Source organism: Actinomadura sp. 9N407 (assembly GCF_044326315.1).
Taxonomy (GTDB): Bacteria; Actinomycetota; Actinomycetes; order Streptosporangiales; family Streptosporangiaceae; genus Spirillospora.
This window is the reverse complement of sequence record NZ_JBIRAW010000036.1, coordinates 56,834-100,857: the sequence shown is the minus strand read 5'-3', so window position 1 is coordinate 100,857 and position 44,024 is coordinate 56,834. Positions and strand designations below refer to the sequence as shown.

The window sequence follows — 44,024 nt, the reverse complement described above, 5'->3', positions numbered from 1 at the left end:
CCCCCCCCCCCCCCCCCGGGGGTGGGCACCCCGGAGCGAGGAACGAGCGCAGGGGTGACCTCCCCCGCCTCGGGGGGTGTGGGGGGTCGTCCCCCCACGATGACTCGTCCCCCCACAGCAACACTGACGCTCCTCGAGGGGCCTGAGCCTGGTCCGCTGCTGCGGATCTGCGCCGACCGGGAGCGGCTGCGCCGGACGCTGGTGGTGGTGACCGGCAACGACCAGGCCACCGACACGCTGCGGCGGATCTTCGTGCAGATGTTCCAGGATCTGGACCTGACCCCCGAGGAGATCGCGCGGCGGTTCGTGATCGTGACCGCGCCCGGCGGCGTGCCGGCCAAGAAGGCGGCCGATGCGGGGCATCCGCTGATCGAGGCGCCCGAGCCCACGGCGTTCGGCGCGCTGTCCCCGTACGCGCTGGTTCCGGCCGGGCTGGCGGGGGCGGATGTGGCGGGCCTGCTGGACGGCGCGGCGCGCGTGCTGCCCTCGCTGACCCGTCCGGAGAACAATCCGGGCCTGGTACTGGGGGCCATCCTGGGCGGCGCGGTGCGTTCCGGCCGGGAGACGATGGTGCTCGGCGGCTATCCCGCCACGGCGTCCGGCGGCGCCGATCCCGGCCTGGCCGACTGGATCGCGCCGCTGCTGGCGGACGCGACCGGCGGGCGGCTGCTGCCGGTGGTGCAGCACGGCGGCCTGCCGGTGGTCCCCGACGATGATCTGTTCCTGGTGACCCTGGAGGGTCGGCCCCGGCAGGACGACGCCACGGTGTCGGGGCCCTTGGCCGCGCAGCTGGTGCTGTGGGAGTACGCGGCGGCGGTGGCCGCGCACCTGCTGGACGCCGATCCGCTGCGGCCGCTGGAACGCGACCCGGCCGAGGCCGCGCCCGACCCGGTGATGTTCTTCGACGGCGACCCCGGGCAGGCCGTCGAGGTGCACACCTCCGACCCGGCGTTCGCCGCCGCGCCCGACCTCGCCGCGCTGCTGGAGGCGGTGGTCAGGAGGGCCGCCGCGGCGAGCCATCTGGCGATCGTCGCGCATCTGGATCCCGACCTGGCGCGCGGGCAGGGCGCGCAGGTCAGGCGGCTGGCGGCGCTGCTGGCCGCGCGCTGCGCCCGGCCCGTGACGATCAGCTGGGGCGCCCGTTACCCGGCGGTCGGGAATGATCACCGGGAGAAGGGCGTATATCTGATGATGACCGGGAACGTGGTCCACGACGTGCCGGTGCCGGGCCGGCACCAGCGGCTGGGCCCGCTGCAGGTCGCGCGGGCGCTCGGCGAGGCCCGGGCGGCCTCGCGGGGCGGGCGGCCGGTGGTCCGGCTGCATCTGCAGGACCGCTGGGCGGGTCTCGCCCGGCTGCTGGAGACCGCGCGGGGAGGGCCATGAGCCCGGCCACCGCGCGACGGCGCGCTCCGGCGGCACCTGCCCGGGCGACAGGGGCTCCGGCGGCGGGCGGCCCTGCCGATCGCAGAGTGGCCGACCGCGGAGTGAACGATCGCATACCGACGACTGGGATACGGGCGGCACCGTGGGCAGGAACGGTCCACGGCACCGTCCGAGAAGAGGGGACCATCACGTGACCAAGACACCCAACCCGCTCCGGGATCCCCGGGACAAGCGGCTGCCGAGGGTGGCGGGCCCGTGCGTGCTGGTGCTGTTCGGCGTCACCGGAGACCTGGCGCGCAAGAAGCTGCTGCCCGCGATCTACGACCTGGCGAACCGGGGGCTGCTGCCGCCGGGCTTCTCGCTGGTCGGCTTCGCCCGCCGCGACTGGGACCACCAGGACTTCCGGCAGATCGCCTACGAGTCGGTCAAGGAGCACGCGCGGACGCCGTTCCGCGAGGACGTCTGGGAGCACCTGTCGGAGGGCATGCACTTCGTGCCCGGCGAGTTCCACGACCCCGGGGCGTTCGACGCGCTGGCGATGGCGGTCAAGGAGCTGGACGAGAGCCGCGGTACGGGCGGCAACTACGCCTTCTACCTGTCGATCCCGCCCAAGTTCTTCCCGCGGGTGGTGGAGCAGCTGCAGCGCAGCGGGCTGGCCGAGCACGACGAGGGCTCCTGGCGCCGGGTGGTGGTGGAGAAGCCGTTCGGGCACGACCTGGCCAGCGCCCAGGAGCTGAACGCCACCGTGCACCGGGTCTTCCCCGAGGAGTCGATCTTCCGGATCGACCACTACCTCGGCAAGGAGACCGTGCAGAACATCCTGGCGCTGCGGTTCGCCAACACGATGTTCGAGCCGATCTGGAACCGCTCGTACGTCGACCACGTGCAGATCACCATGGCCGAGGACATCGGCATCGGCGGCCGGGCCGGCTACTACGACGGGATCGGCGCCGCCCGCGACGTCATCCAGAACCACCTGCTCCAGCTGCTGGCGCTGACCGCGATGGAGGAGCCGACCTCGTTCAGCGCCGAGGCGGTCCGCGCGGAGAAGGCCAAGATCCTGTCGTCGGTACGGGTCCCGGGCGAGCTGGACCGGGCCACCGCGCGCGGCCAGTACGCGGCGGGCTGGCAGGGTGGCGTGAAGGTCCAGGGCTACCTGGAGGAGGACGGCATCCCGCAGGAGTCCAGGACCGAGACCTACGCGGCGGTGAAGCTGGAGATCGACAACCGGCGCTGGGCCGGGGTGCCGTTCTACCTGCGCACCGGCAAGCGCCTCAGCCGCCGGGTGACCGAGGTGGCGCTGGTGTTCCAGCAGGCTCCGCACCTGCCGTTCTCGCAGACCGACACCGAGGAGCTGGGCGAGAACGCCCTGGTGATGCGGGTGCAGCCGGACGAGGGCATCACGGTGCGGTTCGGCTCCAAGGTGCCCGGCACCTCGATGGAGATCCGCGACGTCAACATGGACTTCGCCTACGGCGAGTCGTTCACCGAGGCCTCCCCCGAGGCCTACGAGCGGCTGCTGCTGGACGTGCTGATCGGCGACCCCCCGCTGTTCCCCCGGCAGGAGGAGGTCGAGCTGTCCTGGGAGATCCTCGACCCGATCGAGGAGTACTGGACCACGCAGGGCGCCCTCGACCAGTACAAGTCCGGCGGCTACGGCCCCGACAGCGCCGACGAGCTGATGGCGCGCGACGGCCGCGCATGGAGGCGACTCTGAGATGAACATCGACCTCACCAACACCAGCACCCGCCGCATACAGGACGCGCTGACCAAGGCCCGGCACCTGATGGGCGGCCCCGCCGTGGGCATGGTGCTGACCCTCATCATCGTGACCGACGAGTCGGCACAGTACGACGCCGTACGGGCGGCCACCGAGGCGGCCCGCGAGCACCCCTGCCGCGTGCTGACGGTCATCTCCCGCGACTCGCGCGGCAGTTCCTCGCGGCTGGACGCGGAGATCCGGATGGGCGAGACCGGGCCGGGCGAGACCGTGCTGCTGCGGATGTACGGCCCGCTGGCGATGCACGCCGACTCGGTGGTGGTCCCGCTGCTGATGCCCGACACGCCGGTGGTGACCTGGTGGCCGGGCGGCAAGGTGCCGGCGGCGCCGAGCGACGACCCGCTGGGCCGGCTGGCGCAGCGCCGGGTCACCGACGCCTACGCGGCCCGCGACCGGCTCGGCACGCTGGCCCGGCTGGCCAACTCGTACCGGCCGGGCGACACCGACTTCACCTGGACCCGGCTGACCTCGTGGCGGTCGCTGCTGGCGGCCGCGCTCGACCAGGACCACGACGAGGTCCTGTCCGGCGAGGTCGCGGCCGAGCCCGACAGCCCCAGCGCCGAGCTGCTGGCGGCCTGGCTGTCGGTACGGCTCGGCGTGCCGGTCTCGCGGGTGGTCTCCGACGGGCCCGGGATCACCGGCGTCCGGCTGGCCACGACGTCGGGCGACCTCGCGGTGTCGCGTCCCGACGGGCGGGTGGCCACGCTGTCGCGTCCCGACCAGCCCGACCGGCAGGTGTCGCTGATGCGGCGGCCGCTGCCCGAGCTGCTGGCCGAGGAGCTGCGCCGGCTCGACCCCGACGAGGTCTACCGGGACGCGGCGACGCGCTTCGCCAAGGACCTGGCGTCCGTGGTCGAGCGGCCGGACCATCCGACGGCGGTGTCGGCCCCCGAGGGCGCCGAGGCCCGGGAGGAGGAGTGACTCCCCCCTCCGTCCTGGTGCACCGTGACCAGGAACTGCTGGCCAAGGCCGCGGCGGCGCGGCTGGTGACCCGGATCGTGGACGTGCAGACCGCGCGCGGCGGCGCGTCGATCGTCCTGACCGGCGGCGGTGTGGGCACGGCGGTGCTCGCCGAACTGGCCGCGACCGGCGCGCGGGACGCGATCGACTGGTCGCGGCTGGACATCTGGTGGGGGGACGAGCGGTTCCTGCCGGCCGGTGACCCCGAGCGCAACGAGACCGGGGCGCGCGCCGCCCTGCTCGACCATGTGGACCTCGATCCGGCGCGGGTGCATCCGATGCCCGCGACCGACGGTCCCGACGGCGCCGACCCGGAGGCGGCGGCGGATCGCTACGCCACCGCTCTGCGCGCCGCGTCCCGTCCCGAGGACCATGGCCCGGTGCCCTCGTTCGACATCCTGATGCTCGGCGTCGGGCCGGACGCGCACGTGGCGTCGCTGTTCCCGGAGATGCCGGCGCTGTACGACGAGCGCCCGGTGGTGGCGGTACGCGGCGCGCCCAAGCCGCCGCCGACCCGGATCTCGCTGACGTTCCCGGCGATCCAGTCCGCGCAGGAGGTCTGGCTGCTGGCCGCGGGCGAGTCCAAGGCCACGGCCGTCCGGATGGGGCTGTCGGGGGGCGGCCCCGTACAGGTCCCGGTGGCCGGAGCGCGGGGCCGGCAGCGCACGCTGTTCCTGCTCGACCGGGCGGCGGCGGCCCAGCTGCCGCCGGGTATCCAGCGCATCGCCTCACCCTGACCGACCGCGCCTCTGCGGCCCGTCCTGACCGGCCCGTCCTTCGACGGCCCGTGTTTCCCTCGCCCGCCGGGCATAGTCTGGCGGGCGAGGGAACGCCCTTTTTAGGGCGAAAGGTCCGAGTGTTGAGGAGGTCCGACGTGCTGGAGGGCCGGGCGACCACGCCAGGCAGGGGCAGTGCCGGCCAGAGAGCAGCCGGCAGGAGAGCGGCCGGCAGTACAGCAGCCGGATTCAGGGCCGGTGTGGCGGCCGGTTGCGCGGTGCTGCTGCTGGCCGCCGGATGTTCTTCGGGCGGCGACGGCGGGCCGGGCGGGGGTGACGGCCCCGCCGGCAAGCTCGCCATCACACCGGCGAACGGCACCCGCGAGGTGGCGCCCGACCAGCCGGTGACGGTCAAGGCCGAGGACGGCAAGCTGGCCGGCGTCACCGTGGCCGATCCCAAGGGACGCAAGGCCGAGGGCAAGCTCGCCGCGGACGGCCTGTCCTGGCGTACGAGCTGGGGCCTGCGGCCGGCGACGACGTACACCGTCACCGCCACGGGCTCGGCGGACGGCGGCAAGGCGCTGACCTCGACGTCCACGTTCACCACCCTGACGCCGAAGCAGAAGCTGGAGAGCGGCATGTCGCCGCTGGAGGGCGAGAAGGTCGGCGTCGGGATGCCCGTCCAGCTGCTGCTCAGCAAGCCGGTCTCCACCAAGGAGGGCCGCGCGGCGGTCGAGCGGTCGCTGCAGGTGCGGATGTCCAAGCCGGTCGAGGGCGCCTGGTACTGGATCAGCGACAAGGAAGTGGACTTCCGGCCCCGCGACTACTGGCCCGTCGGCCAGAAGGTCCAGGTCATCGCGCACCTGGCCGGGGTAAAGGCGGGCGAGGGCCTGTGGGGCGTGAAGGACCGTACGCTCAACTTCACCGTCGGCCCGCGCCACATCACCCGGATCGACGCCAAGGACTACAAGGCCACGGTCACCGACGGCGGCCGGACCGTACGGACGATGAAGGTCAGCCTGGGCAAGCCCGGCGACGACAGCTACTCCGGCACCATGATCGCGCAGGAGAAGGTCGCCGCCATGGTGATGGACTCGGCCACCACCGGCAATCCGGGCGAGTACCGGACGCCGACCAAGTGGAACGTCCGGATGACCTACAGCGGCACGTTCATCCACTCGGCGCCCTGGTCCACCGGCTCGCAGGGCAGCGCCAACGTCAGCCACGGCTGCGTGAACGCCGCCCCGGGCGACGCCAAGTGGTTCTACGACTTCACCAACCGGGGCGATGTCATCGAGGTCGCCGGGACCACGCGCAAGCTCCGGTTCGGCAACGGGCCGACGCCGTGGGCCAAGTCGTGGCAGGACTGGGTCGAAGGCAGCGCGCTGGGCAAGCCCGTCCAGGGCCTGCCCCTTGCCTGAGCCTGTGCGACGAAAGTCGGTCCTGGTGGCGACCTACGGATACTGTCCCGGGCGCCGGAGCTGAGTACGGTTGGCACGGTGAGCCTCCGCAGGCTCCTCACCCAGGGGACGCGCGACGTGAGCGTCACGGCCGTCGCCGTGACGCTGGGCCTGCTCGTCCTGGAGGGCGCGCGGCAGACCTATCCCGAGCCCAAGACCGTGCAGCTCACCCAGGACCTGGCGATCGGAGCGGTCGCCTGCCTGACCCTGCTGGTGTTCCGCCGGCGCTGGCCGGTGAGGATCACGCTGGCCCTCACGGTCGGCGGCCTGTTCGCCTCCTCCGTCTGGGGCGCGACCGCGATGGCGGTGTTCACCGTCGCCGTGCACCGCTCGTGGCGGGCCACGGCCCTGGTGACCGGCCTCAACGTCTCACTCATCCTGATCACGTTCACGCTCGTGCCCGCGATAACCGAGCGGGAGCGGATCGAGTCGATGATCGTGTTCGTGCTCGGGTACGCGGTGCTGGTCAGCACCGGGCTGCTGATCCGGTCGCGGCGGCAGCTGATCTGGTCCCTGGAGCAGCGGGCCCTGCAGGCCGAGGAGGGGCAGCGGCTGCGGGTCGAGGAGGCCCGGCACCTGGAGCGCGAGCGCATCGCCCGGGAGATGCACGACGTGCTGGCGCACCGGATCTCGCTGCTGGCCGTGCACGCCGGGGCGCTGGAGTTCCACGCGGACGCGCCCGCCGACCAGCGCGAGGCCGCCGGGGTCATCCGGCAGAACGCCTACGAGGCGATGGAGGACCTGCGGGAGGTGATCGGCGTGCTGCGCGCCGTACCGAAGGGGGACACCACGTCCATGCCGGACGCGGGCGGCGACGAGAGCGCGCGCGAGGCCGAGCGGCCGCAGCCGACGCTGGCCGACCTCCCCGCGCTGGTCGAGGAGTCGCGGCGGGCCGGCGCGCACATCACGCTGGACGACCGGCTGCCCGGCCCCGACGCGGTGCCGCCCCGGATCGGGCGCCACGCGTACCGGATCGTCCAGGAGGGCCTGACGAACGCCCGCAGGCACGCGCCGGGCGCCCGGGTGCGCGTCACCATCGAGCCCTCCGGCTCGGGCGGGCTGGACATCGAGATCGCCAACCCGCTGCCGCCGGGCCCGGCCCGTACCCTGGAGCCGCCGGGCGCGGGCGCCGGGCTGCTCGGCCTGCGCGAGCGCGTCGACATCCTCGGCGGGACGCTCGAGCACGGCCGCACCGGCGACGGCCGCTTCCGCCTCCACGCCCGCCTTCCGTGGCCTGACTGAACCGCCCGGCCTCATAGGGTGAGCGAATGGACTCCTCCATCCGCGTTCTGATCGTGGACGACGACGCCCTGGTGCGGGCGGGCCTGACCATGATGCTGGCGGGCGCCGACGATCTGGCCGTCGTGGCGGACGTCGCCGACGGGACCGAGGTGGTGCCCGCGGTGAACCAGTACCGCCCCGACGTGGTGCTGATGGACATCCGGATGCCGCGGCTGGACGGGCTGGCCGCCACCGAGCGGCTGCGCGCCCGCCGCGAGCCGCCCGAGATCATCATCCTGACCACGTTCGACACCGACGACCACATCCTGCGCGCGATGCGCGCCGGGGCCAGCGGCTTCCTGCTCAAGCACACCCCGCCGCCGGAGATCATGCGGGCCATCCGGCAGGTCGCGGCGGGCGAGCCGATGATCTCGCCGGAGGTGCTGCGCCGGATGATGACGTACGTGGCGGGGACGGGCGTCGACCCGCGGCGGCAGCGGGCCCGCGACCTGCTGGCCCGGCTCAGCGAGGGCGAGCGGGCGGTGGCCATGCTGGTCGGGCAGGGCCGTACCAACAGCGAGATCGGCAGGGAGCTGTCGCTGAGCGTTGCGACGGTGAAGGCCTACGTGTCGCGGATGCTGACCAAGCTGGAGCTCAACAACCGGGTCCAGATCGCGCTGCTCGTGCACGACGCGAGCGTCGGCGACGGCAGCTCCTGACCGTGCCCGCCCGCGCCTGACCGGACGGGTGCCCCACCGAACGGCGCGGCGGGCATCGACTTCGGTCGCGCGGCCTTCAACCTTCGGCCGATGCACCGCGCCGCGGCCGGCGGGCAGCCTGGGGGCATGATCGATGTCGCACATCTGAGCAAGCGCTACCGGGAGGTCGCCGCGGTCGACGACGTGTCGTTCCGCTGCGCGCCCGGCACCGTCACCGGTTTCCTCGGCCCGAACGGGGCGGGCAAGTCCACCACGATGCGGATGGTCTGCGGGCTGACCCTGCCGAGCGCGGGCACCGCGACCGTCCTCGGCGTCCCGTACCGCCGGATCGCCAACCCCGGCCGGCATGTCGGGGTGCTGCTGGACGCCGCCGCCCAGCATCCGGGCCGTACCGGCCGGGAGACGCTCGGGCTGACCGCCCAGGTCCTCGGGGTCGACCAGAGCCGGGCCACCGAGATGCTCGACCGCGTCGGGCTCTCCGGCAAGGCGGCCCGGCGCCGGGTCGGCGGCTACTCGCTGGGTATGCGCCAGCGGCTGGGCATCGCGCAGGCACTGATCGGGGATCCGAGCGTGCTGATCCTGGACGAGCCCGCCAACGGCCTGGACCCCGAGGGCATCTTCTGGATGCGGTCCCTGCTGCGCGAGTTCGCCGACCGGGGCGGGGCGGTGCTGCTGTCGTCCCATCTGCTGCGCGAGGTGGAGGCGGTCGCCGACCGCTTCGTGGTGATCGCGGGCGGCCGGATCGTCGCCCAGGGCAGCAAGGCCGACCTGCTGACCGCGCCGGGCGGCGTCCTGGTGCGCGGCCTGGACGCCGCCGCGCTGCACGGCACCCTGGCGGCCGCGGGCCTGCCGGTACGTCCCGACGGCGCCGGCGCCTTCGTGGTGGACGCTCCGGCCGAGGCCGTGGGACGCGCCGCGGCCGCCGCCGGAGTCGTGCTCACCGAACTGCGCCAGGCCACCGGGGGCGGTCTGGAGGAGCTGTTCCTCACCCTCACCGCCGAGGCGCCCGGCGCCCCGGTCAACCCGGCCGCCATCCCGGCCACTCCGCCCTTCGCCCCGCCCGTACCGGCTCAGGAGACCCTCAAGTGACCGCCACCATGACCGCTCCCCCGCCGACCGTACTGAACGAGCCGCCCCGGCCTCCGCTGCCGCGGCTGACGGCCGTCGAGCTGCGCAAGATGACCGACACCCGCTCCGGACGCTGGCTGCTCATCGTCATCGCGCTGGCGGCCGTGGCCTTCATGCCCGTGATCGTCTTCACCGTGCCGAAGCAGGACCAGACGCTGCTGGAGATGATGGTCGCCTCGCAGGCCGGGGTGTCGCTGCTGCTGCCCGTCCTGGGCATCCTGTCGGTGACGAGCGAATGGTCGCAGCGGACGGCGCTGACCACGTTCGCCCTGGTACCGGACCGCTACCGGGTGCTGACCGCCAAGCTGGCCGCCTGCGCGGCGCTGGCCACGGCCTTCCTGGCGTTCGGCCTGGCCACCGCGGCCGCCACGCGCGGGCTGGGCGGCGCGTTCGGCCGCTCGGCCGGCAGCTGGTCGATGCCGCCCGCCCAGCTCGGCGGGATGCTGGTGTTCTCGCTGGCGCTGGTGTTCATGGGCGTGGCGTTCGGCCTGGTGCTGATGAGCCCGGCACTGGCGATCGTGCTGTACTTCCTGATCCCCACCATCTGGTCGGCGCTGGGCGAGATGATCAAGAAGCTGCACACGCCCGCCGAGTGGCTCGACTCCAACCGGACCCTCGCCGTTCTCGCGGATCCGGCCGCGGGTACCGCCACCGCGGGCGAATGGGCCCGGATCGGCGTCTCGCTTGCGGTCTGGCTGCTCATCCCGCTGGTCATCGGCCTGTACCGGCTTTCGCGCCGGGAGGTGAAGTGAGCGGGACGTTCTTCAGCAGGAGCGCGGCGGCGAGCCCGGCCAGCACCAGCGGCAGCGCCGTGAGGAAGAGCACCTGGAACGCCTCGGCGCACGCTTCGGCCACACCGTCCTGGACGGACTGCGGCAGGGTCCGCAGGAACTCGGGCCGTACCGCGTCATCGTAGGCAAGGTCGTTGGAGGCAAGGTCGTTGGGGGCGGGGCCGTCGTAGGCGGAGACCGCCCCGGCAGGCACGCGAGCGGCGATCTCCTCGGCGAACCGGGCGGCCAGCACTCCGCCGAAGACGGCCATCCCCGTGGCGGTCCCCACCATCCGGGTCGCGAACACTCCGGAACCGGCGGCGCCCAGGTCCTTCTTGGGCGCCGCCTGCTGCGCGACGAGCATGACGACCTGCTGTGAGAGGCCGGCACCGAAGCCCAGCACCGCCATGTAAAGGCCGGCGGTGAACAGGCCGGTGCCGGTCGTCATCGTCGCCAGCAGGCCGATCCCCACCGCGCTGATCGCCATGCCGGCCGCCGGCAGCCGGTGGTAGCGCCCGGTGGCGTGGATGTAGCGGCCGGCGCCCATCGACGCCACCAGCAGCCCGATCATCATCGGCAGCAGGAGCAGCCCCGAACCGGTCGCCCCCACTCCCCCGACGATCTGGAAGAACAGCGGCAGGTACATCGCGAGCCCGAAGCCGGTGGCCCCGCCGACGAGCGCCACGACGCAGGCCACGGCGTACGAGCGGCTCCGGAACAGGCTCAGCGGGATCACCGGCTCGGCCGCGCGCCGTTCGGCCAGGCCCCACAGCACCAGCAGGACGGCCGTGCCCGCCGCAAGCCCCAGGATCACCCGGTCGGTCCACCCGTACCGGGTGCCCGCCCAGCTGGTGAGCAGCGTGAAGCAGGTGACGGCGGCGCCCAGCAGGACGATGCCGGTGCAGTCGACGCGCGGCCGGCCTCCGGGCCTGGGCAGGCGCAGGAACAGCAGGACGGTGACCGCCGCCACGGTGCCGAGCGGCAGGTTGACGTAGAAGACCCAGCGCCAGGACACATGCTCGGTGAGGAACCCGCCGATCACCGGCCCCGCCAGGCTGGACACCGCGAAGTTGATCGCCGAGTAGCCCTGGTACCTGGCCCGTTCACGCGGCTCGAACAGATCGCCGGTGAGCGCGAACATCGAGGCCATCAGGCAGCCGGCACCCGCGCCCTGCACCCCCCGGAACGCGATCAGCCACTCCATCGAAGGCGCGGCCCCGCAAGCCGCCGACCCGGCCAGGAAGGCCGACAGTCCGGTCAGGAAGACGGCCCGCCGCCCGAACAGGTCTCCCAGCCGTCCCGACAGCGGGACGGTCACGCTCGTGGCCAGGACGTAGGCGGTCGACACCCAGGCGATCCGGTCGAGCCCGCCCAGCTCCCCGACGATCGTCGGCAGCGCCGTACCGAGGATGGTGGCGTCCAGCGAGGACATCAACCCGGCCAGCATCAGCCCGCTGAACACCCACAGCCGATCTCTCCGGCTCATCTCCTTCGCCGCTCCCAGGCCCGTCCCTCTACTCGTGGTCATGCGCGCCCCTCACTCCGTCGGCCCTCACTCATCGATCGAATCTAACTGCTTTAGACATATATATGATTAACGCACTTAGATGAGCGGCGCAACCGCCGCGGCTAGACTGGGGATCGTGACGAAGGACGGGGAGGACGGGCAGGCCCTGGACGCCGTGGAGCGCAACATGGTCCGGCTGCGCCGGGGCATGGCCCGCCAGCGGCTCGGCAGGGCCGCCATCCGCGAGCACAACCTGCCGGTCGACCTGCAGGTCCTGCATGTCGCCGACGTGATCGACGAGGGTCCGGACCGTCCCGGCGAGGAGATGAACGTCGGCCTGGTCGCCGTCCGGCTCGGCGTGGACGCCTCGCGCGGCAGCCGGATCGTCGCCGAGGCCGTCAAGGCGGGCTACGTCCGCCGCGTCGCGTCCCAGGCCGACGGCCGCCGCATCCACCTGGAACTGACCGACGCCGGGCGCGAACTCGTCGAGGCCGCCCGGCAGACCCGCCGCGCCCGCATCGCCGAGGGCATGAAGGACTGGACCGACTCCGAGCGCCGCGAGTTCGCTCGCCTGCTGGGCCGCTTCGTCCACGCACCGGACACCTGAGAGCCCGTTCGCCGGAGAAGCCGTCCCCTGTTCGACGGCCACCGCACCCTTCGAGTGAGGTGGGCGGCTGGGGCAACCGACCGACGGATCGTAAGGGTGCTGCACCAAATGTGGCGTTCCGGTGGCGGGCGGTCAGCAGGCCCAGGACAATGCCCCGCATGCCTCGTTCAGATGATCGTTTCGCGACGCGCCGGCGCGTCCTCCGCCCCGAGACGACGGTCGAGCATGTCGACGAGTTCGCCCAGGGGTTCCAGTGGCCGATGGTCAGCGTGATCGAGCGCGACCGCGGGGCCGGAACCGACGGCGAGGTCGTCTGGCAGGCCGACGGCCACGCGCACGGGAAACGCGTTCTCAAGACCGGTTCGCTCCACTACGTGATGGACGCGATGTTCGGCATCGGCTACATCTACTTCACCGGCGATCCGAAGGGCGTCGCCGAGACGCTCGACGCGACCGCCGACGAGGCGCTCCGGCCCTGGACGGTCGAGGAGCTCTGCCAGTCGTTCGACCAGGCGCCCGACTCCCGCACGCGCGGGCAGGCCGTCCTGCGGCTCGGGCTCGCCGCGCCCGGCACGTTCGACCAGCACGTCTTCAAGCGGATCGGCGCGGCACTGGCGGACGAGGACGCGCGCGTACGGTACGCCTCGGTCTTCGCCGCCACCTCCACCCGGTACGAGGCGTTCCTGCCGAACCTGCGGGAGATCGCCGACAGGGACGCCGAGGACTTCCTCCGGGAACGCGCCATGGCCGCCCTCCGCGCCATGGACGGCGTCAGGGTCTAGCGGGTGACCGGAGGTCGTCACAGTCCGATGAGGAGCAGCCCGGCGAGGAAGGAGGCGGCGTTGGCCATGAGGGCGACGAGCAGCAGGTCCCGTCCCTCACCGCGCAGGAGAACGCGCAGCATCGCCGCCTCGGCCAGCCAGGCCGCGATCTCGACAGGCAGTAGGAAGATCTCGTAGCCTCCCCTGAACCGCGCCGCCGCGCCCAGCGCCAGCCAGACGAGAGGATGGCTCACCAGGTTGACGGCGGCGGCCGCCAGGAGCGCCCGCGCGATCCGCACGCGCAGCGCGACGACGTACAGCGGCAACTCGACGGCGAGGGTCAGGGCTAGCGCGGCCGGATAGCCGGTCACGGGACGAGGGGGACGGCCATCGCGACCGAGGCGCTGCCGGCCATGGGACCGCGGGCCGCCGCTCCAGCGACGTCCCGTACGCTCATCCCCGTCTTCTGCGTGGTGATGGCCGCCGCGCTCGTGGCCGCGCTGCGCCTGCCCGCCACGGTGACGGTCCTCGGCCTCGCCATGTTCGGCATTCTGCACAACGTCCTGGAGTTGCGGTACGTGTCGGGGCGGTTCGAGGCGATCCTGACCGGACGGTTCCTCGGTCTGCTGGTCGTGCTGATCACCGGGATCATGCTGTGCCGGCTGGTGCCGATGCTCTCATGGTCGGCCCCGGCCGAGATCCTGCTCGGTTACCTCGTGCTGGCCGTGGCGTGCTGGTGGGGGCTGCGCGGCCGCCCGCCCTTGCTCTGGGCCTCCCTCGTGATCCTGGGATGTGCCGCCGGCGGCTCGCTGACGTTCCCCGCCTACCATTTCGTCTTCCTCACGCACCTGCACAATGTGGTGCCCCTGTTCTTCCTGTGGGAATGGGCACGGCGACTGCGTACAGGACGTACCTCGTTCCGGATGACGCAAGTCGCGTGGGTGCTGCTGATCCCGGCACTGATTCTCGCCGGAACGTTCGATCCCTGGCTCGGCGGTGACCAGAACGGGACCGTGGCGGCCTTCGCGGGCGGCGGCGAACGCCTGATGGCCGCCTACACCCCGCCCGCTTGGCTGGACACCGCGCTCGCGCTGCGCCTGCTCGTCGTCTTCGCGTTCCTGCAGACGATGCACTACGTCGTGTGGGTGTGGTTCATGCCCCGCCACGCGCGTCCGGCCACCGAACGATTCGAGCAGAGGGCGGGTGCGTTGCGGGGCCACCGCGCGTGGCTTCTGGGCCTGGCCGGTACGGCGCTGCTCGCGGTCCTGTTCGTCACCGACTACGCGGGCGGCAAAACGATGTACGGTGCCATCGCGAGTTACCACGCCTACCTGGAATTCCCCGTCTTGCTGGCCCTTCTGGCGGGCGCGGGCCATCTGATGGGAGAACGCGAATGACCGGATCCTTGGCCGATGTGGCACGCGAGAACGACGCACCCGAATGGCTGCTCCTCGTCGCCGGAGCCGTGGCCGTCATCGCCCTCGTCCTCGCCGTGGTCTTCCTGATCCGCAACCGGCGCTGATCCGTTCACCGGCCACCGACAAGGCGCTAGATCCAGCCCTCTTCCCAAGCGCGGTGGGCGGCGGCGTGCCGGGAAGTGACGCCCAGCTTGGTCATGGCGGCCGACAGGTAGTTGCGGACCGTCCCGGGTGCGAGGTGGACCTGCGTGGCGATCTCGTTGACCGAGGCGCCGGTACGGGACGCGCGCAGCACCTCCAGCTCCCGTTCGGTCAGCGGGCAGTGGTCCTCGGTCAGCGCCGACGCGGCGATGTCGGGATCGACGTACCGCCGGCCCCCGGCGACCTCGCGGATGATGCCGGCCAGGCGCTCCGCGGGCGTGGTCTTGGGCACGAACCCGCTCACACCGGCCGTCAGGGCGCGGCGCAGGACGCCCGGCCGCGCGTGCCGGGTGACGAGGATGATCCGGGTGGGCAGCTCCGCCCGGATCTCCACGGCGGCGTGCAGGCCATCGGCCGGGGGCATCTCCAGGTCGAGCACGGCGATGTCCGGACGGTGCTCGCGCGCCAGCCGTACGGCCTCGGTGGACGTGGACGCCTCGGCCACGACGGCGAGATCGTCCTCCAGCGCCAGGAGCGCCGCCAGCGCTCCCCTGAGCAGGTCCTCGTCATCGGCGATCAGCAGCCGGATCATCCCGCCTCCGCACGCACCGGTAGCGAGGCGGCCACGACGAAGCGCTCGCGTTCGCGCTCCTGCTCGTACCCCCAGGTCAGTTCGCCTCCGGCCGCCTCCAGCCGCTCGGCCAGGCCGCGCAGCCCGGTGCCGGTCCCTCCGCTGGACGGCTCGTGCGCGCCGTCGTTGCGTACCCGCAGCCGTGCGAGGCCGTCCGTGAGGCGGTAGTCGACCTCGGCGGAACGCGCGCGGCTGTGGCGCAGGACGTTCGTGGTGGCCTCGCGTACGACCAGACCCAGCAGGTGCCGGCTCGAGTCGGGGAGGCCGTCGGCGGTGGGCTCGACGTTCATCCGCACCTCGATCTCCGCCGCGGCCAGCACCCGGGTCGCATTGGCGATCTCCTCGTCCAGCGTCGTACGGCGGTAGCCCTGCACGACGGCGCGGGTGTCCTGGAGCGCGTCGGTGGCCAGCCCCTGGACCTCGCGCATCTCCGCGCCCGCCCGGCCCGGGTCGCGTTCCGCGAGCCGGGCGGCCAGCTCGCTCTTGAGCGCGATCACCTGCAGGTGGTGGCCCTGGATGTCGTGGAGGTCGGCGGCGAACCGCAGCCGCTCCTCGGCGACCGCCAGCCGTGCGGCCACCCGGCGCGCCTCGTTCAGGCGTTCCGCGACGTCCCAGGCCCACAGCGTGCCGAGCACGATCCACGCGCTGAACGCGACCACGCCCGGCGGGAGCAGCGCCGGCCCCCACCCGCCAGCGGAGATCAGGCCGGGCACGGCCGCCCCGGCCAGCGCCACGGCGATGAGCGCCCAGCGGCGTCGCACCGGCAGGAACGTCGCGATGACCGACACCATCATCGCCGGTCCGATCACCCACCGTTCGTCGTCGTCCGCGGCCAGCAGCACCCCGCCGAGCACGGCCGCGCCCACACCGCCGGTGAGCAGCCAGGCCACGGGGAGCCGTCCGGAAACGAGGGCCAGCCGGCGGCCGGACAGCACCGCGATGGCCACCGACGTCACGACCAGCGCAGCGGTCGCGACGCCCCGGGACCGGACCGGCGCTTCCGGGATCCAGGCCCCGATGACGGCGACCAGGAAGAACGAGGTGCTGGCCATGAGGCTCCACCAGGTGTAGCGGCGGAAACCGCCCAGGTCCGTCCCGTTCACGAGGTCACGCACACGGCCATTGTCGCAGCAGGCCGGCTGCCTCGTTCATGACAGATGTCATCGAACCGCATGACCGATCCACGTCCACGCCTGCGGTTTCGGCACTACAGAGGGCCGCCCGCCGCGTTCAGGCTGAGAGCGACAGATACCCCGGCCCCGTACCGAAGGAGACCACCGCATGAACGCCACCGACCAAGGCCCCACCCACCACGGCGAGCGGACCGGGCACGGCAGGTGGCCGTTCCTCCGCCACTACCTGGAGATGCTCGCCGCGATGCTGGCCGGGATGCTGATCGGAATGCTCGTCCTGGGCACCGCCGTGCGAGGCGTCCTGACGCTGGCGGGACTGGAGTTCCCGGCCCGCCCGGAGGCCGCCACCCTGGAGATGGCCTTCTACATGTCGGCCGGGATGGTCGTCTGGATGCGCTACCGCGGGCACGGCTGGGCCGGAACCCTGGAGATGGCCGGCGCCATGTTCGCCCCCGCCCTGGCACTGTTCCCGTTCCTGTGGCTGGGCCTCATCTCGGGCGACTCCCTGATGCTCCTCGAGCACATCGTGATGCTGCCGCTGATGTGGCTGGTCATGCTCCGCCGCCGCCACGAGTACGGAGCCTGAGCCGCCGTACGGCGCCGTCTCCGCAGCACGGCCCTTCCCATCGCACGGCATCCACCCGGCTGTACAGCCCACTGCTGTACAGCCGGCCTCAAGGAGCTTCCATGACAAGCGAAACACCCGACCGCATCCGCTGGGCCCGCGTGGTGAAGAACCGCTGGCCCACCGCACTGGCCATCACGATGGCCGCCTTGTCCATCGGCGGGAGCAAGACGCAGGACGGGCTCGCGGCCCTCGGAGAGGTGCTTCTCCTCCTGCCGTTGCTGTACCTGGTGGCCGCCAAGCTCGAACGGCGCCAGGCAGCATGGCCGCTGCTCGCGTCCTCCTTCGCGGCCATCTTCGTGCTGCAGTCCCTGGACGTGATCGCACCCGCCGCCGTCTTCTCCGCCCTGGCCCTGATCGTCCTGGTCTGGGGCGCCGTCGACGGGCAGCTCTCCCGGCCGGGCCCGTTCAGGCTCCAGGCACTGGGCATGCTCGGGTTCGGCGCGCTCGCGCTCATCGGCCTGGCCGCCGACCCCGGCCTGGGCCGCTACCTGGTGGCGGCCGGCTGGTTCCTGCATGCCATCTGGGACTTCGTCCACCTCAGGCGCGACCGGGTCGTCGCCCGCTCCTACGCCGAATGGTGCGGCATCTTCGACATCGCGATAGCGGCCGAGCTCGTCTTCACGTTCTGATTCGGTTGACTCTGGAGCAGGAACCGCCCGAACACGAATCCAGCCGGTGGGTCTTTGTCGTAGTCGTACACCCAACTCCACCGGGCGACCACCGCTCCGTCCGGCTCATCCACCATGATCGCGCGAATATCGCGCCTTCGCTCCGTACCATCGCGCCACCTCGTGGAACGCCTCCTTCGGCTCCCCTGCCTGAGCATCGGCGGGGACCTTCACCACGCCGAAGCCGGCCATGTCCAGGTCGGCGCGGGGGTCGGGGCGGTGCGGGAAGTCGGGCATGGAGAAGGTGAACACGAAGCAGCCGTGGATCCCCTCGGCGGTGTAGAGCTCGATGAGTTCGGCCAGGTAGGCGGCCTGCGTGCGTTCGTCCCGTACGTGCCCGTCCCGGACCCGGGGCGGCTGGGCGAACCAGTTCACGATCATGAACGACGCGGGTCCCCGCCCTTCCGCGCCCAGATGCGCGCCGCATCCGAACTCGGTGACGACCACCGGCTTGCCCGCCTTGCTCAGCGCGCGCAGCCGGTCCCGGTACGCGACGAGATCACCGCCCTGCCGGTAGAGATTGACGCCGACGAGGTCGAACCCGGACCAGTCGACCTGCTCCCAGGCGCCCGCCGCGTACGTGACGGGGCCGTGGAAGGAGGCGCGAGCAGTGCGGAGGGCATCGGCAAGGAGCCGGCCGAGCTTCCGGGTGATCCGGCGGTCGAACAAGCGCCGCACGCGCGGCCGCACCAGTACCTGCAGGCGGATGAACAGGCGCGGGCCCGGCATCATGCCGCGCGAGGTCAGCGAGAACTCGGAGCCGACCAGCAGCGTCACCCGACCCGGGTACTGGACGCGCAGTTCCTCGGCCCCCGCCGCCATCGCGGCCAGATGCTCCAGGAGCGCGCGACGCGGCCGGTCGGGCAGATAGGGACGGATGTAGACGTCGAGGCCGGTCTCCAGGGCCTGCCGCGCGGCCCGCATCTGCTCCTGGGTGCCGGTCCCGATCAGCATCACCGTCGTACAGTGCAGGTCTTCGGCGATGGTCCGAAGGTCCTGCCGTACGAGCTCGGCAGGTCTGTCATCGACCGTGTACGAGATCCCCTTGACGTCCAAGCCAGGTGTCCCTTCGGTGGTCCGGCCACTTGGGACCCACGTTAGGAACCGCTCGGCACGCTCCGCACCGGCCGTCCGGCCACTCCGGTACGACCAAAGTCGATCGACCTCACAGGCCATGCTGACCGGGATACTGCGGCACTCGTCGAAATGTACTGGTCATAGCATCGAAGAATGACTTTTCGCGAGTTGCACTACGGGGCTCGGCCTCTGCTGCTGCCGAACGCCTGGGATTTCGTGAGCGGCGCCGCGCTGGCTGAGGCGGGCTTCGCGGCGATCGGGACGACCAGCCTCGGTGTCGCCGCGGCGGCCGGCAAGCTGGACGGGGAGGGCGGGACCCGGGAGGAGACCGTGCGGCTGGCGCGTGCGCTGGTGCGGCTGCCGGTACCGGTCACGGTCGATGTGGAGGACGGATTCTCCGCCGAGCCCGGGGAGGTCGCGGCGCTCGCCGAGGAGCTGGCGTCGTACGGCGTCGCGGGGATCAACGTCGAGGACGGCCGGGCCGATGGCTCGCTGGCGCCCGTGGCGCATCAGGTCGCGGTGATCGAGGCGGTCAAGGCGCGCGTTCCGGATCTGTTCGTGAACGCTCGTACCGACGCCTATTGGCTGCCGGGGCACTCCGGGGAAGGTGTGCAGCGGGCGCGGGCCTTCGCCGATGCGGGGGCGGACGGGATCTTCGCGCCGGGGGTCGCTGAGGAGCGCGACGTCCGGGCGATGGTGGAGGCGACGCCGTTGCCGCTGAACGTGCTGTTCCAGCCGGGACGGACCGACATCGGCAGGCTGGCCGAGCTGGGCGTACGCCGCGTTAGCTACGGCTCGCTGCTCTTCCGGACGGCGCTGCACGCCGCCGTCACGACCGCGCTGGAACAGAAGGCGCCCGCGGGCGTGCCCTCCTACGCCGACGTTCAGGGACTCGTGGAGCGCCGGTAGATCACGGGACCCGATGCGGCTCAGTGGCCGGTGATGGTGTCGGCGAGCCGGGCCAGGGGTGAGGTCTTCGAGGACGAGGACGCCCTCTCGTGGACGTCGGCGGCCCGGTAGAGGGTGTAGCCGGTCTGGATGCCCAGCCAGCGGAGGGGTTCGGGTTCCCAGGGGCGCGACTTCCAGCCGACCCAGGGCATGGTGGTGAGCGGCGTGTCGCGTTCGAGGAGCAGGTCGCGGAGCGTGCGGCCGGCGAGGTTGGACGCGGCGACGCCGCTGCCGGTGTAGCCGCCCGCATGGCCGAGGCCTGTGCGGTGGTCCAGGGTGACGGAGGAGCAGCGGTCGCGCGGGACGCCGAGGACGCCCGACCATGCGTGGGTGACCGTGCCGGAGGCCACGGCCGGGAACATCGCGGTCAGGATGCGCCACAGGCCGTCCACGGTGGCCTGGGTCGTACGGCCGGAGTCGTCCAGGCGGGAGCCGTACCGGTACGGGCTGCCCCGGCCTCCGATGGCGATGCGTCCGTCGGCGGTCCGCTGGGCCTGGACGTGGCAGTGGGTCATGCCGGCGAGCAACTCGCCGCCCTCCCAGCCGATGGCCTCCCACGCGTCCGGCGGCAGCGGACCGGTCACGATCGTGGAGGTGTTCATGGGGAGCCAGTCGCGGTGGTGGCCTTCCAGTGCGGCGGTGAATCCCTCGGTGGCGCGGATGACGTACTCGGCGGCGACGCTCCCGTACGGGGTGGCGGCAGCGGCGGGTGAGACGCTGGAACGGGGACGGATCCGCAGCGCGGGCGTGTGCTCGTAGATCTCGACGCCCAGATCACCGACGACCCGGGCCAGCCCCCTGACCATGGCCGCGGGGTGGACCGTGGCGCCGTGCGGGCTCCACGCGGCGCCCACCGCGTTCGTGACGTTCACCCGGTCATGGATGTCGGCGTGCAGGTCGTCTTCGGTCCAGCCCCAAGTACGGCTGAGGCGGACGTGCGTCTCGAGGCGGGCCCGTTGGGCCGGGTTGCGGGCGACGTACAGGACGCCGTTCTTGTCCAGGCCGGCATCGATGCCCTCGTCGACGGCGACGCGGACGATCTCGTCGATGGTGTCGAACATCGCGCGTTGCAGGGCCGCGACGGCGGGACGGCCGTGGCGGCGGGCGAAGCGCGTACAGGAACCGGGGATCCCGGCCACCAGCCGGCCGCCGTCGCGGCCTGAGGCGCCATGGCCGGGGACGTCCTTCTCCAGGACGACGATGCGCAGGCCGGGCTGCGCGCGCTTGAGGTAGTACGCCGTCCAGAGCCCGGTGTATCCGGCTCCGACGATGCACACGTCGGCCGTGCGGGGGCCGGGGAGGCGTTCGCCCGCGGGCCGATCCGCGGGAGAGGCGCCTGCGGGAGACCAGTAGGAGACCCCGTTGTCGAAATCGGTCGCGAGCGGAGCACGAGCGATGTCCATGGCCTCATCCTGCGCCAAAGCGCACGGCGCGGCGATGAACTTGTCACTCCCAGTCGGGGGCGGCCTCACCGTCCGGTACGGCGATGCGGAACACGCGCAGCTGCAGTGCGATGGCCGTGTAGTACCCGACCAGGGACACCAGCTCGACGACGGCGGCCCGGCCGAGGGTGGCAACGGCCTCGGTGTAGACGGGGTCGCTCAGGTCGCCGTCGGCCATCATCTGCCGGGACGCCTCGTACAGGACCCGCTCGCGCGCGTCGCCCAGCATCGGCGCGGTCCCGGTCCGCAGCGCCGCCAGCTCCTCGTCGGTCAGGCCGGCGCGCCGCCCGATCCGCTCGTGCGCGTACCACTCGAAGTCCGAGCGGCGATGCGCGGCCACGACCAGGATGGCGATCTCGCGCTCGCGCTTGGTGAACGCGGTACGGAAGCGCAGCGCGGCGCCCAGCTCCTGGAGCGGGCGGCCCACGGCGGGGCTGTAGAGCATCGCGTTGAACGGTCCGAGCAGCCGTCCCTCGTCGTCCATGTAGCGGAGCGGCGACGGCCGGTCGCGGCGCGGGCCGCCGGTGATCGCCTCGTACACCTCCCGCTGTTCGTCGCCCAGTGCCTCGGGCTTGAGGAGGGGCAGCCGGTCGTCGTCGGGAGTCGCGTCGATCATGCGTTGCACGCTAGGCCCTCGCCGCGGGGCGCTCAAGCCTCATCCGAACCCCTCGGCCCGAATGCCTCGCTCCAAGTCCTTGCCCGGACGCCTTGCTCGGAATGCCTTGTCCGGAAGGTGAAACTCTCAGAACACTCCCGCGTAGCCGTTCCGTAACAGGTGTGGGCGAGCGTGGCTCCTGTACACGACCGAGCCGCACGTCACCGAGCTGTGAGGGAACGGTCCACATGCCTCTGCTGCGTATCCGTACCGAGATCGACGACAGGCCCGGCCGGCTGGCCGAGCTCACGTCCGCCCTGGCCAGGCGGGGCGCCAACATTCTGGGCTTGTCCGTTCAGGTCGACACCGAGGGCGTGGTGGACGAGTTCATCGTCGACATGCCCGCCGGGAGCGGAGAAGGGCGCCGGGACGGCGAAGGGATCAGGGAGCAGGTGCGGAAAGCCCTGGAGGCGGCGGGCGGCACCCGTACCGCCGTCGTTCCGGCCCGGCCGCACGAGCTCGTGGACGAGCCGACGCGCGTGCTGGCGCTGGTGGCACGGCTGCGGATCGAGCCTCAGGCGCTGCCTGCCGCGCTGGCCGAACTGCTGCGCGCGAGCGAATCCGCCTGGACCGATGAGCCGGGGAGCGGGCCGGATCTGCTGACGGTCCCGGTCGGGCATGGCCGGGCCGTACGGCTGAGGCGTCCGGGGCTGCCGTTCACCGCGACGGAGGCGGCGCGGGCTGACGCGCTGGTACGGGCCGTACTGCCGCCGCAGGGAGCACGGCCCGCCTCGCGCCGGGTCACGCTGCGGGACGGGACGCGCGTGGTCGTACGGCCGATCGAGGCCCGGGACGCGGCCGGCATCAGGGAGATGCACGGGCGCTGCTCGCTGGAGAGCCGCAGGATGCGGTACTTCAGCGCCAAGCCGTTCCTGCCGCAGCGGGCGATCGATCTGTTCTGCGAGCCCACGCACGGGCTCACGCTCGTCGCCGAGGGCCCGGACGGATCGCTGCTGGCGCTCGCGCACCTGATCCACGTCATCGATCCGGGTGTGGCGGAGCTGGCGTTCCTGGTGGAGGACGCCTGGCAGGGCCGCGGGCTCGGGCGGGCGCTGGCCGAGCTGCTGCTGGTGGTGGGGCGCGAGCGGGGTCTGGTTGAACTGCGTGCCAGCGCGCTGAGCGAGAACGTGCCGATGCGCCGGTTGTTCACCTCGCTGGGCGGGCGTACGCGCCGGACGGAAGAGCCCGGGATCATCGAGGTCCGGCTCCGGCTGGACGGGCGGCCGGCCGCGCCGCCCGCTGCGGACGCTGCGGCGGAACGGCCGGTGGAACGGTCTAAGACCAGCTGACAGGATGGCCGGGTGACCGGTGTCTACGACGATCCCTGGGCCTACGAGCTGGCGTGCTCGTTCCGTGAGGTGTCCCCCGAGGTGGACGTGCTGCTCGGCTGGTGCGAGCGGCACCGCTCCTCCCCCGGCGGGATCGCGACGGTCCTGGAGCTGGCGGCGGGCCCGGCCGAACACGCCCGCGAGTTCGCGCGCCGGGGCGTCGCGGCGACCGCGCTCGACGTCCATCCGGCGATGTGCGCGTACGCGGCGAAGCGCGCCGGGGAGGCGGGCGTGGCGTTGGAGGTCGTTCAGGAGGACATGACGGCCTTCGCGCTGGGCCGCCGGTTCGACCTGGTCGTGACGATGCTGGATTCGACCTCGCACCTGATGACGCTGGACGCGTTCACCGCGCATCTGGACCGCGCCGCCGAGCATCTCGCCGACGGCGGCCTCTACATCGTCGAGATGTCGCATCCGCGCGACCGGCTCGGCGCGGAGCCGAGCGTGAGCACCGCCTGGACGGTGGAGCGCGCCGATGCGCGCGCCACCGTCCGCTGGGGCGAGCCGTCCGACCTGATGGACCCGGTCACCCAGATCTCCGCCGACCACGTCACGATGGTGATCGAGGAACTCGGTGAAGGCGGGGCGGGCGGCGAAGGCGGGCCGAGCGGGGCGTCCCGGTTGCTCCGCGACGTGGTGCCCTACCGTTTCTGGAGCGCGACCGAGCTGGACGCCGCCGTACGGCTGTCGGGGGCGCTCGAGCCGGTCGCGCGGTACGGGGACTTCGGCGAGGTGGCCGTGACCGATCCGGCCGCCTGGCGAATGATCACCGTGCTCCGCCGCGCCCGCTGACCCGCCGCACCCTCACGGCCGGCCGCACGTTCGCGACCGGCCGCGACCTCACGACCTCAGGGCGCCGGCGCCCAGCCCGGCATCGGATACCCGGCGAGCAGCTCGCGGATCTCTCCCGCGACCCGTTCCCGCTCCTTGTCCTCGCCGCGCGCGGTGGCCTGGACGACGTCGTCGATCCACTCGGCGACCTTGGCCATCTGCGCCGGGACGAGCCCGCGCGTGGTGATCGCCGCCGTACCGATCCGCAGCCCCGAGGGGTCGAACGGCTTGCGCGGGTCGAACGGCACGGCGTTGTGGTTGAGTTCGATGCCCGCCTCGTCCAGGGCCTTGGCCGCCGGCTTGCCCGGTACGCCCTTGCCGGTCAGGTCGATGAGGATGAGGTGGTTGTCGGTCCCGCCCGAGATCAGGTCGAAGCCCCGTTCGGTCAGGGCGGCGGCCAGGGCCTTGGCGTTGGCCACGATCCGGTGGGCGTAGGCGGAGAAGTCGCGCTGGGCCGCCTCGCGCAGCGCGACCGCGATGGCGGCCGTGGTGTGGTCGTGCGGGCCGCCCTGCAGGCCGGGGAAGACCGCCTTGTCGATCGCGGTGGCGTGCTCGGCCGTCGCCATGACCATCGCTCCGCGCGGGCCGCGCAGCGTCTTGTGGGTGGTCGTGGTGATCACGTCCACATGGCCGACCGGGGACGGATGGGCGCCGCCGGCGACCAGGCCCGCGATGTGCGCGATGTCGGCGGCCAGTACCGCGCCGGTCTCCCGGGCGATCTCGGCGAACGCCGGGAAGTCGATGGTGCGCGGGATCGCGGTGCCGCCGCACCAGATCAGCTTGGGCCGTTCCCTGAGCGCCACCTCGCGCACCTGGTCCATGTCGACCTGGCCCGTGTCGGCGCGCACGTCGTACCGGACGGGGGTGAACCACTTGCCGGTCGCCGAGACCGACCAGCCGTGGGTCAGGTGCCCGCCCATCGGCAGCGACAGGCCCATCACGGTGTCGCCGGGGTTCAGGAACGCCATGTAGACGGCCAGGTTGGCGGGCGAGCCCGAGTACGGCTGGACGTTGGCGTGCTCGACGCCGAACAGCTCCTTGGCCCGCTCGACGGCCAGCCGCTCGATCGGGTCGACGTTCTGCTGGCCCTCGTAGTAGCGGCGGCCCGCGTACCCCTCGGAGTACTTGTTGGTCAGGACCGAGCCGGTGGTCTCCAGCACGGCGGGCGAGACGTAGTTCTCCGAGGCGATGAGCCGGAGCTTCTCGAACTGGCGCTGCGCCTCGGCCTCGACGAGTCCGGCCAGGCCGGGATCCTGGTCGCGCAGGTGGGTGAGGGACGGCTGGTGCATGGCGGCCTCCGCATGATCACGCCGGGGATCGCTGCTGCGCGTGGATGCGCGGACCCCCGGCTGAGGGGTCCGTACACCCAGGCGCGCGGTGTGCGGACTAGCTTCGCTCCCCGGTGGTCGAGTCCACCTTGTCTGCGCCAGTAACGTCCGGCAAGCATAGCGGGCCGTCGCTCCTCGCCCGGGGCGATCGGCGGAGACGGCCGGGAACGGACACCACCACGAGCCCGCCCAGCAGCACGATCGCGCCGGCGGCCGCCGGGGGCGGCAGCCGCTCGCCCAGAACGGCCAGGGCCAGCAGCGCGGCGACCAGCGGTTCGGCGAGGCTGAGCGTTCCGGCGGTGGCGGCGGTGACGCGCCGCAGGCCGATGACGAAGCACATGTACGCGACGGTGGTGGCGACCGGGCCCAGCCACGCGATCAGGACCAGCGAACGGGTGTCGGTCAGATCGGCCAGGCCGGTCAGGTCCGTCGGGCCAGAGAGATCGTTCAGGAGTGCCCAGGGCAGCAGGGCCGTGCCGCCGATCAGCAGGGTCACCGCGACGGCGGCGGCCATGTTGATCTCGCAGCCGGACAGGATCTTGGCCGACACCGTGTAGACGCCGAAGCAGCATCCGGCGATCAGGGCGAGTCCCAGTCCCAGCGGATCGGGCGAGCCGGCGGCGCCGGGCATCATCAGCAGCGCGCAGCCCGCGATCGCGCAGGCCGTCCCGTACGTCCAGCGGCGGGTCAGCCGGGTACGCAGGACCAGGCGCTCGCACACGCCGGTGGTGACCGGGACCAGGCCGAAGACGATGGCGGTGGCCACGGCGGCGCCGGTACGGTCGACCGCGGTCAGGAACGCGGGCTGGAAGATCCCCGTGGCGGCGGAGGCGGCGAGCAGCGGCCGCCAGGTCGCCCTGGTCAGCCCCCGGAACGCGCGCGGGGCCGTGGCCAGGACGAACGCCGCCAGCAGCAGGCCGCCCGACAGGATCCGGGCGTCCCCGAGCGCTACCGGAGAGGCCGGTGACTCCGCCAGCACCTGGGCCGGGCCGACGGTCCCCCACAGGATCCCGGCGGCCAGAACCAGCAGCACGCCGGAGAAATCGTTTCGTTGGTCCATGGCTCTGACGCTAGGAGAAAGTGCGGGATCCAGCTCCAGAGTCCGTACTTCATTCGGATGCGTAGTCTGAGCCCGGTGGTTGTTCGGCACACGGGGTGGATGTGCGGCGTCAGGCGTAGGGAGTTCGGCGGTCGCGGCGTTCCGGCGTGGGAAGTTCGGACTGCTCGGCGGGCTGCACGTAGTCGTAGACCACGGTGGTGCGCACGTCCACGAACTCCTTGCGCCGGGCCAGCCGGTCGAGCACGAAGTCACGCAGGTACTGCGTGCTCGGCACCGCCACGTGCACGAGGATGTCCTCGGCACCGGTCACCACGAACACGCCGAGCGTCTCCGGCATCGCCGCCATGTGGTCGCGAGTCGACTCGATGGCCTCCCGCGACTGCGGCCGGATCCGGATCGAGATCAGCGCCTGCACGCCGCGTCCCAGCGCCTCCAGGTCCACGCTCGCGCGGAAGCCCGTGATCACGCCACGGGCACGCAGCGCGCGGGTGCGCTCCAGCGCCGTGGAGGGCGCGATGCCCACCGCGTCGGCCAGTTCCCGGTTCGTCTGCCGGCCGTCGCGCTGCAGCCGGCGCAGGATCGCCTGATCCACCGCGTCCATGGAGGTCATCTCCGAATATTATGCGGTGGATCCGTTCCGGCGCCGAGGGAGCGGCGTTGGAGCCTCCCTCCGGGCCCGCTGAGAGTTTGCTGAACATCCGGTGATATCGCGCCTCTTCCGGCAGGACGGGCGAATGGGGTCGACTACTCTCGGCGTGCCATGAAATCCGGACATCCCACCCCCGGGGCCCCGGCGTCCCGGCCCACCGGCCTGCCCGCCGGAACGCCCGCCGCGGGCGGCGGGACGGCCCGGCTGGGATGGCTGGACGCGCTGCGCGGCATCGCGGCCCTGATCGTCGCCGTCCACCACGGCTGCTACCACTACCTGCCGCAGTTCCGGCACGAGATCCTGCGCTGGTTCGACCCCGGCGAAGCGGGCGTCCTGGTCTTCTTCCTGGTCAGCGGCTACATCATCCCCGCCTCGCTGGAACGGACCGGCTCGCTGCGCCGGTTCTGGATCAGCCGGCTGTTCCGGATCTACCCGCTGCTGCTGGTGGTGCTGGGCGGCACGCTGCTGCTGGCCCTCACCGGACTGACCCCGCTGCGCCAGGGCCTGGGCACGAGCTTCGACCCCGTCGCGGCCGTGCTCGCGCATCTGACGATGATGCAGGACCTGTTCGCCGTCCCGAGCGCCCTGAACGTCCTGTGGACGCTCTCCTACGAGATGGCCTTCTACCTGCTGGTGGTGGCGCTGTTCGCGGCCGGGCGGCTGAACCGGCACTCTTCCGTCATCACCACGGTGCTGGCACTGGCCGCGCTGAGCCTGGCGGTCGTGCTGCCCACCGCCGCGCTGTCGGACCGGTTCGGCGTCACCCGGGTCGCGGTGGCGGGCTTCGTGATCATGGTGGTGGCGATCGGGGCCGCCTGTTCCGGACGGCCGGCGGTGAGCCGCGCCGGGGCGCTGCTGGGCGGCGGGCTCGCGGCCGCGCTGGTGCTTCTGAACGGCCGTGTCCAGCCCTGGGAGGGCCTGGTCCTGCTGGGGGTCATGTTCGCCGGTACGGCGATCCACCGCGCCGAGCAGGGCCAGATCCGGGTCCGGGGCGCGGCCGTCGCCGCCGGGGCCGTCCTGGCGGCGGCCGTCGTCGCCGGGCTGTGGCACATCACCGTCTGGGCACCCGGCCAGAGCCCCGAGATCCTCAAACGGTCCTGGGTGATCACGTTCGTGGTGACCGCGCTGGTCTTCGCCGCCGGGATGGCGCTGCGGCATCGGAAGGTCCCGCGCCGGCTCGCCCGGCTGGGAGTGATCAGCTACTCGGTCTACCTGGTGCATCCGCTGCTGCTGGCGGTACTGGACGTGATCATCGGGCGGCCCGGCAGCGACCGGCCGCTGCTGCTCGTCCCGTACCTGATCCTGGTCCTGCTGGTGAGCGAGATCACGTACCGGATCGTCGAGGCCCCGCTGCAGCGCTACGGGCGCCGCCTGGCCCGCCGCACCGCACCCGCGCCGCCTCCCGTGGACGCCGGGATGGAAAGCGTCGAAGGGGTGGGAAGCGTCGAGCCCGGCTCCCCATCGAGGAACCGGGCCGTACCCGCCGCGCCCTGAGTCTCACAACGGCCGAGTCTCACAAGCTTTGAGTCTCACAAGCACTGAGTCTCGGCCGAGCACTGAGGCGCGGGGAGGACGCTGAGGCGCCCGCTGTGCCGTTCAGACGCGCCCGGCGGACTCCATTGCGGCCCTGACCGCGGCGCGCTTCTGGCGGAGCTTGGACAGCGCCTCCTCGAGGATGGCCTCGCCGTCCTCGTCGCTGCGCCGCTCCTTCACGTACGCCAGGTGCGTCTTGTAAGGCTCGGTCTTGGGGGGAGCCGGGGGGTTGTCCGAGTCCTGGCCCGCCGGGAACCCGCAACGGGGGCAGTCCCAGGTGTCGGGCACGGCGACGTCGGTCGCGAAGCTGGGACGGGTCTCGTGCCGGTTGGCACAGTAGAAGGTCACCCAGACCCGGGGGGCTGCGTCGCCCCGCTCGGCCTCTCCCATTGGACCGGCCCCGACACGGCTGCCCCGAATCGCGTTGCCACTACCCACGGATTACTCCTCGCTCGTGTGCGCCCGCGCCGCCCTGACCGCGCGGCGCGGGCCCTTTCGCGTCTGTCAATGCGGTGTTCTGTACCTCTGTACGACTTGCTCTCAGCACGCCCTGCTCAGCTCAGCACGGCCTGCTCGGCCGACCCGCTCAGCACGGTCTGCTGCTCGGCGTGACCTGCTCAGCCGACGCCCTTGCCCTTGAACAGCAGCCCGAGGACGATGATCGAAGCGAACCAGACGACGCCGGTGATCACCGTCAGCCGGTCCAGGTTGCGCTCGACCACCGAGGAGCCGCCCAGCGACGAGGTGACGCCGCCACCGAACATGTCCGACAGCCCGCCGCCCTTGCCCTTGTGCGCGAGCACGAGCACCACCATCAGCAGGCTGGTGAGCAGGAGCACGGCGGACGTTGCGATGATTGCCACTGTTGAGTGCCTCTTCCGGCCGACCCCGCCGCAGCGGGGCGCTTGTTGTTCAAGTGAACCGGTGTTCGTGCGGAGCGCCGGTTCACGGACGCGGTCTGCCGGGCGATTGGCCCGTCATCACGAAGGGTACGACGAACTTCCCGCTGGTTCGGCAAGAACTCCCGGACCGCGACCGAATTGATCAGATCTGATCACCCCGGAACGGGCCCGGCCGGGTCCGTTCGGACCCGGAACAGGCCCGGAACGGCACCGAACGGCCCCGGGACGGGACCGATCAGCCGACCTGGTGGTCCCGGAACCGGCAGATCTTGATGAATTCGGCCGGATCCAGGCTCGCACCGCCGACCAGGGCGCCGTCCACGTCGGGCTGCGCCATGATCCCGGCGATGTTGCCGCCCTTGACCGAGCCTCCGTACAGGATACGCACGTCATCGGCGACCTCGCCGTCGTACAGCTCGGCGAGCCTGCCCCGGATCGCCGCGCAGACCTCCTGCGCGTCCTCCTTGCTCGCCACCTCGCCGGTGCCGATCGCCCAGACCGGCTCGTACGCGATCACCAGGGTGCGGGCCTGGTCGGCGGGGATCTTGTCCAGCGCGCCGTCCACCTGGGCCAGCGTGTGCTCGACGTGCCGGCCGGCCTTGCGGACCTCCAGGCCCTCGCCCACGCACACGATCGGCGTGATCTCGTTGGCCAGCGCGGCCCGCGCCTTGGCGTTGACCAGCGCGTCGTCCTCGCGGTGGTACTGGCGGCGCTCGGAGTGCCCGACCGTGGCGTACGAGCAGGCCAGCTTGGCCAGCATCGCCCCGGAGATCTCGCCGGTGTAGGCACCGGAGACGTGCGGGGAGATGTCCTGGGAGCCGTAGGTGATCTCCAGCTTGTCGGCGTCCACCAGCGACTGCACCGAGCGCAGGTCGGTGAACGGCGGCAGCACGGCCACGTCCACGGCGTCGTGGTCGGTGTCCTTGAGGCCGAACGCCAGATGCTGGACGAGCCGGATGGCCTCGAGGTGGTTGATGTTCATCTTCCAGTTGCCGGCCATCAGCGGCTTGCGTCCGGCGGGCTTGGAAGCGGGTGTCTTGCGGGCCATGCGTCAGTCCTCCAGAGCCTGCAGGCCGGGCAGCGTCTTGCCTTCGAGGTACTCGAGGCTGGCGCCGCCGCCTGTGGAGATGTGGGAGAAGCCGGTCTCGTCGAAGCCGAGGGTGCGTACCGCCGCCGCCGAGTCCCCGCCGCCCACGACGGTGAACGCGCCGGAGTCGAGCAGGGCCTGCGCGACGGCGCGGGTGCCGTGGGAGTACGGCTCCATCTCGAACACGCCCATGGGGCCGTTCCAGAAGACGGTGCCGGCGTCCGCCAGGCGGGAGGCGAACAGCTTGCCGGACTCGGGCCCGATGTCCAGGCCGAGGCGATCGGCCGGGATGGCGTCGGCCGCGACGATGTCGTGCCGTGCGTCGGCGGCGAACGCGGTGGCGGCGACGATGTCGACCGGCAGCACGAACTCCACCCCCGACTCCTCGGCGCGCCGCAGGTACTCGCGGACCCTGTCGAGCTGGTCCTCCTCCAGCAGGCTTCCGCCGACCTCATGGCCCTGGGCCTTGAGGAAGGTGAACACCATGCCGCCGCCGATCAGGATGCGGTCGGCCTTGCCGAGCAGGTTGTCGATCACGCCGAGCTTGTCGGAGACCTTGGAGCCGCCCAGCACGACGGCGTACGGGCGCGCGACGTCCTCGGTGAGCTTCCTGAGGACCTCGACCTCGGTCGCGATCAGGCCGCCGGCCGCGTGCGGCAGCCGCCGGGGCACGTCGAAGACGCTCGCGTGCTTGCGGTGCACGGCACCGAACCCGTCCCCGACGTACAGCTCGGCCAGGGCCGCGAGGCGGTCGGCGAACGCGCCGCGCTCGGCGTCGTCCTTGCTGGTCTCCCCGGCCTCGAAGCGCAGGTTCTCCAGCAGCGCGACCTGGCCGTCGGCCAGGCCCTCGGCGGCGGCGCGGGCGGAGTCGCCGGCCACGTCGGCGGCGAACGCCACCTCGGTGCCGAGCAGGTCGCCGAGCCGCGCGGCCACGGGGGCCAGCGAGAACTCGGGCTTGACCTCACCCTTGGGACGGCCGAGGTGGGCGCAGACGATGACGCGGGCGCCCCTGTCGCGCAGCGCCTGGATCGTGGGGACGCTGGCCCGGATCCGCCCGTCGTCGGTGATCCGGCCGTCCTCCAGCGGAACGTTCAGGTCCGTACGGACCAGGACCCGCTTCCCGGCCACGTCGAGATCGTCGATGGTACGCATCGGAGTGCGATGTCCTTCCGGATGCACGGCGGGACGGGTGGATCAGAGCTGGGAGCCGACCAGCTTGACGAGGTCGGTGAGGCGGTTGGAGTAGCCCCACTCGTTGTCGTACCAGCCGACGATCTTGACCTGGTCGCCGATGACCTTGGTCAGCCCGGAGTCCAGAATGCAGGAGGCCGGGTCGGTGACGATGTCGGAGGAGACGATCGGGTCCTCGGTGTAGGTCATGATCCCGGCCAGCGGGCCGTCGGCGGCGGCCTTGAGCGCCGCGTTGACCTCCTCGACGGTGGTCTCGCGGCCCACGGTGACGGTCAGGTCGGTGGCCGAGCCGGTCGGCACCGGCACCCGCAGCGCGTAGCCGTCGAGCTTGCCCTTCAGCTCGGGCAGCACCAGGCCGATGGCCTTGGCGGCGCCGGTGGAGGTCGGCACGATGTTGATCGCGGCGGCGCGCGAGCGGCGCAGGTCGCTGTGCGGCGCGTCCTGCAGGTTCTGGTCCTGCGTGTAGGCGTGGATCGTGGTCATCAGGCCCTTCTCGATGCCGAACGTGTCGTTCAGCACCTTGGCCATCGGACCGAGGCAGTTGGTGGTGCAGGAGGCGTTGGAGATCACCGTGTGCGCCGCCGGGTCGTACTGGTCGTCGTTGACGCCCATCACGATCGTGACGTCCTCGTTCTTGGCCGGAGCCGAGATGATGACCTTCTTGGCGCCGTTGTCGGCGTGCACCTTGGCCTTGGCGGCGTCGGTGAAGAAGCCGGTGGACTCCACCACGACGTCCACGCCGAGCTCGCCCCACTTGAGGTTGGCCGGGTCGCGCTCCGCGAACGCCTTGATCGACTTGCCGCCGACGACGATCTCGTCCGCGCCGGCCTTCACCTCCTGGCCGAGCCGGCCCAGGATGCTGTCGTACTTCAGCAGGTGGGCGAGGGTGGCGTTGTCGGTCAGGTCGTTGACCGCCACGATCTCGATGTCGGCTCCGCTCGCCTGCACCGCGCGGAAGAAGTTACGGCCGATCCGGCCGAAACCGTTGATGCCTACTCGGATGGTCACGGAACGGCTCTCCTCAATACGTCGACTCGCGCCCGGCCGGGACCGGGCTTCGCTGCCTGGATACTGCACAAGTACTGCTGGGGTCCTGCGGTGTCGGTCCTGCGCGGGCGCTGCTCCCGGCACTCCACGGATACCGCGTGGATCCGGAGCCTGCCCCGCCTCCGACCCTATCGAATGCCCCGCCCGTCCCCGGCACCGGCGCCGTGGGATATCGCGGGTGAACCGGCCTCCCCCGCGCGGGGGAATGCGCCCGCCCGACCAGCGCGGTCCCGCCGGCCGTCAGGTGGCGAGCATGTCGGCGGTGAGGTTGGCGTCGGTGCCGGGGATGCCGTGATCCTGGGCGCGCTTGTCGGCCATCGCCAGCAGGCGCCGTATCCGGCCCGCGATGGCGTCCTTGGTCAGCGGCGGCTCGGCGAGCTGGCCGAGCTCCTCCAGGGAGGCCTGCTTGTGCTCCAGCCGCAGCCGGCCGGCGCTCACCAGATGCTCGGGCGCGTCCTCGCCGAGGATCTCCAGGGCGCGTGCCACCCGGGCGCCGGCGGCGACCGCGGCGCGGGCCGAGCGGCGCAGGTTGGCGTCGTCGAAGTTGGCCAGCCGGTTGGCGGTGGCCCGGACCTCGCGGCGCATCCGGCGCTCCTCCCACGCCAGCACGCTGTCATGCGCGCCGAGCCGGGTGAGCAGCGCGCTGATCGCGTCGCCGTCGCGGACCACGACCCGGTCGACGCCGCGCACCTCCCGGGCCTTGGCGTGGATCTTGAGCCGGCGGGCGGCGCCGACCAGGGCCAGCGCGGCCTCGGGGCCGGGGCAGGTGACCTCCAGCGACATCGACCGGCCCGGCTCGGTCAGCGAGCCGTGCGCCAGGAAAGCCCCCCGCCAGGCCGACTCGGCATCGCAGGCCGCCCCCGCGACCACGTGCCGGGGCAGCCCGCGCACGGGACGGCCGTTGTTGTCGATCAGGCCGGTCTGCCGGGCCAGCGACTCGCCCTCGCGGAAGACCCGCACGACGTACCGGTTGCCCTTGCGCAGCCCGCTGGGCGCGAGCACCACCACGTCGGAGGTGTGGCCGAAGACCTCGGCGACGTCCTTGCGCAGGCGCCGCGCGGCCGAGCCGGTGTCGATCTCGGCCTCGATCACGATCCGCCCGCTGACCAGGTGAAGGCCGCCCGCGAACCGCAGCAGGGTCGACACCTCCGCCTTGCGGCAGCACGGTTTCAGCACCGAGAGCCTGCTCAGTTCGTCCTTCACCACACCGGTCATCGCCATGCTTGGCACCCTCCCCCTAGGAACTTCCAGCAGTGTGGCCGATGTCGGCCGCGCCGGACGTCACTCACGGAAAATCTTCACGAAGGCTTGGGCCAGCCGGGCCGGATCATGACGTGGCGAGCCGTCGTCGGCGGCCACGTCGGCCAGCACCAGCCGGCCGCCGAGGTCCTGGACGGCCTTGTCCAGCGCGCCCGGATCGTCCACCACCGCCCGATCGGCCAGGACCACGTCGACGCGCAGCCCCGGCGCGTGCGCCTGGAGCACCTCCAGGTGGGTCTGCGGCGAGAAGTCGTCGGTCTCCCCCGGCTGCGGCGCGAGGTTGAGGGCGACGAGCCGCCGCGCCCGGGTGGTCATCAGCGCGCGGGCCAGCTCGGGGACCTTCAGGTGCGGCAGCACGCTGGTGAACCAGGAACCGGGCCCGAACACCACCCAGTCGGCGTCCTCGACGGCCCGCAGGGCCTCGGGGCAGGCGGGCGGATCGGAGGGGACCAGCGAGATGCTCAGCACGGTGCCGGGCGTCTTGGCGCAGGCCACCTGCCCTTTGACCCGGGTCACCTCGCTTGGACGGGACGGGTCGGCGCCGCGTACCTCGGCGACGATGTCCATCGGGACCGAGGCCATCGGCAGCACCCGGCCCTGCGCGCCCAGCAGCCGCCCGACCCAGTCGAGCCCGGCCACGGTCGAGCCCGCCGCGTCCCCGCCCAGCAGCTCCCAGAGCGCGACGATCAGCAGGTTGCCGACCGCGTGCTCGCGCAGGTCGCCCTGGCTGCGGAAGCGGTGCTGGACGACGTCGCGCCAGGTCTGGCCCCATTCGTCGTCGCCGCACAGCGCGGCCAGCGCCATCCGCAGGTCGCCGGGGGGCAGCACGCCCAGCTCGCGGCGCAGCCGGCCGCTGGAGCCGCCGTCGTCGGCCACGGTGACCACCGCGCTGAGCCTGCCGGTCACCCGGCGCAGCGCCGACAGCGAGGCGTACAGGCCGTGCCCGCCGCCCAGGGCCACGACGCCGGGTCCCTCACCACCGGGACCGGCCTGGCTCACACCGCCACCCCCGTGCCGTTCGTACCCGTGCCGTTCATGCCTGGGCTGCTGATGTCCGGGCCGATATCGCTCGTGCCGCTTCCGTCCACGCCGCCCTGCTCGCCGTCCGGGACCTGCCCGGATTCACTCACGGCCGAGGTCGCGATGGGTCGCCTGTACATCGATGCCCTCGTCCCGAAGCCGGGCGGCGATCTGCTCCGCCATGGCCACACTACGGTGTTTGCCGCCCGTGCACCCGACGGCCAGCGTCACGTAGTGCTTGCCCTCGCGCTCGTAGCCGTCGGCCAGCAGCCGCAGCACCTCGGTGTAGGCGTCCAGGAACTCCTTGGCGCCGCGCTGGCCGAGCACGTAGTCGCGGACGGCGGTGTCGCGGCCGGTCTTGGGCCGCAGCTCGGGCACCCAGTGCGGGTTGGGCAGGAAGCGGCAGTCGACCACCAGGTCGGCGTCCACCGGCAGCCCGTACTTGTAGCCGAACGAGACCACGGTGGCGCGCAGCGTGGACTCGCCGGTGTCGTTGCCGAAGAAGCCGACGATCTTGGCGCGCAGCTCGTGCACGTTGAGCCCGCTGGTGTCCAGCACCAGGTCGGCCTCGGCCCGGACCTCGCGGACCAGCTCGCGCTCGCGGGCGATGCCGTCGACGAGCCGGCCGTCGCCCTGCAGCGGGTGCGGGCGCCGCACGCTCTCGAACCGGCGGACCAGGTCGTCGTCGCCGGCCTCCAGGAACACCACCCGGGGATGGACGCCGCGCGTCTCCAGCTCGGCGATGGAGGAGTGCAGGTCCTCGGTGAACGCGCGGCTGCGCACGTCGACCACCACGGCGATCCGCGGCACGGCGTCCTTCACCCGGCCGCCCAGATCGGCCATCGTGGCCAGCAGGCCGGGCGGCAGGTTGTCGACCACGAACCAGTCGAGGTCCTCCAGCGACTTGGCGGCGGTGCTGCGGCCCGCCCCGGACATGCCCGTGACGATCACGATGTCCGGGATCTGGGTATCGGTGGTGGTCAACTCGGCTCCCCCCTGGTTTCGGCGGCACTGTGGTCAGCGGCACTGTGGTCAGCGGCACTGTGGTCGGCGGCACTGTCATCCCCGGTACCGCCGGTCCCGCCGCCGGCGGCGCCGCCGTGCAGGGCCGCTGCGATCTGTGTCGCGCCGCGCAGGCCGATGCCGGGGACCTCGGCGATCTGCTCGGGCGTCGCTTCCTTCAACCGCTTCAGCGACCCGAAATGTTTCAGCAGGGCGGACCGCCGGGCCGGCCCCAGCCCCGGTACGTCGTCGAGCTCGCTCATCGTCATGGCCTTGGACCGCCGCTGGCGGTGGAAGGTGATCGCGAACCGGTGCGCCTCGTCGCGGACCCGCTGGACCAGGAACATGCCCTCGCTGTTGCGCGGCAGGATGACCGGGTCGGGATCGGCGGGCAGCCAGAGCTCCTCCAGCCGCTTGGCGATGCCGCAGACCGCGATGTCGTCGATGCCCAGCTCCGCCAGCGCCCGGCGGGCGGCGGCGACCTGCGGCGCGCCGCCGTCCACGATCACCAGGTTGGGCGGGTAGGCGAACTTGCGCGGCCGGCCGGTCTCCGGGTCGATCGGCTGGTGGGCCGCGTCGTCGGGCTGCCGGGCGCGCTGCTCGGGGTCGTCGCCGATCGCGTCCAGCTCGCCGAACTTCTCGCTCTCGGCCAGGTAGCGGCGGAACCGGCGGCTGATCACCTCGTGGATGGAGCGGACGTCGTCCTGGCCCTCCACGGCCTTGATCGAGAACCGGCGGTACTCGCTCTTGCGGGCCAGCCCGTCCTCGAACACCACCATGGAGGCGACGACGTTGGAGCCCTGCAGGTTGGAGACGTCGTAGCACTCGATCCGCAGCGGCGCCTCGGGCAGCTCCAGGGCCTCCTGGAGCTCCGACAGCGCCCGGCTGCGGGTGGTCAGGTCGCTGGCCCGGCGGGTCTTGTGCTGCTTGAGGGCCTCCATCGCGTTGCGGGCGACGGTCTCCAGCAGGGCCTTCTTGTCGCCGCGCTGCGGGACGCGCACCCGGACGGGGCCGCCGCGCTGCTCGGCGAGCAGCTCGGCCAGCGCCTCCTCCTCCGGCGGCAGGGTGGGGACCAGCACCTCGCGGGGCACCGACTCGCTGTCGCCGTAGGTCTGCAGCAGGAAGTGCTCGACCAGGTCGGCGGTGGTGACGGCCTCGACCTTGTCGACCACCCAGCCGCGCTGGCCGCGGATCCGGCCGCCGCGCACGTAGAACACCTGGACGGCCGCCTCCAGCTCGTCCTCGGCGAAGGCGATCATGTCGCAGTCGGTGCTGTCGGGCAGCACCACGGTCTGCTTCTCCAGGGCCCGCTCCAGGGCGCGGATGTCGTCGCGCAGCCGCGCGGCCCGCTCGTACTCCTGGGAGGCGGCGGCCTCGCGCATGTCGCGCTCGATCCGCTTGATGAACCGGCCGGTGTTGCCGGCCATGAAGTCGCAGAAGTCCTCGGCCAGCAGCCGGTGCTCCTCGGGCGTGACCCGTCCCACGCACGGCGCGGAGCACTTGCCGATGTAGCCGAGCAGGCAGGGCCGGTCGAGCTGGCGCTGCCGCTTGAACACCCCCGGGCGGCAGGTGCGGACGGGGAACACCCGCAGCAGCTGGTCGACCGTCTCCCTGATCGCCCACGCGTGGGAGTAGGGGCCGAAGTAGCGCACCCCCTTGCGCTTGGCGCCACGCATCACCATCACCCTCGGGTAGTCCTCGTCGAGGGTGACCGCCAGATAGGGATAGGACTTGTCGTCGCGGTAACGGACGTTGAACCGGGGGTCGAACTCCTTGATCCAGGAGTACTCCAGCTGGAGGGCCTCGACCTCGGTGCCCACCACCGTCCAGTCGACGCCCGCCGCGGTGCGCAGCATGGTCTGGGTGCGCGGGTGCAGGCCGGCGAAGTCGGCGAAGTACGAGCCGAGCCGGGAGCGCAGGTTCTTGGCCTTGCCCACGTAGACGACCCGCCCGTGCTCGTCACGGAAGCGGTACACGCCCGGTGAGTCCGGAATGGACCCCGGGGCGGGTCGGTAGGTCGCGGGGTCTGCCACGCCCGAAAGCCTAGTAGGCCGGGCCGACAACCGGCGCGTTCCGCGGTGCCTCCGGCCGGTGACAGAGGTCTCGTTCAGCCCCTCGATCATCGGAAAGGGACGTGCGAAGGTACGCATAGGGTCGGACAAGAGCGGTTCTGGGAACGATCAAGCGGCCGGGAGGTCGGGAGGAGAGGTCGGGAGGCATCGTGTCGGCGTTCTGGAGCTGGATCGTGCTGGCGGCCGTGGTGGCCACCGCGGTGATCGCCGTGGAGGGGGTGCGCCGGCTGCTGGCCGGCGGCCGGCTGGCGACGCGCCGGCCTGCGGCCGGGGAGGCGGCCCGGCGCTGCGCGGCGCCGGCGTTCGTGTTCGCCGCGGTGATCAGCGCCACCGCCGCGATGCCGTACCACCTGCTGGGCGACTCGGTCGAGAACGCGGTGCGGCAGCTGCTCAAGATCGCGGCCATCGGCGCCACCACCTGGCTGCTGATCCGGATCTCGTACGCGCTGACCGATCCCGCCCTGGACAGGCTGATGCGGATCGAGGGCGACCGCAACCGCCGGGCGCGCAAGGCGCGGACCCAGATGCTGCTGCTGCGCCGGATCGCCGCGGCCGTGATCGTGGTCGTCGCGGTGGGGGCGGCGCTGTTCACGTTCCCGGCCGTGCGGGCGCTGGGCGCCGGGATGCTGGCCTCGGCCGGTGTGGCGGGGCTGGTCGTCGGGATCGCGGCCCGGCCGGCGCTGGGCAACCTGTTCGCCGGCCTGCAGATCGCCTTCAGCGACGCGCTGCGGCTGGACGACGTCGTGGTGGTGCAGGGCGAGTGGGGCCGGGTCGAGGAGCTGACCCTGTCGTACGTGGTGGTGCGCATCTGGGACGACCGGCGGCTGATCCTGCCCGTCTCCTACTTCACCGACCAGCCGTTCGAGAACTGGACCCGCCGTACCAACCGGCTGCTCGGGACCGTCATGTTCTACGTGGACTGGACGGTGCCGGTCGAGGAACTGCGCACCGAGCTGTACGAGATGCTGCGCGACAACCCGATGTGGGACCGCCGCGACTGGAACCTGCTGGTGACCGACGTGACGCCGAACGGGCTGATCGAGGTGCGCGCCATGATGAGCGCCGCCGACGACGACGCCTGCTGGGGCCTGCGCTGCGCCGTGCGGGAGCATTTCGTGGCCTACATCCGCGACAAGCACCCCGCCTCGCTGCCGCGCTTCCGTACGGAGCTGCCCGGGGCGGGCGAGAGCAACGGAGCCGGTGCGGTCTCCATGGCCAAGAGGCCCTGGGACGGCGGCTGACGACGGCGGGCGGCACGGTCAGCGGTCACGACCGGCACTGGGATGTGACACTGGGTGCGGTGCTGGGGTGCGTGCCGGGCCCCGGGCCTGAACGGCGCCCGGCGCGCACCCCTCCCCCCTTGCACTGTGCCTGTTCCGCCAGGTCAGGCGAGGGTGATCTGGTCGCCCTCCACCTTGATCTGCTTCTCGGCCAGCGGCTCGGTCGCGGGCGGGGTGGCCACCGAACCGTCGGCGATCTTGAACTTGCTGCCGTGGCAGGGGCAGTTGATGGTGCCGCCCGAGACCGAGTCCACCGGGCAGCCGCGGTGCGTGCACTTGGTGGAGTAGGCCTTGAACTGGCCCTGCACCGGCTGCACGATGACGATCTTCTCGCCCTCGATGATCTTGCCGCCGCCGACCGGGATGTCGGCGGTCTTGGCGAGGCCGGCGGCGCTGCCGCCTTGGCCCCCCTCGCCGCCGCTCGGGTCACCGGAGGTGCCGCCGCCGCCCTCGTCGCCGCCGCAGGCCGCCGCCAGCCCGGCCACGCCGGCGAGGCCCGCCCCGATCAGGACTCCCCGCCGGGTGTTGCCGTCCGGTGTCCCGGCGGCCGGTGTTCCGGCGACACGTGTTCCAGCGACAGGTGTTCCCGCGGTGGCCGGTTCGGCCGCGGGCGGCGCCTCGGAGCTGTCCGTCCGCGGTGCGGGCGCCTGTGCCATGGGTCTCCTCCATGTTCGGGATGCATGTGTGGGATGCGGGTCCGTGTGGAACGCGGGCGGGTGCGATGCGGGGTGTCGGATGCGGGCCCGCACGGCCGCCGCGCGCGCCTCGACTCTCACCGGAGAGTACGTACGGGCGCGTTTGAAGGTTCAATCTGTACCGGGTGACCTTTCCGGCAAGGCTCTGGCCTGCGCGTTCTCAGCCAAGATATTCGATCATGGCGTCGCGCAGCCAGTGCACCAGGTGAACGGCGTACGAGGACGCCGCCAGCAGGCGGTACTCACCGGCGCCGGTCTGGTGCAGGACGATCGGCACCTGGGCGAGGCGGGTGCGCGCGCAGCGGCCGGGGACGAACACGCGGGGATGCAGGTCTAGCGGGCAGCCGTGGCTGAGGACGGCCGGGGCGGCGGGGCCGGACAGCTCCAGTATGGTCCGGGCGGCCGACACGTCCACGGCCGAGCCGCAGACGCCGCCGCATTCGCCGCCGAGCGCGTCGTGCAGGCCCGCCAGGAGGCCGGGCGCGCATCCCGTACGGTCCACGATCAGGTACCAGCCGGGTCCCAGCCACAGCACGTGCGGCGAGCCGTCCCCGGTGGCGTGGCCGGGGCCGGGCATGCCGCAGCCGAGGAACTGGCCGGCCCGGGGCTCGAACGAGGCGGACTCCTCGTCGTCGATCCGCAGTTCCACCTGGGCCGGGAAGGGGATCTCGCGTAGCCGGACCGGGCCGGGCGCACGGGCGGGCGCGGGCGGGTCGGCCGCGATCAGGTCAGGCAGTAGTTGGGCGATCGCGCTGGTCATCGCCGTCACGTCGGCTCCCCTCCCTGTCGTAGTGGACCGGATGGGTCACCTCCACGGGCACCGAACGCCCGCCGTCGACGGCGTAGAGCGTCTGGCCCTGGCGTTCCAGCCCGCCGGTGACCAGGGCGAGCGCGAAGGAGCCGGTCGTCCCTCGATAGGACGAGGTCACGTGCCCGAGCATGGGAACGGGCCCGGTCGCCACGCCGGGTTCGGCGGTGGCCACGAGCTGGGCCCCCTCCGCGACGACGATCGTCTGGTCCAGCGGTCTGAGCCCGACCAGTTGCCTGCGGTCCGAGCGGGTGGTGTCGGGGCGGCGCAGCGATCGGCGGCCGATCCAGTCGCCGTGCCGCGCCACCGCCCAGCCCAGTCCCGCGTCGTACGGCGTGACGGTCCCGTCGGTGTCCTGGCCGACGACGATGTAGCCCTTCTCGGCGCGCAGGACGTGCATGGTCTCGGTGCCGTACGGCGTGATCCCGTACGGCTCGCCCGCCGTGATGAGGGCCTCCCACAGCCGGAGGCCGTGCCAGGCGGGGACGTTGATCTCGTAGGCGAGCTCGCCGCTGTAGCTGATCCGGAATATCCGGGCGTCCAGCCCCGCGACCCTGGCCCGGCGGAACGCCATGAACGGGAATCCGCCGTCGCCCCGGCCCAGGGACAGGTCCAGCGCCGCGAGGACGTCTCGCGAGCGGGGGCCGACGAGGGCGGCGACCGCCCACTGGTCGGTGACCGAGGTGCAGCGGACCCGCAGGTCGGGCCATTCGGTCTGGAGCCATTCCTCCAGCCGGTCCAGGACGCGGCCGGCGTTGCCGGTGGTCGTGGTCAGGTGGAAGTGGTCGGGGCCGAGCCGGGCGGCGACACCGTCGTCGAAGATCATGCCGTCCGCGCCGCACATGACGCCGTATCGGCAGCGGCCCGCCGCCAGCGTCGACATCGTCCCGGTGTACATCCGGTCGAGGAACGCGGCGGCGTCCGGGCCCCGCACGTCGATCTTGCCGAGGGTGGAGGCGTCCAGGACGGCGGCCCGCTCGCGTGCCGCCCGGCACTCGCGCAGCACGGCGTCCTCCATCGGCTCGCCGTCTCGCGGGTAGTACCAGGGGCGCTTCCACTCCCCCACGTCCTCGAAGACCGCGCCGTGGGCCTCGTGCCAGGCGTGCATCGGCGTCCGGCGTACCGGGGCCAGCAGGTCGCCCCGTTCGCGCCCGGCCGGCAGCGCGAACGGGACCGGCTCGATCGGCGGGCGCTGCGTGGTCGCGGTGCTCTGCCGCAGGATCCTCGCCGTGATCGTCGCGGACGTGCGGCCCTGGTCGGCGGCGGTCCCGATCGTGGTGTAGCGCTTGACGTGCTCGCCGGACGACAGCCCCGCGCCCTGGGCGCGGCGGAGATCGGCGAGGGTCGCGTCCCGCTGGAGATCCACGAAGACCCGCCCCGCGTCGCCGTCCGGCTCGGTCACCGGGCCCGGCCGCCCCTCGGGCAGGGTGCCAACATATTGGACATCACCGCGCGGCCCGCCGCCGGGGACGAACGCGGAGTGCTCGTCGGACCACAGCGTCCGCCCGCCCGCCTGGGCGTACAGGTTCAGGTCGGGGCTCCAGCCACCGGAGACGGCGAGGAGGTCGCATTCGACGCGTTCCGGTGGGCCGCCTCCCGGTGCGGTGACGTACGCGGCGCGCAGCACGCCGTGCTCGTCGGCCTCGGTGTCGGCGACGGCGTGCCCTTCACGGGCGTCCGCGACGTGGACGATCTCGACTCCGGCGTCCCACAGTTCGGACGCGGCCAGGAAGGCTCCGTCGTGGGCTCCGAACACCACGGCCTTGCGTCCGGGCAGCACGCCGTACCGGCTCACGTACGCGGCGGCCGCCCCGGCGAGCATGATCCCGGGCAGGTCGTTGCCGGGGAAGAGGATCGGCCTTTCCAGGGAGCCCGTGGCCAGCAGCACGCGGCCCACTCTGATGTGCCACAGGCGGCGACGGGCCATGTGTGCGGGTGCCGCGTCGCCCAGGTGGTCGGTACGGCGTTCGACCGCGATGAGGTAGCCGTGGTCGTAGTAGCCGGTCACCGTGGTGCGGGGCAGCACAAGCAGTTCAGAAAGCACAGTCAGTTCGGGGAACGGATCTGTGTCCAGTGGGACGGGCCAGGAGTCGGCCAGGATGACGCGTTCACCGGCCTCGGCCGCGCTGCGGGCGGCTGCGCGTCCGGTTTCCCCGGCTCCGACCACCAGCACGTCGCAGTGGGCATGGACCTTGTCGTACCGGCTCGTGTCGGGGCGGTCGACGAGCCGTCCCTTGCCATGGGTCAGGGACGAGGCGCGCAGGCCGTCGTAGGCCTCCAGCCGGGCGGCGTTCACCATGGGTTCGCCAGGCCCCGACTCCACTTGGACGAACGCGTTCGGCTCCTCGAACCCTGCGCTGTAGACGCCGCGAGGGCGCCCGGTGTACGGACCGCGCCCCACTGTGCGCACGCCGTGCGCGAGCAGCGCCGACGCCAGAGTGTCCCCTGGGTGTGCCGGGTAGTCCGTACCGTCGAAGGTGACGATGATGCTCCGCGTACGGTCGATGCGGTCGCCGCCCACGGCCGTACGGAACGGGCCGCTCATGTGGGCACTTCCAGCGGCGGATCGCCCGGCCGGTACGAACCGGCGATCTCATACGTCACCGTGTGGCGGACGAGGTTGAACCAGCGGCGGCACCCGTCCGAATGCACCCACCGCTCGCGGAACCATCCCTTGGGGTTGTCGCGCATGAACAGGTAGTGCGCCCACACGGCGTCGTCCACGTCTTCGGGATCGGCGGGGAAGGCGATGTGCGCCTCGCCTCCGTACCGGAACTCGGTCTCGTCACGCTCGCCGCACCAGGGGCAGGGAATGAGCAGCATCCGGTATCTCCCGCTAGTGGGCCACGGCGGCGGCGCCGTGTTCGTCGATGAGCGCTCCGGTGGTGAAGCGTTCCAGGCCGAACGGTTCGGCCAGCGGATGCGGCCGGCCATGGGCGAGGGTGTCGGCGTAGACCCGGCCCGCACCGGGCGTGGCCTTGAATCCGCCCGTGCCCCACCCGCAGTTGACGAAGACGTTCCCGGCCGGGGTGGGGCCGATGATGGGCGAGGCGTCGGGGGTGACGTCCACGATGCCGCCCCATGTGCGCAGCACGTGCGCCCGGGCGAAGACCGGGAAGAGTTCGACGGCCGCCGCTATCTGCTGCTCGATGACATGGAACGAGCCGCGTTGCCCAT

General features: G+C 72.3%; 45 protein-coding genes (1 of these 45 cut by a window edge). 20 read left to right on the top strand and 25 right to left on the bottom strand.

The features are described from left to right. Positions 1-99 precede the first annotated feature (99 nt). The 9 genes from ACH34Q_RS39165 (at position 100) to ACH34Q_RS39125 (ending at position 10,120) form a co-directional block, all read left to right on the top strand. Positions 100-1,383, top strand: coding sequence for a hypothetical protein (locus tag ACH34Q_RS39165; protein WP_395988249.1), 1,284 nt, complete (start codon positions 100-102; stop codon positions 1,381-1,383). Positions 1,384-1,573: 190 nt separating this feature from the next. Continuing rightward, positions 1,574-3,100 (top strand): glucose-6-phosphate dehydrogenase, encoded by a 1,527-nt coding sequence (gene zwf / locus ACH34Q_RS39160; protein WP_395988248.1) that lies wholly within the window; start codon positions 1,574-1,576, stop codon positions 3,098-3,100. 1 nt (position 3,101) lies between these two features. Then, positions 3,102-4,085, top strand: coding sequence for a glucose-6-phosphate dehydrogenase assembly protein OpcA (locus ACH34Q_RS39155; RefSeq protein ID WP_395988247.1), 984 nt, complete (start codon positions 3,102-3,104; stop codon positions 4,083-4,085). After that, positions 4,082-4,861, top strand: a complete 780-nt coding sequence (gene pgl / locus ACH34Q_RS39150) for a 6-phosphogluconolactonase (protein ID WP_395988246.1) — start codon at positions 4,082-4,084, stop codon at positions 4,859-4,861. The genes ACH34Q_RS39155 and pgl overlap by 4 nt, the downstream gene beginning before the upstream one ends. A 239-nt stretch (positions 4,862-5,100) precedes the next feature. After that, positions 5,101-6,261 carry an Ig-like domain-containing protein gene (locus ACH34Q_RS39145; RefSeq protein WP_395988245.1) on the top strand — a complete coding sequence of 387 codons (1,161 nt, stop codon included), beginning with the start codon at positions 5,101-5,103 and terminating at the stop codon, positions 6,259-6,261. Between the two features lie 78 nt (positions 6,262-6,339). After that, positions 6,340-7,542 (top strand): sensor histidine kinase, encoded by a 1,203-nt coding sequence (locus tag ACH34Q_RS39140; RefSeq protein WP_395988244.1) that lies wholly within the window; start codon positions 6,340-6,342, stop codon positions 7,540-7,542. A gap of 26 nt (positions 7,543-7,568) precedes the next feature. Continuing rightward, positions 7,569-8,240 carry a response regulator gene (locus tag ACH34Q_RS39135; RefSeq protein ID WP_395988243.1) on the top strand — a complete coding sequence of 224 codons (672 nt, stop codon included), beginning with the start codon at positions 7,569-7,571 and terminating at the stop codon, positions 8,238-8,240. Positions 8,241-8,366: 126 nt separating this feature from the next. Continuing rightward, a complete protein-coding gene (locus ACH34Q_RS39130; RefSeq protein WP_395988242.1) occupies positions 8,367-9,329 on the top strand; it encodes an ABC transporter ATP-binding protein in 963 nt (320 codons plus the stop codon). After that, on the top strand, positions 9,326-10,120 hold the full coding sequence (locus ACH34Q_RS39125; RefSeq protein ID WP_395988241.1) for an ABC transporter permease: 795 nt from the start codon (positions 9,326-9,328) through the stop codon (positions 10,118-10,120). Before ACH34Q_RS39130 ends, ACH34Q_RS39125 begins: the two co-directional genes overlap by 4 nt. Here ACH34Q_RS39125 and ACH34Q_RS39120 read toward each other — a convergent pair. Next, complete coding sequence (locus ACH34Q_RS39120) at positions 10,080-11,666, bottom strand: MDR family MFS transporter (protein WP_395988240.1); 1,587 nt, start codon at positions 11,664-11,666, stop codon at positions 10,080-10,082. The two genes, ACH34Q_RS39125 and ACH34Q_RS39120, sit on opposite strands and share 41 nt — an antisense overlap. 115 nt (positions 11,667-11,781) lie before the next feature. Between ACH34Q_RS39120 and ACH34Q_RS39115 the strand changes: the two genes are divergently transcribed. Further along, complete coding sequence (locus ACH34Q_RS39115; RefSeq protein WP_395988239.1) at positions 11,782-12,252, top strand: MarR family winged helix-turn-helix transcriptional regulator; 471 nt, start codon at positions 11,782-11,784, stop codon at positions 12,250-12,252. Positions 12,253-12,410: 158 nt separating this feature from the next. Beyond that, positions 12,411-13,034, top strand: a complete 624-nt coding sequence (locus ACH34Q_RS39110; protein WP_395988238.1) for a HEAT repeat domain-containing protein — start codon at positions 12,411-12,413, stop codon at positions 13,032-13,034. A gap of 17 nt (positions 13,035-13,051) precedes the next feature. Here the strand turns inward: ACH34Q_RS39110 and ACH34Q_RS39105 are convergent, their stop codons facing one another. Then, on the bottom strand, positions 13,052-13,384 hold the full coding sequence (locus tag ACH34Q_RS39105; protein WP_395988237.1) for a hypothetical protein: 333 nt from the start codon (positions 13,382-13,384) through the stop codon (positions 13,052-13,054). A 42-nt stretch (positions 13,385-13,426) separates the two neighbouring features. On the opposite strand from ACH34Q_RS39105, the gene ACH34Q_RS39100 reads away from it, so the two are divergent. After that, positions 13,427-14,410 carry a hypothetical protein gene (locus tag ACH34Q_RS39100; protein ID WP_395988236.1) on the top strand — a complete coding sequence of 328 codons (984 nt, stop codon included), beginning with the start codon at positions 13,427-13,429 and terminating at the stop codon, positions 14,408-14,410. Beyond that, positions 14,407-14,535 carry a hypothetical protein gene (locus tag ACH34Q_RS39095; RefSeq protein WP_395988235.1) on the top strand — a complete coding sequence of 43 codons (129 nt, stop codon included), beginning with the start codon at positions 14,407-14,409 and terminating at the stop codon, positions 14,533-14,535. The genes ACH34Q_RS39100 and ACH34Q_RS39095 overlap by 4 nt, the downstream gene beginning before the upstream one ends. 26 nt (positions 14,536-14,561) lie before the next feature. On the opposite strand, the gene ACH34Q_RS39090 is transcribed toward ACH34Q_RS39095, so the two are convergent. Beyond that, a complete protein-coding gene (locus ACH34Q_RS39090) occupies positions 14,562-15,164 on the bottom strand; it encodes a DNA-binding response regulator (RefSeq protein ID WP_395988234.1) in 603 nt (200 codons plus the stop codon). Further along, complete coding sequence (locus ACH34Q_RS39085; protein WP_395988233.1) at positions 15,161-16,318, bottom strand: sensor histidine kinase; 1,158 nt, start codon at positions 16,316-16,318, stop codon at positions 15,161-15,163. The genes ACH34Q_RS39090 and ACH34Q_RS39085 overlap by 4 nt, the downstream gene beginning before the upstream one ends. 166 nt (positions 16,319-16,484) lie before the next feature. Between ACH34Q_RS39085 and ACH34Q_RS39080 the strand changes: the two genes are divergently transcribed. Both ACH34Q_RS39080 and ACH34Q_RS39075 read left to right on the top strand, forming a co-directional pair. Beyond that, a complete protein-coding gene (locus tag ACH34Q_RS39080; protein WP_395988232.1) occupies positions 16,485-16,922 on the top strand; it encodes a hypothetical protein in 438 nt (145 codons plus the stop codon). Positions 16,923-17,023: 101 nt separating this feature from the next. Further along, positions 17,024-17,593, top strand: a complete 570-nt coding sequence (locus ACH34Q_RS39075; RefSeq protein ID WP_395988231.1) for a hypothetical protein — start codon at positions 17,024-17,026, stop codon at positions 17,591-17,593. Between the two features lie 105 nt (positions 17,594-17,698). Here ACH34Q_RS39075 and ACH34Q_RS39070 read toward each other — a convergent pair whose 3' ends face one another. Continuing rightward, complete coding sequence (locus ACH34Q_RS39070; RefSeq protein WP_395988230.1) at positions 17,699-18,688, bottom strand: hypothetical protein; 990 nt, start codon at positions 18,686-18,688, stop codon at positions 17,699-17,701. A gap of 174 nt (positions 18,689-18,862) precedes the next feature. Between ACH34Q_RS39070 and ACH34Q_RS39065 the strand changes: the two genes are divergently transcribed. Further along, positions 18,863-19,618 carry an isocitrate lyase/phosphoenolpyruvate mutase family protein gene (locus ACH34Q_RS39065; RefSeq protein ID WP_395988229.1) on the top strand — a complete coding sequence of 252 codons (756 nt, stop codon included), beginning with the start codon at positions 18,863-18,865 and terminating at the stop codon, positions 19,616-19,618. 20 nt (positions 19,619-19,638) lie between these two features. Here ACH34Q_RS39065 and ACH34Q_RS39060 read toward each other — a convergent pair whose 3' ends face one another. Next, on the bottom strand, positions 19,639-21,060 hold the full coding sequence (locus ACH34Q_RS39060) for an NAD(P)/FAD-dependent oxidoreductase (RefSeq protein WP_395988228.1): 1,422 nt from the start codon (positions 21,058-21,060) through the stop codon (positions 19,639-19,641). A 43-nt stretch (positions 21,061-21,103) separates the two neighbouring features. Then, a complete protein-coding gene (locus tag ACH34Q_RS39055) occupies positions 21,104-21,715 on the bottom strand; it encodes a carboxymuconolactone decarboxylase family protein (protein WP_395988227.1) in 612 nt (203 codons plus the stop codon). A 227-nt stretch (positions 21,716-21,942) separates the two neighbouring features. Here ACH34Q_RS39055 and ACH34Q_RS39050 point away from each other — a divergent pair, with 227 nt between their 5' ends. Next, entirely contained in the window at positions 21,943-23,043 is a 1,101-nt protein-coding gene (locus ACH34Q_RS39050) for a GNAT family N-acetyltransferase (protein ID WP_395988226.1), read from the top strand. Between the two features lie 12 nt (positions 23,044-23,055). After that, positions 23,056-23,874 (top strand): class I SAM-dependent methyltransferase, encoded by an 819-nt coding sequence (locus ACH34Q_RS39045; RefSeq protein ID WP_395988225.1) that lies wholly within the window; start codon positions 23,056-23,058, stop codon positions 23,872-23,874. A gap of 56 nt (positions 23,875-23,930) precedes the next feature. Here the strand turns inward: ACH34Q_RS39045 and glyA are convergent, their stop codons facing one another. The 3 genes from glyA to ACH34Q_RS39030 all read right to left on the bottom strand — a co-directional run bounded on the left by glyA (position 23,931) and on the right by ACH34Q_RS39030 (position 26,911). After that, positions 23,931-25,202, bottom strand: a complete 1,272-nt coding sequence (glyA, locus tag ACH34Q_RS39040; protein WP_395988224.1) for a serine hydroxymethyltransferase — start codon at positions 25,200-25,202, stop codon at positions 23,931-23,933. 97 nt (positions 25,203-25,299) lie between these two features. Then, positions 25,300-26,301: a DMT family transporter gene (locus tag ACH34Q_RS39035; RefSeq protein ID WP_395988223.1), complete on the bottom strand. Its 1,002-nt coding sequence runs from the start codon at positions 26,299-26,301 to the stop codon at positions 25,300-25,302. 109 nt (positions 26,302-26,410) lie between these two features. Then, entirely contained in the window at positions 26,411-26,911 is a 501-nt protein-coding gene (locus ACH34Q_RS39030) for an Lrp/AsnC family transcriptional regulator (protein ID WP_395988222.1), read from the bottom strand. Between the two features lie 150 nt (positions 26,912-27,061). Here ACH34Q_RS39030 and ACH34Q_RS39025 point away from each other — a divergent pair, with 150 nt between their 5' ends. After that, positions 27,062-28,444 (top strand): acyltransferase family protein, encoded by a 1,383-nt coding sequence (locus tag ACH34Q_RS39025; RefSeq protein WP_395988221.1) that lies wholly within the window; start codon positions 27,062-27,064, stop codon positions 28,442-28,444. 102 nt (positions 28,445-28,546) lie between these two features. Here the strand turns inward: ACH34Q_RS39025 and ACH34Q_RS39020 are convergent, their stop codons facing one another. From ACH34Q_RS39020 to uvrC, 10 genes are all read right to left on the bottom strand, one after another. Beyond that, positions 28,547-28,921, bottom strand: coding sequence for an RNA polymerase-binding protein RbpA (locus ACH34Q_RS39020; protein WP_395988220.1), 375 nt, complete (start codon positions 28,919-28,921; stop codon positions 28,547-28,549). A 179-nt stretch (positions 28,922-29,100) separates the two neighbouring features. Continuing rightward, positions 29,101-29,340, bottom strand: coding sequence for a preprotein translocase subunit SecG (gene secG / locus ACH34Q_RS39015; protein WP_395988252.1), 240 nt, complete (start codon positions 29,338-29,340; stop codon positions 29,101-29,103). A gap of 280 nt (positions 29,341-29,620) precedes the next feature. Continuing rightward, complete coding sequence (gene tpiA, locus ACH34Q_RS39010) at positions 29,621-30,433, bottom strand: triose-phosphate isomerase (RefSeq protein WP_395988218.1); 813 nt, start codon at positions 30,431-30,433, stop codon at positions 29,621-29,623. 3 nt (positions 30,434-30,436) lie between these two features. Further along, positions 30,437-31,624, bottom strand: a complete 1,188-nt coding sequence (locus ACH34Q_RS39005) for a phosphoglycerate kinase (protein WP_395988217.1) — start codon at positions 31,622-31,624, stop codon at positions 30,437-30,439. Positions 31,625-31,666: 42 nt separating this feature from the next. Beyond that, on the bottom strand, positions 31,667-32,671 hold the full coding sequence (gap, locus tag ACH34Q_RS39000) for a type I glyceraldehyde-3-phosphate dehydrogenase (RefSeq protein ID WP_395988216.1): 1,005 nt from the start codon (positions 32,669-32,671) through the stop codon (positions 31,667-31,669). A gap of 279 nt (positions 32,672-32,950) precedes the next feature. After that, positions 32,951-33,931 carry a DNA-binding protein WhiA gene (whiA, locus tag ACH34Q_RS38995; RefSeq protein ID WP_395988215.1) on the bottom strand — a complete coding sequence of 327 codons (981 nt, stop codon included), beginning with the start codon at positions 33,929-33,931 and terminating at the stop codon, positions 32,951-32,953. A gap of 60 nt (positions 33,932-33,991) precedes the next feature. After that, the gene (gene yvcK, locus ACH34Q_RS38990; RefSeq protein WP_395988214.1) at positions 33,992-34,969 is read right to left on the bottom strand and encodes a uridine diphosphate-N-acetylglucosamine-binding protein YvcK; all 978 of its coding nucleotides are present in this window, start codon (positions 34,967-34,969) and stop codon (positions 33,992-33,994) included. Then, positions 34,966-35,100, bottom strand: a complete 135-nt coding sequence (locus ACH34Q_RS38985; RefSeq protein ID WP_395988213.1) for a hypothetical protein — start codon at positions 35,098-35,100, stop codon at positions 34,966-34,968. Before ACH34Q_RS38985 ends, yvcK begins: the two co-directional genes overlap by 4 nt. Next, positions 35,093-35,974: an RNase adapter RapZ gene (gene rapZ / locus ACH34Q_RS38980; protein WP_395988212.1), complete on the bottom strand. Its 882-nt coding sequence runs from the start codon at positions 35,972-35,974 to the stop codon at positions 35,093-35,095. Before rapZ ends, ACH34Q_RS38985 begins: the two co-directional genes overlap by 8 nt. After that, complete coding sequence (gene uvrC / locus ACH34Q_RS38975; protein WP_395988211.1) at positions 35,971-38,025, bottom strand: excinuclease ABC subunit UvrC; 2,055 nt, start codon at positions 38,023-38,025, stop codon at positions 35,971-35,973. The genes rapZ and uvrC overlap by 4 nt, the downstream gene beginning before the upstream one ends. Before the next feature lie 188 nt (positions 38,026-38,213). Between uvrC and ACH34Q_RS38970 the strand changes: the two genes are divergently transcribed. Beyond that, complete coding sequence (locus tag ACH34Q_RS38970) at positions 38,214-39,305, top strand: mechanosensitive ion channel family protein (RefSeq protein ID WP_395988210.1); 1,092 nt, start codon at positions 38,214-38,216, stop codon at positions 39,303-39,305. 143 nt (positions 39,306-39,448) lie between these two features. On the opposite strand, the gene ACH34Q_RS38965 is transcribed toward ACH34Q_RS38970, so the two are convergent. The 5 genes from ACH34Q_RS38965 to ACH34Q_RS38945 form a co-directional block, all read right to left on the bottom strand. After that, the gene (locus ACH34Q_RS38965; RefSeq protein ID WP_395988209.1) at positions 39,449-40,000 is read right to left on the bottom strand and encodes a Rieske (2Fe-2S) protein; all 552 of its coding nucleotides are present in this window, start codon (positions 39,998-40,000) and stop codon (positions 39,449-39,451) included. A 199-nt stretch (positions 40,001-40,199) separates the two neighbouring features. Beyond that, positions 40,200-40,799 (bottom strand): sarcosine oxidase subunit gamma, encoded by a 600-nt coding sequence (locus ACH34Q_RS38960; RefSeq protein ID WP_395988251.1) that lies wholly within the window; start codon positions 40,797-40,799, stop codon positions 40,200-40,202. Then, positions 40,768-43,392 (bottom strand): 2Fe-2S iron-sulfur cluster-binding protein, encoded by a 2,625-nt coding sequence (locus tag ACH34Q_RS38955; protein ID WP_395988208.1) that lies wholly within the window; start codon positions 43,390-43,392, stop codon positions 40,768-40,770. Before ACH34Q_RS38955 ends, ACH34Q_RS38960 begins: the two co-directional genes overlap by 32 nt. Continuing rightward, complete coding sequence (locus ACH34Q_RS38950) at positions 43,389-43,670, bottom strand: sarcosine oxidase subunit delta (protein ID WP_395988207.1); 282 nt, start codon at positions 43,668-43,670, stop codon at positions 43,389-43,391. The genes ACH34Q_RS38955 and ACH34Q_RS38950 overlap by 4 nt, the downstream gene beginning before the upstream one ends. 13 nt (positions 43,671-43,683) lie before the next feature. Then, positions 43,684-44,024 carry the end of a sarcosine oxidase subunit beta family protein gene (locus ACH34Q_RS38945; RefSeq protein ID WP_395988206.1) on the bottom strand. Its footprint extends 871 nt past the window's final position, so the window shows 341 of its 1,212 coding nt (coding positions 872-1,212); its start codon lies beyond the right edge, outside the window; the stop codon is at positions 43,684-43,686.

What these genes read in the sequence shown, in the direction of transcription:
- ACH34Q_RS39165 (WP_395988249.1), top strand. Translation starts at nt 100, where the DNA reads ATGACTCGTCCCCCCACAGCAACACTGACGCTCCTCGAGGGGCCTGAG.
- ACH34Q_RS39155 (WP_395988247.1), top strand. Translation starts at nt 3,102, where the DNA reads ATGAACATCGACCTCACCAACACCAGCACCCGCCGCATACAGGACGCG.
- ACH34Q_RS39135 (WP_395988243.1), top strand. Translation starts at nt 7,569, where the DNA reads ATGGACTCCTCCATCCGCGTTCTGATCGTGGACGACGACGCCCTGGTG.
- ACH34Q_RS39130 (WP_395988242.1), top strand. Translation starts at nt 8,367, where the DNA reads ATGATCGATGTCGCACATCTGAGCAAGCGCTACCGGGAGGTCGCCGCG.
- ACH34Q_RS39120 (WP_395988240.1), bottom strand. Translation starts at nt 11,666, where the DNA reads ATGACCACGAGTAGAGGGACGGGCCTGGGAGCGGCGAAGGAGATGAGC.
- ACH34Q_RS39110 (WP_395988238.1), top strand. Translation starts at nt 12,411, where the DNA reads ATGCCTCGTTCAGATGATCGTTTCGCGACGCGCCGGCGCGTCCTCCGC.
- ACH34Q_RS39100 (WP_395988236.1), top strand. Translation starts at nt 13,427, where the DNA reads ATGGGACCGCGGGCCGCCGCTCCAGCGACGTCCCGTACGCTCATCCCC.
- ACH34Q_RS39095 (WP_395988235.1), top strand. Translation starts at nt 14,407, where the DNA reads ATGACCGGATCCTTGGCCGATGTGGCACGCGAGAACGACGCACCCGAA.
- ACH34Q_RS39090 (WP_395988234.1), bottom strand. Translation starts at nt 15,164, where the DNA reads ATGATCCGGCTGCTGATCGCCGATGACGAGGACCTGCTCAGGGGAGCG.
- ACH34Q_RS39080 (WP_395988232.1), top strand. Translation starts at nt 16,485, where the DNA reads ATGAACGCCACCGACCAAGGCCCCACCCACCACGGCGAGCGGACCGGG.
- ACH34Q_RS39075 (WP_395988231.1), top strand. Translation starts at nt 17,024, where the DNA reads ATGACAAGCGAAACACCCGACCGCATCCGCTGGGCCCGCGTGGTGAAG.
- ACH34Q_RS39065 (WP_395988229.1), top strand. Translation starts at nt 18,863, where the DNA reads ATGACTTTTCGCGAGTTGCACTACGGGGCTCGGCCTCTGCTGCTGCCG.
- ACH34Q_RS39060 (WP_395988228.1), bottom strand. Translation starts at nt 21,060, where the DNA reads ATGGACATCGCTCGTGCTCCGCTCGCGACCGATTTCGACAACGGGGTC.
- ACH34Q_RS39055 (WP_395988227.1), bottom strand. Translation starts at nt 21,715, where the DNA reads ATGATCGACGCGACTCCCGACGACGACCGGCTGCCCCTCCTCAAGCCC.
- ACH34Q_RS39050 (WP_395988226.1), top strand. Translation starts at nt 21,943, where the DNA reads ATGCCTCTGCTGCGTATCCGTACCGAGATCGACGACAGGCCCGGCCGG.
- glyA (WP_395988224.1), bottom strand. Translation starts at nt 25,202, where the DNA reads ATGCACCAGCCGTCCCTCACCCACCTGCGCGACCAGGATCCCGGCCTG.
- ACH34Q_RS39035 (WP_395988223.1), bottom strand. Translation starts at nt 26,301, where the DNA reads ATGGACCAACGAAACGATTTCTCCGGCGTGCTGCTGGTTCTGGCCGCC.
- ACH34Q_RS39030 (WP_395988222.1), bottom strand. Translation starts at nt 26,911, where the DNA reads ATGACCTCCATGGACGCGGTGGATCAGGCGATCCTGCGCCGGCTGCAG.
- ACH34Q_RS39025 (WP_395988221.1), top strand. Translation starts at nt 27,062, where the DNA reads ATGAAATCCGGACATCCCACCCCCGGGGCCCCGGCGTCCCGGCCCACC.
- tpiA (WP_395988218.1), bottom strand. Translation starts at nt 30,433, where the DNA reads ATGGCCCGCAAGACACCCGCTTCCAAGCCCGCCGGACGCAAGCCGCTG.
- ACH34Q_RS39005 (WP_395988217.1), bottom strand. Translation starts at nt 31,624, where the DNA reads ATGCGTACCATCGACGATCTCGACGTGGCCGGGAAGCGGGTCCTGGTC.
- whiA (WP_395988215.1), bottom strand. Translation starts at nt 33,931, where the DNA reads ATGGCGATGACCGGTGTGGTGAAGGACGAACTGAGCAGGCTCTCGGTG.
- ACH34Q_RS38965 (WP_395988209.1), bottom strand. Translation starts at nt 40,000, where the DNA reads ATGGCACAGGCGCCCGCACCGCGGACGGACAGCTCCGAGGCGCCGCCC.
- ACH34Q_RS38960 (WP_395988251.1), bottom strand. Translation starts at nt 40,799, where the DNA reads ATGACCAGCGCGATCGCCCAACTACTGCCTGACCTGATCGCGGCCGAC.
- ACH34Q_RS38955 (WP_395988208.1), bottom strand. Translation starts at nt 43,392, where the DNA reads ATGAGCGGCCCGTTCCGTACGGCCGTGGGCGGCGACCGCATCGACCGT.
- ACH34Q_RS38950 (WP_395988207.1), bottom strand. Translation starts at nt 43,670, where the DNA reads ATGCTGCTCATTCCCTGCCCCTGGTGCGGCGAGCGTGACGAGACCGAG.